The following is a 53,894-nucleotide window of genomic DNA, read 5'->3' on the forward strand; positions in this document are numbered from 1 at the left end:
CAAGGACAGCCGCGAGCACTTCGTGATGCGCACCCACAAGCGGCTGATCGACATCATCGACCCGACGCCGAAGACGGTCGACTCGCTGATGCGGCTCGACCTCCCCGCCGGCGTGGACATCTCCATCAAGCTCTAAGGAACGCACTGACATGGCTAGGCAGATCAAGGGCGTCCTGGGCAAGAAGCTCGGCATGACCCAGGTCTTCGACGAGGCGAACCGGGTGGTCCCGGTCACCGTCGTGGAGGCCGGTCCGTGCGTGGTGACCCGGGTCCGCACGCCGGAGAAGGACGGCTACTCCGCCATTCAGCTCGGGTACGGGCAGATCGACCCGCGGAAGGTCAACAAGCCCCTCGGCGACTACCTGCGCAAGCACAACATCACCCCGCGCCGCTACTTCGCCGAGATCCGTACCGACGACGCGTCCGAGTACACGCTGGGTCAGGAGATCACCGTCGACATCTTCCAGCCCGGCGACTACGTGGACGTCACGGGCCGGAGCAAGGGCAAGGGCTTCGCCGGTGTCATGAAGCGCCACGGCTTCCGCGGGCTGGGCGGCTCGCACGGCACCCAGCGCAAGCACCGGTCGCCCGGCTCCATCGGGGCGTGCGCGACGCCCGGGCGCGTGTTCAAGGGCCTGCGCATGGCCGGCCGGATGGGCAACGCCCGCACGACCGTCCAGAACCTCAAGGTCCAAGCCGTGGACGCCGAGAAGAACCTGATTCTCGTCAAGGGTGCGATCCCCGGCGCCAACGGCAGCCTGGTCCTCATCCGCACCGCCGTCAAGAAGGGGGCTGCTGCCAAGTGAGCACCACGATCGACGTCCTCGATGCCAACGGTGCCAAGGCGGGGACCGTGGAGCTGCCGGAGGAGATCTTCGGCGCGAAGGTCAACGTCCCGCTGATGCACCAGGTCGTCGTCGCGCAGCTCGCCGCGCGCCGGCAGGGAACGCACGCGACCAAGACCCGCGGCGACGTCAGCGGCGGTGGCAAGAAGCCGTACCGCCAGAAGGGCACGGGCCGGGCGCGCCAGGGTTCGATCCGCGCGCCGCAGTTCACCGGCGGTGGCACCGTCCACGGTCCGCAGCCGCGCTCCTACGACCAGCGCACCCCGAAGAAGATGAAGGCGGCCGCCCTCCGCGGCGCCCTCTCGGACCGGGCGAGCTGCGGTCGTGTCCACGTGGTGACCAACCTGATCACCGGTGACACGCCCAAGACCAAGGTCGCCCTCGCGGCGCTCCGCAAGGTCACCCAGGCCCCCCGGGTGCTCGTGGTGGTCGACGAGAACGACGAGCTGACCTGGCGGAGCCTGCGGAACGTCCCCGAGGTCCACCTGCTGGACGCGGGCCAGCTCAACACCTACGACGTGCTGGTCAACGACGACGTGGTCTTCACCCGCGAGGCATTCGAGCAGGTCGTTGCCCGGCTTGGCAAGAGCGGGAAGGAAGAGGCCTGATGGAGAAGATCACCGACCCGCGGGACATCATCATCAAGCCGATCATCTCCGAGAAGAGCTACGGCCTGATCGACGAGCAGAACAAGTACACCTTCCTGGTGCGCAAGGATGCCAACAAGACGCAGGTGAAGATCGCGATCGAGCAGATCTTCGGCGTCAAGGTGACCGGGGTCAACACGATCAATCGCAAGGGCAAGGTCAAGCGGACCCGGCGCGGCTTCGGCCGGCGTCCCGACACCAAGCGGGCGATCGTGAGCCTGGCCGAGGGCCACCGGATCGACATCTTCGGTCCGGCCAGCTGAGCGCCTGCCGCACGAGGGGAGAGTGACGGGTTCCCCGCCTGAGGCGGGGCGCACCCGACCAGCCAGCACCGGAGACCCGCCGGGAGGCGGGGCCGCCGGTACGAACGACGAAGGATGAACGAAAGAGATGGGCATCCGTAAGTACAAGCCGACGACCCCGGGCCGTCGCGGCGCGAGCGTCTCGGACTTCTCCGAGATCACCCGCAGCCGGCCCGAGAAGTCGCTGCTTGCCCCCCTCCACCGCAAGGGCGGCCGTAACCACCACGGCCGGGTCACCGCCCGGCACCAGGGAGGCGGACACAAGCGCGCCTACCGGATCATCGACTTCCGCCGCAACGACAAGGACGGGATCCCGGCGAAGGTCGCGCACATCGAGTACGACCCGAACCGGACCGCCAGGATCGCGCTGCTCCACTACGCCGACGGCGAGAAGCGCTACATCCTCGCGCCCGTCGGGCTCAAGCAGGGGGACCTGGTCGAGAACGGTCCCACGGCGGACATCAAGCCGGGCAACTGCCTGCCGCTCCGCAACATCCCGACCGGTACCTTCATCCACGCGGTGGAGCTGCGTCCGGGGGGCGGCGCCAAGCTGGCGCGGAGCGCCGGGGCGCAGATCCAGTTGCTCGCCAAGGAAGGCAACTACGCCACCTTGCGCATGCCGTCCGGCGAGATGCGCATGGTCGACGTGCGCTGCAGGGCCACCGTCGGCCAGGTGGGGAACACCGAGCAGGCCAACATCAGCATCGGCAAGGCCGGCCGGAACCGCTGGAAGGGCAAGCGTCCTTCGGTCCGCGGTGTCGCGATGAACCCGGTCGACCACCCGCACGGTGGTGGTGAGGGCAAGACCTCGGGCGGTCGCCACCCGGTGAACCCGAAGGGTAAGCCGGAGGGCCGTACCCGCCGGCCGAACAAGCCCAGCGACCGGCTGATCATCCGTCGTCGGAGCAAGAAGAAGCGGTAGGAGCAGCCGAAATGCCACGTAGTCTTAAGAAGGGTCCCTTCGTGGACGATCACCTGATGAAGAAGGTGATCGCGCAGAACGAGAAGGGGACCAAGAACGTCATCAAGACGTGGTCGCGGCGTTCCATGATCGTGCCGGAGATGATCGGCCACACGATCGCTGTGCACGACGGCCGCAAGCACGTCCCGGTGTTCATCACCGAAGCGATGATCGGCCACAAGCTCGGCGAGTTCGCTCCCACGCGGACTTTCCGCAGCCACGTCAAGGAAGACCGGCGCAGCCGGCGGTAAGCGCCTTCGAGTAGGCATCAGAGGAGTTAAGCGATGGAAGCCAGGGCACAGGTGCGGTTCGCGCGCCACACGCCCCGGAAGGCCCGCCGCGTGGTGGACCTCATTCGCGGGCTGCCCGCTTCGGAGGCGCAGGCCGTGCTGAAGTTCGCCCCGCAGGCGGCGAGCAAGACCGTCTACAAGGTCCTCCAGAGCGCGATCGCGAACGCCGAGCACAACTTCAAGCTCGACAAGGACACGCTCTGGGTCAGCCGTGCGTGGGTCGACGAGGGGCCGACGCTGAAGCGGTTCCGTCCGCGCGCTCAGGGTCGTGCGTACCGGATCAACAAGCGGACCAGCCACATCACCGTGATCGTGGAGTCCCGCCCGCAGCAGCAGCCGCAGCAGCAGAAGAAGAAGAGGAGGGCCCGCTAGTGGGACAGAAGGTCCACCCGCACGGGTTCCGCCTCGGCATCACGACCGACTTCAAGAGCCGGTGGTACGCCGAGAAGCTGTACAAGGACTACGTGGCTGAGGACGTGGCCATCCGGCGCATGCTCCAGAAGGGCATGGAGCGGGCCGGCATCTCCCGCGTGGAGATCGAGCGCACGACCGACCGCGTCCAGGTCGACATCCACACCGCCCGGCCGGGCATCGTGATCGGCCGCCGCGGTGCGGAGGCCGACCGCATCCGGGGCGACCTCGAGAAGCTGACCGGCAAGCAGGTCCAGCTCAACATCCTCGAGGTGAAGAACCCCGAGATCGACGCCCAGCTCGTCGCCCAGGGCGTGGCCGAGCAGCTCTCCAGCCGGGTCTCGTTCCGGCGGGCGATGCGCAAGGCCATGCAGACCGCGATGAAGAGCGGGGCCAAGGGCATCCGGATCCAGTGCTCGGGTCGTCTCGGCGGCGCCGAGATGTCGCGCTCGGAGTTCTACCGCGAGGGCCGCGTTCCCCTGCACACGCTCCGCGCGGACATCGACTACGGCTTCTACGAGGCCCGCACCACCTTCGGCCGCATCGGCGTGAAGGTGTGGATCTACAAGGGCGACGTGCCGACCAACCGCGCCGAGCGCGAGGCTCTCGCCGCCGCGAGCGCCCGGGCGAGCCAGCGCCAGGAGCGCCGTGGTGAGCGTCCGCGCCGGGGCGGCGGCAGCGAGCGTCCCCGCCGTGGTGGAGCGAGCCGCGGCGAACGTGCCCCGAAGACCGAGGCGGCCGCCCAGGCCGCCCCTGAGAGCGGCCCGGCGGAGCAGCCGGGTGCTGGAGGGAGCTGACCATGCTGATCCCGCGCAAGGTCAAGCACCGCAAGCAGCACCGGCCTCGCCGTAGCGGAATGGCCAAGGGCGGCACCCGCGTGGTGTTCGGCGATTACGGCATCCAGGCGCTTGAGCACGCTTACGTGACCAACCGCCAGATCGAGGCCGCGCGTATCGCCATGACCCGGCACATCCGCCGCGGCGGCAAGGTGTGGATCAACATCTTCCCGGACCGTCCCCTCACGAAGAAGCCGGCCGAGACCCGTATGGGTTCCGGTAAGGGCTCTCCGGAGTGGTGGATCGCGAACGTCAAGCCCGGCCGTGTGATGTTCGAGCTGTCGGGTGTCCCCGAGCCCGTGGCCCGGGAGGCACTGCGCCGTGCCATGCACAAGCTCCCCATGAAGTGCCGGTTCGTGAAGCGTGAAGTGGGTGAGGTGTGATGGCCAAGAGTCCGACAGCGGCTGAGCTGCGCCTCGAGGACCACGACACGCTGGTCCAGAAGCTCAAGGAGGCGAAGGAGGAGCTGTTCAACCTTCGCTTCCAGGCGGCGACCGGCCAGCTTCAGAACACCGCGCGGCTGCGTGCCGTTCGCCGGGAGATCGCCCGCATTTACACCGTGATGCGCGAGCGCGAACTCGGCATCGTCACGGTCGAGAAGGAGTCGAGCGATGGCTGACACAGCCGAGGCAACCGGGACGGGCCGGCAGACGCGTGGTCGCCGCAAGACGCGCGAGGGCATCGTCGTCAGCGACAAGATGGACAAGACCGTGGTGGTCGCCGTCGAGGACCGGGTCAAGCACCCCCTCTACGGCAAGGTCATCCGGCGGACGTCCAAGTACAAGGCGCACGACGAGCACAATGCCTGCGGCGTCGGCGACCGTGTGCTCCTGATGGAGACGCGGCCGCTGTCCGCCACCAAGCGCTGGCGGGTCGTCCGGATCATCGAGAAGGCCCAGTAACAACCGCACAGAGACGCGCCTCGTGGGGGGTGGGAGACCGCCCCCCATGCGGTGTCCAAGGGACCGAGCCGATCGGCTCCCGGTCCCACCCGCAGCGGCGCCGGTACGGCCGCCGCCGCGGGAAGCAAACGACGATAGGTTCCGCCAGGCTCACGGAAGTGAGAACCGGCGCGACACACAGGAGTTGACGTGATCCAGCAGGAGTCGCGGCTCAAGGTCGCCGACAACACGGGTGCCAAGGAGATCCTCTGCATCCGGGTACTCGGTGGCTCTGGTCGGCGCTACGCGGGGATCGGCGACGTCATCGTCGCCACGGTGAAGGACGCCATCCCCGGCGGCAGCGTGAAGAAGGGCGACGTTGTGAAGGCCGTCGTGGTGCGCACCGCGAAGGAGCGCCGCCGTCCCGACGGCTCCTACATCCGCTTCGACGAGAACGCCGCGGTCCTCATCAGGGACAGTGGCGACCCGCGGGGGACGCGCATCTTCGGCCCTGTCGGGCGGGAGCTGCGGGACAAGAAGTTCATGCGCATCATCTCGCTCGCCCCGGAGGTGCTGTGATGCCCAAGCTGCACGTGAAGAAGGGCGACCTCGTCCAGGTCATCGCGGGCAAGGACAAGGGCGCCAAGGGCCGGGTCATCCGCGCCTTGCCGCGTGAGCAGCGCGTGGTGGTCGAGGGCGTCAACCTGATCAAGAAGCACTCCAAGGTCACCCACCAGGGGCCTCGCGGCGCCAAGGAGGGCGGAGTGCTGACCATGGAGGCGCCCATCCACGTGAGCAACGTCAAGAAGCTCAAGGATGACGAGAAGGCCGAGAAGCCGGAGAAGAAGGCCGCCGCAAAGGGCGACACCACCGAGGCGACCGGTGAGGACAAGTGATGACCGTCACCACTCAAGAGCGGGTCGTCCCGCGTCTCAAGCTGCGCTACCGCGAGGAGATCGTTCCTAAGCTGCGCGAGCAGTTCGGCTACAAGAACATCATGCAGGTGCCCAAGCTCACCAAGATCAAGGTGAACATGGGCATCGGTGAGGCGGCCCGTGACTCGAAGCTCATCGAGGGCGCGATCCGCGACCTCGCCGCGATCACCGGTCAGCGGCCGGCGATCGCCCGGGCCCGCAAGTCGATCGCGCAGTTCAAGCTTCGTGAGGGCATGCCGATCGGCGCGCACGTGACCCTGCGCGGCGACCGGATGTGGGAGTTCCTGGACCGGCTGCTCTCGCTCGCGCTGCCGCGCATCCGTGACTTCCGCGGCCTCTCGCCGAAGCAGTTCGACGGCCGGGGCAACTACACCTTCGGCCTCACCGAGCAGCTGATGTTCCACGAGGTCGACCAGGACAAGATCGACCGCCTGCGCGGCATGGACATCACGATCGTCACCACGGCGACCGACGACGAACAGGGCCGGGCGCTGCTGAAGCTCCTCGGCTTCCCGTTCAAGGAAGCGTGAGCAGCCTGAACGTGGCTGAGGGACCCGACAAGGAGACTTGATCATGGCGAAGACGGCACTGATCGTCAAGGCGCGGCGGAAGCCGAAGTTCAAGGTCAGGGCGTACACTCGCTGCACGCGTTGCGGCCGGCCCCGTTCCGTCTACCGCAAGTTCGGGCTGTGCCGAGTGTGCTTCCGCGAGATGGCGCACCGCGGCGAGCTGCCCGGCGTCACCAAGGCGAGCTGGTGACCGCCGCCGGGTAGCCGGCCGTACACCCCGAAGTCAGTAAGCAAGGAAGTCGTATCAACCCCGGGCGCTGTCCCCAGCGCCCCATGACCACACCGCAGGTCCCGGAGGGGAAACCGCGGTGAGGAGGGCCACCGGCCATGACGATGACGGACCCGATCGCAGACATGCTGACACGTCTGCGTAACGCGAACGCGGCCTATCACGACACCGTGTCGATGCCGTACTCCAAGATCAAGGCGCACATCGCCGAGATCCTCCAGCAGGAGGGCTACATCCAGTCCTGGAGCGTGGAGGACGCCAAGGTCGGCAAGAACCTCGTGATAGAGCTGAAGTTCGGGCCGAACCGTGAGCGTGCACTCGCGGGCCTGCGCCGGGTCTCGAAGCCCGGTCTGCGGGTCTACGCCAAGAAGGACAACCTGCCCCGTGTGCTGGGCGGCCTGGGCATCGCGATCCTGTCGACGTCCAGCGGCCTCATGACGGACAAGCAGGCCAGGAAGCGTGGAGTTGGCGGGGAAGTCCTCGCCTACGTCTGGTAACGAGGGGAGGAAGCAGAGCATGTCGCGGATCGGACGGCTGCCCATCCCCGTACCGGCAGGTGTCGAAGTCACGATCGATGGCCGGCATGTCCAGGTCAAGGGGCCGAAGGGCACGCTCTCGCACACCGTTGCCGAGCCGATCCAGGTGTCGAGGGCCGAGGACGGGTCGATCCAGGTCACCCGTCCCAACGACGAGAACAAGGTGCGGGCGCTGCACGGCCTGACCCGCACGCTCATCGCCAACATGGTGACGGGCGTGACCCAGGGGTACAGCAAGACGCTGGAGATCGTCGGCGTCGGTTACCGTGTCCAGGCCAAGAGCCCGACCCAGCTTGAGTTCGCTCTGGGGTACAGCCACCCGATTGTCGTCGACGCGCCGGAGGGGATCACCTTCCGCGTGGAGAAGCCGACCCTCTTCCACGTCGAGGGCATCGACAAGCAGAAGGTCGGTCAGGTCGCCGCGAACATCAGGAAGCTGCGCAAGCCGGATCCGTACAAGGGCAAGGGCGTGCGCTACCAGGGCGAAGTGATCCGCCGTAAGGTCGGGAAGGCTGGTAAGTAGGCATGGCTAGCAAGATTGCGTTCCGCAAGCGCACGGCCGCCCGCGTCGTGGCGCGAGCCCGCCGACACCGCCGCGTCCGCAAGAAGATCTTCGGTACGGCTGAGCGTCCGCGTCTGGTCGTCACGCGGTCCACCCGGCACATGTTCGTGCAGATCGTGGACGACACCAAGGGGCACACGCTGGTGAGCGCCTCCACCATGGACGCCTCGCTGCGCGGCCTGGAGGGCACCAAGACCGAGAAGGCGAGGAAGGTCGGCGAGCTCCTCGCTCAGCGGGCCAAGGCCGCCGGAATCACCCAGGTCGTGTTCGACCGGGGTGGCAACCGCTACGCAGGGCGCATCGCGGCTCTCGCCGACAGCGCCCGTGAAGGCGGGCTGGTGTTCTGATGGCCCCGGCCCGTGGGTTTCGAGTGATGGCCCGTGAGACGAGCAACGAGAAGAGGAACCACTGATGGCTGCAGCTCCGCGTCGCGGCGCAGGCGGCGGTGGCGAGCGGCGGGACCGTCGTGAAGATCGCCGCGGGGGCGCCGCAGACAAGGGCGTCTCGTACATCGAGCGCGTTGTAAAGATCAACCGAGTCGCGAAGGTCGTCAAGGGCGGCCGGCGGTTCAGCTTCACCGCGCTGGTCGTGGTCGGTGACGGCAACGGCCTCGTCGGGGTCGGGTACGGCAAGGCCAAGGAGGTGCCCGCGGCCATCGCCAAGGGCGTCGAGGAGGCCAAGAAGCACTTCTTCCGCGTGCCGCGGATCCAGGGCACGATCCCGCACGCCGTGATCGGCGAGGAGGCGGCCGGCGTCGTCCTGCTCCGCCCGGCGTCGCCGGGTACCGGTGTCATCGCGGGTGGCCCGGTGCGCGCGGTCCTGGAGTGCGCCGGCATCCATGACGTGCTGTCCAAGTCGCTCGGTTCGGACAACCCGATCAACATTGTGCACGCCACGGTGAAGGCGCTGAAGAGCCTGAACCGGCCCGAGGAGATCGCGGCTCGTCGTGGCCTGCCGCTCGAGGAGGTCGCGCCCGCGGCGATGCTGCGGGCCCGTGCCGAGGGCCTCGCCGAGGCCGCGGCGGCTGCGAAGGCGGTGAGCTGACGATGGCCCGACTGAAGATCACCCAGGTCCGGTCGCAGATCGGCAGCAGGCAGAACCAGCGGGACACGCTGCGTTCGCTGGGTCTGAAGCGGATCGGTGACGTGGTGATCAAGGATGATCGCCCGGAGATCCGGGGGATGGTCGCCACCGTCTCCCACCTCGTGCAGGTAACTGAGCTCACCGAGGAGGGGGGCAACTAGCGATGACGGAGAGGTCTCCGCTCAAGATCCACGATCTCCGCCCGGCCCCGGGAGCGAACCGTCCCAGGATCCGCAAGGGCCGCGGTGAGGCCTCGAAGGGCAAGACCGCGGGCCGTGGTACCAAGGGCTCCAAGGCCAGGACCACGATCCGGCCCGGTTTCGAGGGCGGTCAGCTTCCGCTCCAGCGGCGAGTGCCGAAGCTGAAGGGCTTCTCCAACAGCCTGTTCAAGAAGACCTACCAGGTCGTCAACCTCAGCCAGCTGGCGAAGCTCTACCCGCAGGGCGGAGAGGTGACCCCGGAGGACCTGGTCGCCAAGGGCGCGGTCCGCAAGAACCAGCCGGTGAAGGTGCTGGGCAACGGGGAGATCTCCGTGGCGCTGAACGTGAAGGCGCACGCGTTCTCCGCCAGCGCCAAGGAGAAGATCGCCGCGGCCGGCGGCTCGGTCTCACAGCTGTAAAGATGACTGACGCACCAGGGCGCGGAGGCTCGTAATGAGCCTCCGCGTCCGTTAGTGCGTTAGAGTTCGCTGGAAGCGGGCGCGCATCGCGGCCCGACTCGATACCCGTTCACTGGCAAGCAGACATGTCGATGGACGCCCCCCAGACCATCGCCGACCGCGTCACAGGCGCGCAGGAGGGACCGTGCTAACCGCGATCACCCGGGCTTTCCGGACACCGGACCTGCGCAAGAAGCTGCTGTTCACGCTGGGCATCATCGTGCTGTTCCGGCTCGGCTCGGTGCTCCCGACCCCCGGCGTGAACTCCGAGAACATCCGCCTGTGCCTTGAGCAGGCCCAGGCGGGGGATGCCGGCAACATCTACGGGATGGTGCAGCTGTTCAGCGGCGGCGCCCTCCTGAAACTTTCAGTGTTCGCGCTGGGGATCATGCCGTACATCACGGCGAGCATCATCCTCCAGCTCCTCACCGTGGTGATCCCCCGTCTGGAGACGCTGAAGAAGGAGGGGCAGGCCGGTCAGGCCAAGATCACCCAGTACACCCGGTACCTGACGGTCGCCCTGGCGGTGCTCCAGTCGACGGCGTTCATCGCGCTCGCCCGGAGCGGTCAGCTCTTCCCGAGCTGCACCGAGCCGATCCTGGTGAGCGAGGACATCTTCCCGCTCGTCACCATGGTCGTCACTATGACGGCGGGCACCGCGGTGATCATGTGGCTCGGTGAGCTGATCACCGACCGCGGCATCGGGAACGGCATGTCGCTCCTGATCTTCACTCAGGTGATCGCGGTGTTCCCGGCCGAGCTGGTGAACATCTACCGCCAGAGCCCGCTCAAGTTCGTCGTGGTGATGGCCGTCGGCGTGGTGATCATCGGGGTCGTCATCTTCATCGAGCAGGCGCAGCGGCGGATCCCGGTGCAGTACGCCAAGCGGCTGGTCGGGCGGCGCATGTACGGGGGGACGTCGACCTATATCCCGCTGAAGGTGAACCAGGCGGGCATCATCCCGGTCATCTTCGCGTCCTCGCTCCTGTACCTGCCCCAGCTCGCCGTCACGCTGTTCGGCAACACCGAGAACCCGAACGTGATCATCGAGTGGTTCGCCGAGAACCTGGTACGCGGCGATCACCCGGTCTACATGGCGGCGTTCTTCGCCCTCATCATCTTCTTCACGTACTTCTACGTCTCCATTACCTTCAACCCCGCTGAAGTGGCCGACAACATGAAGAAGTACGGTGGGTTCATTCCGGGCATCCGCCCGGGCCGGCCGACCGCGGAGTACCTCAACTACGTGCTCACGCGGCTCACCGCCGCCGGCGCACCGTACCTCGGGGTGATCTCCCTCATCCCGATCGTCGCGCTGGCGGTGGCCGGTGCAAGCCAGAACTTCCCGTTCGGAGGGACCAGCATTCTGATCATGGTTGGTGTCGGCCTTGATACGGTCAAGCAGATCGAGAGTCAGCTGCAGCAGCGGAACTACGAGGGCTTTCTGAGATAGTGCGCGTCGTCCTGGTCGGGCCCCCCGGAGCAGGTAAGGGGACGCAGGCCCAGTACATCGCATCGCACCTGTCGGTCCCCAAGATCTCAACTGGGGACATCTTCCGCGCGAACGTCTCGCGTGGCACGGAACTCGGCAAACTTGCCAAGGAGTACATGGACCGCGGCGAGCTCGTCCCCGACGAGGTGACGATCGCCATGGTCCGCGACCGGCTCTTGCAGGACGACGCCCGGGAGGGGTTCCTGCTCGACGGGTTCCCCCGGAACGTGCCGCAGGCAGAGGTCTTGAAGGAGATGCTCGCCGAGTTCGGCGCGTCCCTCGACGTGGTCCTGGAGCTGAAGGTCGACGACGAGGAGGTCATCCGGCGGCTCTCCGGCCGGAGGACCTGCCGCTCCTGTGGCAAGGTCTGGCACGTGGTGTTCGACCCGCCGGCCGTGGAGGGCGTCTGCGACGCCTGCGGCGGCGAGCTGTTCCAGCGGGACGACGACCGGGAGGAGACCATCCGGCGGCGTCTCGAGGTCTATCAGGAACAGACGGCTCCACTGATCTCCTTCTACGAGAAGGAGGGCATCCTCGCGGGGATCGACGCGACCGGACCGGTCGAAGAGGTCACCCAGCGGGCGTTGTCGGTGTTGCGGCGTTTCGGTAACTGACCGAGGCCGGGGCGAGGAACGCCACTCCACGACCTGGAGTGGCGTTCAGTCTTGTTAGGCGAGCTCGGGGATCATCCGCGGGAGTGGCATAGGTGTTCAGGAAGAGCAGACACGGGATCCAGATCAAGACGAAGGAGCAGATCGAGCTGATGCGCGCCGCCGGGCTCGTGGTCGCGCGCACGCTCGAGCTGCTCCGGAAAGAGGTCCGCCCCGGCATCACCACCCTGGATCTCGACCGGATCGCCGAGGAGGCGATCCGGGACCAGGGAGCGATCCCCTCGTTCAAGGGCTACCACGGCTACCCCGCCACCATCTGCGCCTCGGTGAACCACGAGGTGGTCCACGGCATCCCCCACGACCGGCGGCGGCTCCGGGAGGGTGACATCATCTCCATCGACTGCGGCGCGATCCTCGACGGCTGGCACGGGGACGCGGCGATCACGGTCCCGGTGGGGGAGGTGTCGCCCGAGCTGACCAAGCTGATGCAGGTGACCGAGGAGGCCATGTGGCGGGGGATCTCCGCGCTCCGGGTCGGCGGTCACCTCTCCGACATTGGCTTCCGCATCGAGCGGTACGTCCGCTCCCAGGGCCGGTACGGCATCCCCCCGGAGTACGGCGGGCACGGCATCGGCACCGAGATGCACATGGAGCCGTGGGTGGCGAACTACGGCAAGCCCGGCCGGGGACCCCGCTTCGAGGTCGGCATGTGCTTCGCCATCGAGCCCATGGTCAACCTGGGCACGCCGCGGACCAGGGTGCTCAGCGACGAGTGGACCGTGGTCACGCTCGACGGCCGGCCGTCGGCGCACTTCGAGCACAGCGTGGCGCTGACCGAGGACGGGCCGCTCGTGCTCACCGCGCTCGACGGGGGAGCCTCGCGCCTGAAGGGGCAGGGCGCGGCGAACTGAGCCGGCCGGGCCGTCCCGCACACCCCGCCCCACCTGGCATGTCGCGCCACCGGTGCGCCGGCACGACCAAGGCCCGCGCGACGCGCGCGGGGCCTTGCGCGGGGGCGCCGAGGCTCAGGCGGTCGGCGGCTCCGGGCGGTCGATGATCCGCTCCCAGGTGCCGCCGGGGCGGCGGCGCACCACCTGCACCCGTCCGCCGGCGCCGTCGGCGGGGCGGGTGGAGGTGAGGGCGAGGTCGCCGTACCGGAGCGTCGGCAGCGGCTGCTCCACCCGGAACGGGAGCGGGGCGTGCTCGAGCGCCGGAACCCTGTCCTGTGGGCCGGCTTGGGGTGGCGTGCGGATACGGCCGGGCTCAGGAGCGCGCACCCTGCCAGGCGCGCACGCAGCGGTCGATCTGCTCGGCCAGCGGCGGCGCGCCGAGCCGGTTGTCGATCTCGACGTGCGGCACCACCGGCGGCTCGTCCACCCGGATCGCCCGCAGGAAGTTCTCGAAGTTCGCGAGCTTCCCGGCGTCGCGGGTGAGCCCGCGCTCGACGAGCCTGCGCCCCAGGGTGGGTCCGTCGGAGCGGACCCACAGCAGGTGCACCACGCCGCCGCCGAGCTCGTCCACCCAGCGCCGCCAGAGCTCCGCGTCGTGCACCTGGCTCGTGAACGGGCCGGCGAGCATCACCGGGCAGCCGTGGGAGCGGATCTGGCGGGCGGTCGCGGTGAGCCCGGCGTACTCGTGCACCTTGACGTGCCGGTCGTACCAGGGGCCCTCCCGCTCCCCCTCCGGCCTGCCGTACGCGGCGAGCATCGCCGCCACGAAGCCGCCGTACACGGTGTCCTTGTCGAGCAGCGCCGGGACGGGGTCGAGCCTCGCGAGCAGCAGCTCGCACACGGTCGACTTCCCCGCGCCCGGCGGTCCGGAGACGATCCACAGCGGAGCGGGCATGCTCTCCAGCATCGCAGCCGCCCGCCCCGGCCGGTCACCCGGCCGCCGGCACCGCCCGCCGCGCGGCCTCCGGGTCGGGGCGGCGAGGGGCATAATGGGGGCGATTGCGGAGATCGGCGGGAGTTGCAATGTCGATATCGCCGGAGATGCGGGCCTCGGACCGCGACCGGGACCGGGTGGCCGAGGCGCTGCGGGAGCATCTGGCCGAGGGGCGGCTCACCGTCGACGAGTTCAACGAGCGGCTGGAGCGGGTCTATCAGAGCCGTACGTACGGTGAGCTCGCAAAGATCACCGCTGATCTTCCCGAGATCGACCTCCACCGGCCGCCGGCGCCGGCGCCCTCGAAGGAGGTGGCGCGCAAGCGGAGGCCCGCCGAGGTCGCCCTGAAGGCGAGCTGGGCGGCCTGGGCGACCGCGAGCAGCATCAACTGGGTGATCTGGCTGATCGTGTCGATCACCACGGGCACGTGGATCTACCCCTGGCCGTTGTGGGTGATGGGCCCGTGGGGGGCGGCCCTCCTCGTCGGCACCATCTTCGGCCGGCAGTTCGGCCACGGCCGCAACGGGTGAGCCACGGCGGCCGCGGCGGGTGAGGCCGGCCGTACCGGATCCGGGGAGCGGGACGCGCCGCGCGGGGAGCGCGGTGGGCGGCGGCCGCCGGGGGAGGACGGCGGCACGCCCGGCGGCCGTTCTGAGCGGGCCGGCGGATCGCACCGGCGCCGTCGTGGACCGGCCGGCACGTCTCACCCGGCGGCACCCGGCGGCGGAGGGCGCGGAGCGGCCACGCGGCCCGGAGCCCGGCGGGTCCGAGCCCGGCGAGAGCGCACCTCACCGGAGCACGGCACGGCTTGCGGTAATCTTCAACGGGGTCGTGTCGGCGCCCCGGCGTGCCTTCGTTTCGCATCGCAGGCCAGGGTGTCGTACACTCCTTTGTCGGTTCACTATGACCTTTTGCGCCAGGCGGTCGGGCTGACCGCCGCTCCCTGGAAGCGCCCGAAGGTCGCGGCTGCTTAGTGTTCCGAATTCTCCGCAGACGACCGATCAGTGAAACGCGAGGACCATGGCCAAGAAGGACGGCGCCATCGAGATTGAGGGCACGGTAGTCGAGACGCTCCCGAACGCGATGTTCCGGGTGCAACTCGACAACGGGCACATGGTCCTGGCCCATATCAGCGGCCGGATGCGGATGCACTACATCCGGATCCTGCCCGACGATCGGGTCGTCGTGGAGCTGAGCCCCTACGACCTGAGTCGGGGGCGGATCGTCTACCGGTACAAGTAGGCCTCTCTGCCGAGGGCGGGCCGTACACGGAACGAAAAGGACCATGAAGGTTAGGCCGAGCGTTAAGAAGATCTGCGACAAGTGCCGGGTGATCCGCCGGCACGGTCGTGTGATGGTGATCTGCGAGAACCTGCGCCACAAGCAGCGTCAGGGTTAGTCCGAGTCAGGAAACGCGTCTCACACCCGCGAAGGCGGTCTCCTCGCGGAGGCCGAACCGCGTGGGAGACCCCCGGACGGAGGCCGGGGCCCTCGCCCAGGGCATGGGGAGGGAGGTGCGGCGCAAAACCTCCGCGACAAGAAAAGGAGAATGCCCACTATGGCCCGCTTGGTAGGCGTCGACCTCCCCCGCGACAAGCGGTTGGAGATCGCCCTCACCTACATCTACGGGATTGGCCGTTCCCGCGCCAAGGAGATTCTGAAGGCGACGGGGATCAACCCCGACCTGCGCGTCTACCAGCTCACCGACGCCGAGCTGGTGCCGATCCGTGACTACATCGAGGCGAACTACAAGGTCGAAGGCGACCTCCGCCGCGAGGTCCAGGCCGACATTCGCCGGAAGATCGAGATCGGTTGCTACCAGGGCATCCGCCACCGCAAGGGGCTGCCCGTCCGCGGTCAGCGGACCCAGACGAACGCGCGGACCCGCAAGGGCAAGCGCAAGACCGTCGCCGGGAAGAAGAAGCCGGGCAAGAAGTAGTCCTAGCAGCCAAAATTCCAGGAGAGCGCATAAATGCCGCCGAAGTCCCGACAGGGCGCGACCTCCTCGAAGAAGTCGCGCCGCAAGGAAAAGAAGAACGTCGCTCACGGGCACGCCCATATCAAGAGCACGTTCAACAACACGATCGTCTCGATCACCGACACCAACGGGAACGTGATCTCCTGGGCCAGCGCCGGCCACGTCGGGTTCAAGGGCTCGCGCAAGTCCACGCCGTTCGCGGCGCAGATGGCCGCCGAGAACGCCGCCCGCCGTGCCATGGAGCACGGCATGCGGAAGGTCGACGTCTTCGTCAAGGGGCCCGGCTCCGGCCGTGAGACCGCGATCCGCGCCCTCCAGGCGACCGGTCTCGAGGTCGACTCGATCCAGGACGTGACCCCGGTCCCGCACAACGGCTGCCGTCCGCCGAAGCGCCGCCGAGTCTGAGCTCAGGAGAGAAGAGAAATGGCTCGTTACACGGGTCCGGACTGCAAGCTCTGCCGCCGGGAGAAGACCAAGCTCTTCCTCAAGGGCAAGAAGTGCGAGTCCGCGAAGTGCCCCATCGAGATCCGTCCCTACCCGCCTGGTGAACACGGCCGTGGCCGTCCCAAGGAGTCGGAGTACCAGCTCCAGCTCCGGGAGAAGCAGAAGACCCGCCGCATCTACGGCGTCCTCGAGAAGCAGTTCCACCGCTACTACGAGGAGGCCAGCCGGCGGCCCGGCAAGACCGGCGAGAACCTGCTCCAGATCCTGGAGAGCCGGCTCGACAACGTGGTCTACCGCGCCGGCTTCGCCGAGTCGCGCGACGCCGCCCGCCAGCAGGTGCGGCACGGTCACTTCCTGGTCAACGGCCGCAAGGTCAACATCCCGTCCTACCGGGTTCGCGAGCACGACGTCATCGAGGTGCGCGAGAACAAGCGCCACCTGATGCCGTACGAGGTCGCCCGCGCCACCCACTCCGAGAAGAAGATCCCCGCGTGGCTGGGGGTCTCGACGGAGCACATGCGGATCCTCGTGCACCAGCTCCCGACCCGGCAGCAGATCGACACGCTGGTCCAGGAGCAGCTGATCGTCGAGCTTTACTCGAAGTAATCGGCGACGTCATGCGGTGCCGTACCCCCGTACGGGCCGTACGGCATCATGGAGTGGAACCGAGTGGCGTCATATAGCGGGCGTCACCGTTATTGGGGACGGCGCGGAGCCGGCGATCGCCGGTGATCCGGCGTCGTCCCGGAGACAGGGGGAGTCCCAATGCTCATCGCACAGCGTCCGACACTCCAGGAGGAGCCCCTCTCCGAGTACCGGTCCAGGTTCATCCTCGAGCCCCTGGAGCCGGGGTTCGGCTACACCATCGGCAACTCGCTCCGGCGTACTCTGCTGTCCTCGATCCCCGGGGCGGCGGTCACCAGCATCCGTATCGAGGGCGTGCTCCACGAGTTCTCGACCGTGCCGGGGGTCAAGGAAGACGTCACCGACATCATCCTCAACCTCAAGCAGCTGGTCGTCTCGTCCGAGCACGACGAGCCGGTGGTGATGTACCTGCGCAAGCAGGGGCCCGGTGAGGTCACCGCCGCCGACATCGCGCCGCCGGCCGGTGTCGAGGTGCACAACCCCGAGCTGCACATCGCCACGCTGAACGGCAAGGCGAAGCTCGAGATGGAGCTGACCGTCGAGCGTGGCCGGGGGTACGTCTCCGCCGCGCAGAACAAGCAGCCGGGGCAGGAGATCGGACGTATCCCGATCGACTCGATCTACTCCCCCGTTCTCAAGGTCACCTACAAGGTCGAGGCGACCCGTGTCGAGCAGCGCACGGACTTCGACCGCCTGATCCTCGACGTCGAGACCAAGCCCTCGATCAAGCCCCGGGACGCCGTGGCCTCGGCCGGCAAGACGCTGGTCGAGCTGTTCGGGCTCGCCCGGGAGCTCAACGTCGAGGCCGAGGGCATCGAGATCGGCCCGTCGCCCACGGACGCGGCCCTCGCCGCCGACCTGGCGCTGCCGATCGAGGAGCTCAACCTCACCGTCCGGTCCTACAACTGCCTCAAGCGTGAGGGCATCCACACGGTCGGTGAGCTGGTCAGCCGCAGCGAGCAGGACCTGCTCGACATCCGGAACTTCGGCGCCAAGTCGATCGAGGAGGTCAAGCAGAAGCTCGCCGAGATGGGCCTCACCCTCAAGGACTCCCCTCCGGGGTTCGACCCGGCCACGGTCGCCGGTGGCGGTGGGAGGCTCGACGACGAGGATCGCGGCTTCATCGAGACCGAGCAGTACTGAGCGGCCCTCGGCACGGTGACCGCCCGGCCCGGCCGGGGCGGCACCGCCGCCAGCGGTCTGCCTGGCAAGCCATGAAGGTACCGACCGGCGCATGCCGGTCGGCCCGACCCCGGTACCTGATACGGCCGGGGCGGGTTCGTCCATGAGGAGCACACACGATGCCCAAGCCCACCAAGGGCGCCCGTCTCGGCGGCAGCCCGGCCCACGAGCGGCTGATCCTGGCGAACCTCGCCACGCAGCTGTTCCAGCACGGCCGGATCCGCACCACGGAGGCGAAGGCCAAGCGTCTGCGCCCGTTCGCTGAGCGGTTGATCACCAAGGCAAAGAAGGGCGACCTGCACAACCGCCGCCAGGTGCTGGCGGTCATCCGTGACAAGAGCGTCGTCCACCACCTCTTCACCGAGATCGCGCCGACGTTCGCCGAGCGTCCCGGTGGCTACACCCGGATCACCAAGATCGGCCCGCGCCGGGGTGACAACGCCCCCATGGCCATCATCGAGCTGGTGACCGAGCCGATGCGGCCGGTCCGGGTGGCTCGCAAGGCTCCGGCCGCCGCCGAGCAGCAGGCGGAGCAGCCGAAGGCCGCCGAGGAGCAGAAGGCCGCTCAGGAGGAGCAGGCCGCCGAGGCGAAGGCCGAGGCCGCCCAGGAGCAGGCCGAGACCGCCGCCGAGGCCGAGAAGGCCGAGGCCGCGGAGGGCGGCAAGCAGGACGAGAAGAAGGACGAAGCCTGACCTTCAGGCCGTACCGTGAGTGGGCCCGGCTCCCCATTGTGGGATGCTGGGCCCGCTCATTTCGCGGACGGTCATCGCCGAGCGACGCCGGAGGGCAACGGAGGAGACGCGGTGGATCGAGACCCGGTGCGGTTCAGGCTCGACCTGGGGTACGACGGCACGGACTTTCAGGGGTGGGCGCGGCAGCCCGGCCTGCGGACCGTCCAGGGGGAGCTGGAGGCCGCGCTCGCCACGCTGCTGCGGCTGGAGGCCCCGCCCCGGCTGACCGTGGCGGGCCGTACCGACGCCGGGGTGCACGCGCGCGGCCAGGTCGTCCACGTCGACCTCCCGCTCGCCGCGCTCGCCATCCTCGAACCCCGCGGGAGGGAGACGGCCACGCCGCCCGCGGAGCGCCTCCCGGAGCTGTGCTCCGCGCTCGTCCGGCGGCTCGCCGCGGTGCTCCCGCCCGACGTCCGGGTCTTCGCCGTCTCCGTGCCCCCGGACGGCTTCGACGCCCGGTTCTCCGCGCTCTGCCGGCGGTACTGCTACCGCGTCTGCGACGCCCCGGGCGGGGTGGACCCGCTGCGGCGGCGGGAGGTGCTCTGGTACCCCAAGCCGCTCGACGTCGAGCTGATGAACGCCGCCTCGGTCCGGCTGCTCGGCGAGCACGACTTCGCCGCCTTCTGCAAGAAGCGCGAGGGCGCGACGACCATCCGGGAGCTCCGGCGGTTCGAGTGGGCCCGGCGCGACGACGGGATCATCGAGGCGACCGTGGTGGCGGACGCCTTCTGCCACTCCATGGTGCGGTCCCTGGTCGGCGCCGTGCTCGCCGTCGGGGAGGGCAAGCGGCCGGTGGAGTGGCCGGCCGAGGTGCTCGCGCGAGCCGTGCGCGACTCGGCCGTGCGCGTGGCCCCGGCGCACGGCCTGACCCTGGAGGAGGTGCGCTACCCGGAGACCGCCGAGGAGCTGGCGCGGCGCGCCGCCCAGGCCCGCCGGGTGCGCACGCTCACTTCTTGAGCCGCTTCTCGATCACCTTCGTGGTGTGGTCGCGGAAGGCGCCGCTGACCGGGGCGAGCTTCGTGTCATCGGGGCCGGGCGTGCGCCCGTCCGAGTAGGTCGCGTAGCTGAACACGATGTAGCGCCCCCAGACCAGGCCGGCCCCGTAGCCGCCGGCGATCTCCATCCGCTCGGCGCCGCTGCCCTGCTTGCCGTTGAGGCCGCGGAACCACACGTTCCGCCCGAGGTCCTTGGCCCGGTCGACGGTGAGCGCCGCCTCCTTGGTGGGGAGCACGGCGATGCCGGTGGTGACCGCGAAGTCACGCTCGCGGTCCACGTAGGTCGCGCGCAGCACGCGGCGGCAGTGCTGCTCCGCGAGCGCGGTGGCGAACGCCCCGGTGGCGGCCTGGTCGCACTCGTCGGTGGAGTGGACCTTGACCCGCCGGAAGGTCCGGCCGGCCACGGTGACCCGGGTCTCCGGGAAGGCCTCGTTGAGCGTGAGCGTGTTGGGGTCGGTCGTCTCGGAGTCGAGCTTCGCGTCGGGGCCGGTCGGCTCGGGCTCCGGCTCGGTGGTGGCCGGTGCCGCGCTGCTCGTGGCGCCGCTCCGGGCGGTGCCCTCGTCGGGGCCGCCGTAGGCGAGGAAGGCGCCGGTCCCGATCGCCGCCACCGCGACCACGGAGGCCGCGGCGATCACCACCTTCTTCGCCGCCCCGGAGAGCGTGCGGCGGCCGGGGTCCTGCTGGGACGAGGGCCGGCCGGTCTCCGGGGACGCGCCGGGGCCGTCCGCCCGGCTCTGCGGAGGCGGTGGCGCGCCGAACGGCGGTGGCATGGGCGGCCGGGCCGCCTTCGCCGGAATCACCGGGGTGAACATCGAGCCCGGTGCCGAGGGGTCCCTGCGGTCTTGGGCCGGCGAGGTCGCCTGCTCGCCGGAGGACGTGTCGGAACGCGGTAGGCGGAGCGGCATGGTGTGCTGACCTTCCGATTGCGCGGGGTCGTCCTGCTCCTCCGATGCCGGCCGGTCGTCCGCCGGCCGTTCCTCCGCCGTCTGGCCGGGCGGGTCCGAGGCCTCAGGGGCCGTCTCCCCGGCGGCCGGTGCCGACGCGCCCGGCGCGGGCGCGGCCTCGGCCGCATCGGTGCCGGCCGGGCGCGTATCCGTGCCGGTGGGCCGCGTGCCGGTCTCGCCGGGGCTCGTCTCGGTGCCGGCCGGCTGGGCCTCGGCTCCGGCGGGGCGGGCGCCGGCCTCGGCGGGCCGCTCGGGCGCGGCGGCCTGGGGCGGCCGGGTGGCGGAACCGTCTCGCGGCGGGCGGTCCCCGGTGGGGCCACCGCCGTCTCCGGTGGGTTCGGTCTCCTTGGCCGGCTCCGGTCGCGGTGCCCCGGGCCCGGCGGCGGGAGCGCCCTCCTTGGGTGCGTCGCCCTGCGCGGCCGCCGTGGCCGTGGCGGGCTCAGCCGTACCGGTGTGCTCGCCGGGACGGCCGGCCGCCTGGGAGGCGTCCGGGGTGCCGCTCCGCGGATCCGCGGGCGAGGACGCGCCGGGCCGCGGCGCGGAGCCGTCCGCCGGGACCGGTGCGGGCCGCTCCGTGCCGTAGGCGGCGGGCGGCGGCCACGAGCGCGGCATGCCGGCGCCACCCGGACCGGCCGTTTCCGGGGACGGCTCACCGGGCAGCCTGGGCGGCCAGGGCGGGGCTTCGCCCGAGCCTCCGGGCGGGGCCGGTTGCCCGGCCGGTCCCGCCTGCCATCCGGGCGCGGGCCATGGGGCGCCCGGCGGCGGAGCGGGAGGCCCGGCCGTGGGCCATGGGGCGGGCTCGGCGGCATGCGCCGGCGCCCCGCCGTCCCGGGCACCGTGCGCGAGGGCGTGCTCCGGCCCGCGGGACGGGCCGGGCACCGGTGGAGGCCAGCCCGCGGCGCCGGGCCGCGGGGGCGTCTGCGGGCCGGCCTGTGGCGCGTTCGCGGGCGCCTGTGGGTTCGTGGCGGCCTGGGACGGGCCGATGGGCGTCCCAGGGGCCTGTGGCTGGTTCGCGGGGGCCTGCGGGCCCATGGGCGGCGCCGGAGGGCTCATGGCGCCGTGCGGAGGCATGGGAGGGAGACCCCCGCCGGGCTCGGCCGGTGCCTGGCCGCCCGGGGGCGGGGGCCAGGGCTGCCCGGGGTGCGGCGCCGGGGCGGGCGGCGTACCGGGGTACGGCCCGGGGCCCGGGTACCCCTGAGGCGGTTGCGGCCGGTCGGCCGGAGGCCGGTACGGAGGAGGCTGAGGCGGGTTGTCGGGCGCCGGGTGCGGGAAGCGCTGCGGCCGGTAGTCGGCGTACGGCGGGGCGTGCCCGCCCGGGTACGGCACGGCACCGCCGTCACCCGGCCGTGGCGACTGCGGCGGGAAGGCGGGCAATGGCCGGGTCACCGCCGGGTCGGGCGGTGGCGCCTGCTCCGGGGCGGGCGTACCGCCCGGCGGCGTGCCCGGTCCGGCCTGGGGTGCGCCCGGGGGAGTGGCGTGCCCGCCCGGTGCGCCGGGGTGGGGCCCGCCCTGCGGTGCGCCGGGTGGTGGCGTGCCCGGTGCGCCGGGCTGCGCGGTCTGCGGGCCGGGGAACCACAAAATGCCCGGCCCGGGGGCGTGCGGCCCGGGCGGCATGCCGGGACCGGCCTGGGGCGCGCTCTGCGGCGCGGTGCGCGATCCCGATGATGGCGCGGTGTGCGATCCCGATGACGCGCCCGGCCCGGGCTGCCCGCTCAGCGGCGCGGCGGGAGCGCCCACGCCCGGCCCCGCCTGCCGTCCGCTCTCCGATTGGGCGTGCGCGTCCGGTGCGCCGGGGTGGGGCCCGCCCTGCGGTGCGCCGGGTGGTGGTGTGCCCGGTGCGCCGGGCTGCGCGGTCTGCGGGCCGGAGGACGGCGCACCCGGCCCGGTGGGCGCGCCGGACCGCGAGCCGGCGGCCGGTGCCTGGCCGGGTGTGGGCGATCCCGGGCCGTCCGCGGAACGGCCGGTGCCCGGCGGGGTGGGCGCGGCCGCGGAGCCGGCCGCGTCCGGCTCGCGGGGAACCCGCGCCGTGTCCTGCTCGTGCTCGTGCTCGGAACCGGGATCCTGGCCACGCATAGCCGGAAGCGTATCGATGAGAACGAGGTCGAAGGGCCGCTATCGGGCTTTCCGCCGCCCGATGCCGGATGGATCACCGCGGCGCGCGGCCCGGCGGGCCCGGGTCACGCGCGGCGCCCGCCGGTGAGCGAGCGGTGCTCCAGGGCGGGGAAGACCGTCTGGTCGGCGATGTCGTTCGCCGCCCGATAGAGCTGCTTGAGCTCGTTCTTGTTCGGCTTGTGCCCGTCCTTGAACTGGAACCACAGCAGCACGGCGTAGTGGCCGTAGGTCCAGCCGCCCGCGTACGCGTCCCCGTTGCCGAGCTGCTTGGTCGCCTCGTCCTTCCCGGGGAGCGGCTTGAGGTAGTCCTCGCGCTCCTTCCCGCCGCCGGCGGTGGCGACCTTCTTCGCCGCCGCGGAGGTGGCGAGGTTGGCGACTCCCACCGTTCCGATGATCTTGTTCTTGGTGTCCCGGAAGCTGGCCCTGATCAGCTGGGTGCAGCGGCCGGAGCGCAGCGCCTTCTTGATCTTGTCGCCGTTGACCCCGTCTTCGCAGCGCTTCTCCTTGCGCCAGACCGTCCGGACGTACCCGCGCCCCTTGGTGGCGAACTTCGCCTTCCCGAACAGCTCCTTCACGGTGAGCGGGGTCTTGTCGGTCTTGCGCGAGGCCGCGAAGCCGTACTTGCCGGTGGGGAAGCTCGGCAGGGAGCTCGACGGCTTGGGGGTGGCGACCGGGGCCGCGGGCTTCTCGTTCTTCGCCGCCGTCCACAGGCCGAAGAAGAGTGCGCCGATCAGCGCCATCACGCCGCCGGTGAGGATGAGCGGCTTGATCCACTGCGGGCCCCGGGCGTCGGGGTCCCACGCCGGCTCGGCCTGCTCGGCGGGCCGCTGCCGCCGTCCGGGCGCGGTGCGGCTCTGCTCGTCCCGCCGGCTCGGTGACTCCTCGCCCGGGCCAGGCCCACCGGGCCCGGGGCCGGGCTCCGGCTGGTGCGGCGCGGCGCCCTGCGGGGTGCCGCCCGGTTCCGGCCCGTGCGCCCCGCCCAGCGGAGCGTGCCCCGTATCCAATGCGTACGGCCCACCCTGCGGAGTGTGACCTGGTTCTGGTCCGTATGGCCCGGCCTGTGGAGTGTGGCTCGGTTCGGGGCCGTACGGTCCGCCCGGTGGGGTGTGGCCCGGATCCGGCCGGTACGGCATGGCCCCCTGCAGGGTGGGACCCGTCTCCCACCCGTACGGCCCGGCCTGGGGAGTGGGGCCCGGCTCCGGTCCGTACGGCACGGCGTCCCGCCGTGGCGCGTCCTCCCGGCGGCCATGGCCCGCGTACGGCGGCCACGACCCTCCACCGGCCTGCCAGGGGTCGCCGTCCGGGCGGCCGGCCTGGTGGAGGTAGGGCGGACGGTGTGTTCGCTGCTCGCCGGGATAACCCATGCGCCCGAGATTAGCCTGGTGCTCCCACCGGTGCGGGAGGGTCAGGAGTAGCCGAAGTCCCCGGTCCACCAGTAGCCGGTGGGGCCGATGCTCACCCCGATGCCGACGGCGACGATCCGGCAGTCCAGCAGGGTGCGGCGGTCGGCCTTGCGGGCCATCCAGCCGGCCACCACGGCCTCGGCGCTCCGGTAGCCGCGGGCGATGGTCTCGGCCGCGCCGTCCGGGTAGTCGGCGGCGGCCATCCGGTCCCAGGCGGTGGTGCCGTCCGACCAGGTGTGGGAGAACCGGCCGCTCGCCGCCATCTGGGCCGCGTGGCGGCGGGCCGACCGGACGAGCCGGGGGTCGAGGCGCAGCCGCCGGCAGCCGTGCGCCACGCGCGCGAGGTTCACCAGCCGGAGCACCTCCCGCTCCAGCTCGGGGTGGCCGGTGGCGTCCCAGTGCGGGCCGTCGGCCTCCTCGCCGGCGGAGTGGGCGTGGACCACGGTCCCGCCGCCGTCCGGCCCGCCGGCCTCGCTGGTCGCCCGCGGGGCGGGCGTCCGGGTCGCCCGGGCGGAGGGCGTGGGCGCCGGGGTGCGGCGGACGGGATCGAGGGGCGGGCGGTCGCCCCACCGCTCGGCCGAACGGGAGGTGTGTTCCGCCACACCGGCGGGAGTGACGGCGGTGGAGGGCTGGGTTTCGGGAAAATGCAGATAGACCTGCTCGCCGCCATTTCCCTCGGCCGCGGTCACCCGGCCGATCACCACTCCGGTGAGCAGCAGTGCGGCAGCGCAGCTCAGCAGCCCCAGGAGGGTGCCCGGCCGGGGCGTCCGCGTGGGCTGCGTGGAGCGAATGGTCTGCCGCATGTTGCAGCCCAATATAAGGAGGTGCGGCATTAGAGGTAAAAGGACTTCTGATACGGATTTGATAGAATCCGGCCTATCGCCGGGCGGCCCTTGCGCGGCCCTGCGGAGCCGCGCGGCGTTTTGACCTGGCGGCGGCAGGCCGGTACCCTGCTTATTCGTTGTGTGTGGATCGGTCTGCCCAAAGACCGGTGCACGGCGCGTCCGGCGTCTTCTCCCATACACGTGGAGACGGAGGTTGTCGCCGTGCCTGCGCAACCTACCGAGTTCCTGAATCCCACAGAGGCACTGCCGTGCGCACGTTCTCACCGAAGTCCAGCGACGTCGAGCGTCGGTGGTGGGTCATCGACGCGACTGACGTTGTGCTCGGCCGGCTGGCCAGCCAAGTAGCCATCCTGCTCCGCGGTAAGCACAAGCCGATCTACGCCCCGCACGTGGACACGGGTGACTTCGTCATCGTCGTCAACGCCGACAAGGTCGCGCTGACGGGTAACAAGCTCACCCAGAAGCGGGCGTACCGTCACTCCGGTTACCCAGGCGGTCTCCGCTCGGTCACCTACGAAGAGCTCATGAAGAAGCGCCCCGACCGAGTGGTGGAGAAGGCGGTCCGGGGCATGCTTCCGAAGAACTCCCTCGGCCGGAAGATGGCGAAGAAGCTGAAGGTCTACGCCGGTCCCGAGCACCCGCACCAGGCGCAGAAGCCGGTGCCCTACCAGATCACCCAGATCGCCCAGTAGCCGCCGAGCCAGGAGAGTTAGAGGAGAACCGTGGCCGAGCCCAGCGGTATCGACACGCTCGTCGCGGGCGAGCCGGAAGGCTACTCCGCTGAGGAGTACCCGTCCCACTACACGACCGAGTCCGCTCCCGCCGACGACAGCGCCGTGCGCAAGCCGGTCATCACCGGCGCCTCGTACGGCACCGGCCGCCGCAAGGAGGCCGTGGCCCGGGTTCGCATCAAGCCGGGCACCGGGCAGTGGACCATCAACGGCCGTTCGCTCGAGTCGTACTTCCCGAACAAGATCCACCAGCACCTCGTCAACGAGCCGTTCGCCGTGCTCGGTGCCGAGGGGGCTTTCGATGTCTTCGTCCGCGTTCACGGCGGTGGGATCTCCGGCCAGGCCGGTGCGATCCGGCTGGGCCTGTCCCGCGCCCTCGCCGCGCTGGACACCGAGGTCAACCGTCCGCCGCTGAAGAAGGCCGGCTTCCTCACCCGTGACGCCCGCGTCGTGGAGCGGAAGAAGTACGGCCTCAAGAAGGCCCGCAAGGCTCCGCAGTACAGCAAGCGGTAAGTTGGGGCGCCTGTTCGGCACCGACGGGGTACGAGGGGTCGCCGGCCGCGATCTCACCGCGGAACTGGCCATGGATCTGGCCGTCGCGGCCGCCAACGTGCTCGGTGATGCCGGGGAGTTGAGCGCCGGTTCCGGGCGGCGTGGCCGCCCGGTGGCGGTCGTGGGCCGGGACTCGCGGGCCTCGGGGGAGTTCCTCGAGGCGGCCGTGGTCGCCGGCCTCGCGTCGTCCGGCGTGGACGTCCTGCGGCTCGGCGTGCTCCCCACCCCCGCGGTCGCGTACCTGACCTCGGCGCTGGGAGCCGACCTCGGGGTCATGCTCTCGGCGTCGCACAACCCCGCGCCGGATAACGGCATCAAGTTCTTCGCGCGGGGCGGCTTCAAGCTGCCCGACGCGGTCGAGGACGAGATCGAGGCCCGGCTCGGGGAGCGGCGCCCCCGTGCGGTCGGCGCCGCCGTCGGCCGCATCCGGGAGGCCTACGGCGAGGCGGAGCGGTACGTCTCCCACCTCCTCGACAGCCTCCCGCACCGGCTCGACGGGTTGCGGATCGTCGTCGACTGCGCGCACGGCGCCGCGCACCTGGTCGCCCCGGAGGCGCTCCGGCGCGCCGGCGCCCAGGTCGAGACCATCGGCGCCTCGCCCGACGGCCTCAACATCAACGACGGCGTCGGGTCGACCCACCTGGAGACGCTGCAGCGGGCCGTGGTGGAACGCGGTGCCGACCTCGGCGTCGCCTACGACGGCGACGCGGACCGGTGCCTCGCGGTCACCGGCGGTGGTGAGCCGGTGGACGGCGACCAGATCTTGGCGATCCTGGCGCTCGCGATGAACGCCGAGGGCCGGCTCGCCAAGGGCACCGTCGTCGCCACGGTCATGTCCAACCTCGGGCTGAAGATCGCGTTGGAGCGGGCCGGCCTGAAGCTGGTGCAGACCGCCGTCGGCGACCGGTACGTGCTCGAGGCCATGCAGGCCAACGGCTACAACCTCGGCGGCGAGCAGTCCGGCCACGTGATCATGCTGGACCACGCCACCACCGGGGACGGCCTCCTCACCTCGCTCCACCTGCTCGCCCGGGTGGCGGCCTCGGGGAGCTCGCTGACCGAGCTCGCCGCGGTGATGACCAGGCTGCCGCAGGTCCTCGTCAACGTGCGCGACGTGGACAAGTCGAAGGCGTCGGCCCCCGAGCTGCGCGAGGCGGTCGCCGAGGCCGAGGCGGAGCTGGGGGAGACCGGCCGGGTGCTGCTCCGGCCGAGCGGGACCGAGCCGATCATCCGGGTGATGGTCGAGGCCGGATCCCAGGAGCACGCCGAGTCGATCGCGCACCGGCTCGCCGAGGTGGTCCGCAAGGTCTGCGGCTGACTCCTCGCCGCCGGGCGCGCCGGCGGCGTGTCCCGGTGGCCTCATGGCTGGGCGGGGGGCCGGTGCTCCATCCGGTGGCCCTTCCGACGATCTGACGTGAAACGCCGAGGGGCGGCCCGGATCCCGGGCCGCCCCTCGGCGTGTCCGCGGTCACCGCATCAGGCGTCCCCGGTGAGGGAGAACGCCCTGAGCCGCCGCGCCGCCCACAGCAGCGCCCCGGCCGTCACGATGACCACCGCGGGCAGGGCCAGGCCGAGGGCGACGTCGCTCTTGACGAAGACCGACGACGAGATCTGGTCGGCGATCGTGTGGGCCCACTGCTGCACGGAGACCCGCCGCGCGCCGGGCACGCGCGGAGCGATCAGGTTCTCCCAGATGAGCACGTAGCCCACCCCGATCGTGATCGCGTGGCGCGTGACGATGCCGAGCGCCAGGAAGACCGCCGTGTACACCACGCCGGCCGCGAGGGCGCCGAGCGCGTAGCCGGCCGTCACGCCGGACTCCATGCCGATGAGCACCCAGGCGGCGGCGACCGTGGGCACCACGGCGAAGGCCACCACGAGCGTGGCCGCGACCGTGAACTTGGTGAACGCGATCACTGCCCGGGGGATCGGCTTGGCGAGCAGGTGCACGATCGTGCCGTCCTCGATCTCCGGGGCGATCACCCCGGTCCCGACGATCAGCGCGATCAGCGGCACCACCGTGCCGATGGCGAACGACCTCAGCATGTTCACCGCCAGCTGCTCGTCCTGCCCGTTGAGCAGCCGGAGCGCGCCGGCCATCAGGAGCAGGAAGACCGGCAGCAGCACCAGCGGCCAGACGCGCTTCCGCCCGAGCATCGCCCGATATGTGATGTTCGCCACTACAGCGTTCATTCGCCTCGCTCCGCACGGCTGGTGATCGTCGGCCGCCTCCCGCCCGCTCCGGAGGCGGCCAGGGTCAGGTGGGGTCCCGCGGACGCCGCGGGACCGGGGTGAGATGCCACGGCGGGCACCCGAGCGCGCGCGGGCCGGACGCCCCGGCCGTGGCGCCCCGGCCGGCCGCGCGCCGCCCGCCCGTCGTACGCCCGCCCTCGGCCGCGGGACGCCGGGCCGCACGACCCCGCCCCCGGCTGCCCGCCCATGGGGAGCCGCCCGAGGTGACGGCTGAGCGGGAGCTCACTCCCGCGAGGGCTCAGCGGGCCGGCTCCCGGCGGGCGGCTCATCGGGTCCCGTCCGAGGGGACGGCTGAGCGGAAGCTCTCCCCGGCGAGGGCTCATCAAGAGCTCCCCGAGGTCAGATAGGCGAAGACGCTCTCCAGGTCCTCGTCGGCGGGGGAGACCTGCCACAGCCGTACGCCGAGGTCGCGGGCGACCTTGGGCAGCAGCGCGGTGAACCGGGAGAAGTCGGCCGTCTGCACCTCGAGGCCGTCGGCGGTCACGGAGACCGCGGTCGAGGACGCGTCCCGGATGAGCGCGGCCGCGAGCAGCCGGTCGTCGCTGGACCGGACGCGGAAGAGGTGCGGCCGGTCGGTCATCCGCCGGCGGATCTCCCGGTGGTCGCCGGAGGCGGCGTGCCGCCCGGCGACGACCACCTCGATCTGCTGGGCGACCCGCTCGACCTCCTCGAGGATGTGCGAGCTGAACAGGACGGTCCGGCCCTCCTCGCCCATGCGGCGGATGAGCTCCATCAGGTGGAGCCGCTGGCGGGGGTCCATGCCGTTGAACGGCTCGTCGAGGAGGAGCACCTGCGGGTCGTGGACGAGCGCGGCCGCCACCTTGATCCGCTGCCGCATGCCCTTGGAGTACGTCTCGATCCGGCGGTCCGCCGCGCCGGTCATCTCGACGAGCTCGATGGCCCGGTGGGCGGCCCCGGCCGGGTCGGGCAGGCGGTGCAGCCGGGCGGCGGAGAGCACGAACTCCCAGCCGGTGAGGAAGCCGTAGACCGCCTCCTTCTCCTGGACCAGCCCGATCCGCCGGTAGACCTCGTGGTTGCGCCAGATGGGCTCCCCGCCCAGGGTGACCGTGCCGGTCGACGGGGCGAGGAAGCCCGCCATCATGTGGACCAGCGTGGACTTGCCGGCGCCGTTGGGGCCGAGCAGCCCGGTGACCCCGGGCCCGATCGTCATGGTGACGTCGTTGACCGCCACCACGTTGCCGTACCAGCGGGAGACGTTGGTGAGCTGGATGACGTTCTGGCCGGTCACGGTGGCCGGGGGCGTGGTCACGGTCATGAGGAGACCACCTTCCGGTAACGCAGGACGAGGGCGGCCCAGGCGACGGCGACCACGGCGATCGTGATCAGCGCGGCCCACGGCCCGGCCGGGTAGCCGCTTCCCACCGGGTCCGCGCCGAACAGGGTCACCTGGACGGCGTCGACGAGGAAGAACGGGTTGGCCATCGACACCCACTCGGCCGCGGTGCGCTCACCGATCTCGCGCAGCAGCCCGGAGGCCACGCCGGAGGCGCCGGCGGTGAAGAGGTAGAAGCCGATCACGGTGGCGACGCCGAGCCCGCGGCGCGGGGTCACCGAGGCGAGCGCCAGCCCGATCGAGGCGAGGACCACCGCGAAGACCAGCGCGCCGGCGAGCGCGCCGAGGTACTCGCCGACCTGCGGTCTGCCGGGGAGGTCCGCGAGCGCCTCACCGAGGAAGAGCAGGGTGATGGGCGCGGCGAAGAGCAGGAACATCGCGGCGGTGAGCGCCGCGACCTTGGCCGCCACGTACCCGGGGACGGTGAGCGGGCGGGACAGGTAGAGCGGCAGGATCCGGTACCGCAGGTCCGGGGCGACGAGGTACGGCGCCTGCGCCGCGAGGAAGATCGCCGCGACCGTCTGCAGCACCACCGTGTATTGGGAGAAGGGGACCATCCGCTCCTGGAACTGGATGGTGAACGCCATGATCGCCGCGGCGGGCAGCACCATGATCCCGAAGAGCGACCAGGGGACGATCTTCGCGCGTGCGGTGCGGCCGAGGCCGAAGGCGCCACGGAGGCTGTGCACGCCGAGGACGACCAGGGAGGCCGTCGTGCTCAGCCGGGCGCCCTCGTAGCGCCGGTAGCCGAGGTCGTGGATGACGGCGGCCGGCTCGGACATCACGCCACCTCCTTCGTGAAGATGTCCTCGATGCGGCCGCGCCGCTGCTCCAGCCGGATCAGCCGCAGGTCGAGGTCGCAGACCGCGTCCCGGACCGCGTCGAAGGTCCGCCCCGGATCGTCCGCGGAGACCTGGACGGCGAGGACCCGGCCGTCCACGGTGACCGCCTCCCCGGCCTCGGCGAGCCGCGCGGCGAGGGCCTGCGCCCCTTCCTCCACCTCGACCGCGACCACGCTGGTCGCCTGGGTGAAGTCGCGGAGCGCCGAGGAGCGCAGCAGCCGCCCGCCGTCGATGACGATCACGTGGTCGCAGATCCGCTCCAGTTCCCCGAGCAGGTGCGAGGTGACGAGCACGCTGATGCCGAACTCGGAGCCGATCCGCCGGATCAGCGTGAGCATCTCGTCGCGGCCCCGGGGGTCGAGGCCGTTGGTGGGCTCGTCGAGGAAGACCAGCCGGGGGTCGTGCACCAGCGCCTGGGCGAGCTTCACCCGCTGGCGCATGCCGGTGGAGTACTCCCCGATGGCCCGGTACCGCTCCTCGTGCAGCCCGACGTGCCGGAGGGTGTCGGCGGCGCGCTCCCGGGCCGCCGCGTACGGCAGGCCGGACATGCGGGCCATGTGCACGACGAACTCCGTGGCCGACACGTCCGGCGGCAGGCAGTCGTGCTCGGGCATGTAGCCCACCACCTGCCGGATCCGCGGGCCCTGGGTAGCCGTGTCCATGCCGAGCACACTCGCCCGGCCGGAGGTCGGGCGGACCAGGCCGAGAAGGATCTTGATGAGCGTGGACTTCCCGGCCCCGTTCGCCCCGACGAGGCCGACCACTCCGGGGGGAGCCGAGACGGTGAGGCCGGACAGGGCGGTGACCTTGGGGTAGCGCTTGGTCAGCCCGTCGGTCTCGAAGATCGGGGGCTCGCTGCGTGCCATGAGCCGCACCCTACCGGCCCGTAACCCGGCGCGGTCTCCTCCACCGGCAGGAGGTCGGGGTCGGACCAGGGGATGCCCGGATTCGACCCTGGTATGACCCGGGCATGCCCCGGAGGCTCAGGTACGGCGGAGCCGTACCCGCCGGACGGTGTGGTCGGGCCCCTTCATCAGCACCAGGTCGGCGCGGGCGCGGGTGGGGGCGATGTTCTCGATGAGGTTGCGCTCGTTGATCTCCCGCCAGACCTTCTCGGCGAACTTCGTCGCCTCCTCGTAGGAGAGGTCGGCGATGTGCCGGAAGTACGACTTCGGGTCGGAGAACGCGGTGCGGCGGAGCTTGTGGAACCGCTCGATGTACCAGCGGCGGATGTCCTCCACCCGGGCGTCCACATAGATCGAGAAGTCGAAGAAGTCGCAGACCGCGAGCGTGGTCGGCCCCGCGGGCTGGAGCACGTTGAGGCCCTCGATGATGAGGATGTCCGGCCGGCGCACCACCTGCACGGCCCCCGGCACGATGTCGTACTCCAGGTGGCTGTAGACCGGGACCTCCATGTAGGGGACGCCCGCCTTCACGTTCGCCACGAAGCGGACCAGCGCCCGCCGGTCGTAGCTCTCCGGGAACCCCTTCCGGTGCATGAGCCCGCGCTCTTCGAGCACCTTGTTCGGGTAGAGGAAGCTGTCCGTGGTGACCAGCTCCACCCGCGGGTGCTCCGGCCAGCGCGCGAGCAGCGTGTGCAGCAGGCGCGCCGTGGTCGACTTGCCCACCGCCACGCTCCCGGCGATGCCGAGCACGTACGGCACGGGCTGGGCCTTCTCCCCGAGGAAGGCGCCGACCGCGGCGTTCCGTTGCCGGGAGCCGGTGAAGTGGAGGTTGAGCAGCCGGGTGAGCGGAAGGTAGATGTCGGTGACCTCGGTGAGGTCGATCGGGTCCTCGACGCCGCGGAGCTCCTCGAGCTCCTCCTCGGTCAGGGTCAGCGGCGTGTTCTTGCGCAGCCGCCGCCACTGTTCGCGGTCGAGTTCCACATATGCGTCGCCTTGCGCCACATCGGCCAGCGTACTCACCACGATCCGGTGGCCCCGGGCGGGGTCGCCGTGCACAGCCTGTGGATGAAAATCGATGGATTACCCGGCCGCCGGAGCGGGAACACTAAGCTCCCTGGTGTGATCATCGGCATCGGCGTCGACCTGGTCGACGTGGCACGGCTCCGGCGGTCGCTCGAGCGGACCCCCGGGCTGCGCCGCCGGCTGTTCACCGAAGCCGAGGCCGACCTGCCGGTGGAGTCGCTCGCCGCCCGGTTCGCCGCCAAGGAGGCGGTGGCCAAGGCGCTCGGCGCGCCGCCCGGGCTGCGCCACCGCGACGCCGAGGTCGTCACGGGCGCCCACGGCAGGCCCGTCCTCCGGGTCACCGGCCGGGCCGCCGAGGTGGCGCGCGAGCTCGGGGTGGACCGGTGGCACCTGTCCCTCGCCCACGACGGCGGGCTGGCGATCGCCTACGTGATCGCCGAGTCGGCCGAAAGGTGATCGATTTCGCGGCCCCGGGCGGCTACCGTCGGACCCATGCGGACCGCGTACACCTCCGACCAGATCCGGGCCGCGGAAGCGGCGCTGATGGCGCGGCTGCCCGAGGGCACGCTCATGGCGCGGGCGGCCGCGGGGCTCGCCTCGGTCTGCGCCGGGATGCTCACCGCCTCGGCCGGCAAGGTCTACGGCTCCCGCGTCACGCTGCTCATCGGCAGCGGGGACAACGGCGGGGACGCCCTGTACGCCGGGGCCCGGCTCGCCCGGCGGGGCGCCCGGGTGGTGGCCGTGCTCGCCGGATCCCGCGCACACCCCGGCGGCCGGGCCGCGCTGCTCGGGGCCGGCGGCCGGGTGGTGGCGTACGAGGAGGCGCTGGCGCGCGATCTGATCATCGAGGCCGACCTCGTCGTCGACGGCCTGGTCGGCATCGGCGGCGCCGGGGCGCTGCGCGAGCCGTACGCGACGCTCGCCCGGCTCTGCGCCGACGCCCACCGCGTCGTCGCGGTGGACGTGCCGAGCGGGGTGGACGCCAGCAGCGGGCGGGTGGACGGGCCGGCGGTGCGCGCGCACGTGACCGTCACCTTCGGCGCGTACAAGAACGGCCTGCTGATCGACCCGGGGGCCTCCCACGCCGGGCGGGTGGAGCTGGTCGACATCGGGCTCGGGCCGTACCTGCCCGATCCGGACGTGGTCGCGCTCACCGGCCCGGACGTCGCCGACCTGCTGCCCCGGCCGATCGAGGAGACCGACAAGTACCGGCGGGGCGTGGTCGGGATCGTGGCGGGGAGCGACCGCTTCACCGGGGCCGCCGTGCTCTGCGTGGCCGGGGCGCTCCGCGCCGGGGTGGGCATGGTCCGCTTCGCGAGCACGGCCGAGCCGGTCCGGTACGTCCGCACCCGGTGGCCCGAGGCGGTGACGACCGTTCTCGACGGCACGGAGCCGGACCCGGTCGGGAAGATCGGGCGCGTCCAGGCGTGGGTGCTCGGGCCCGGCATGGGGACGGACGAGCGGGCGCACGCCCTCGCCCGGGCCGTGCTCGCCACCGACGAGCCGGTGATCGTGGACGCCGACGGCGTGACGCTCGCCGCGCGGGACCCCTCCCTGCTCCGCCGGTCCGCCCCGACCGTGATCACACCGCACGCCGGGGAGCTCTCCCGCCTGCTGGGCGTGCCGCGCGACCGGATCGAGGCCCGGAAGCTGGAGCACGCCCGGCGGGCCGCGGCCGAGCTCGGGGTCACCGTGCTGCTCAAGGGGATGACCACGCTGGTGGCCGAGGAGGACCGGCCGGTCCGGGTGAACACCACCGGCACGCCGTGGCTCGCCACCGGCGGCACCGGCGACGTGCTCTCCGGGATCATCGGGGCGCTGCTCTCCGCCGGTCTGCCCGGGTACGAGGCCGCCTCCTGCGGGGCCTACCTCCACGGCCGCGCCGCGCTGCTCGCCGTCCACGGCGGTGCCGAGGCCGGCGCCGAAGGCCCGATCGCCGCGCTCGATGTGGCCGAGGCGCTGCCCGAGGCGATCCGTACCCTGTAAACACCTGCGCCGATCCGGGCATACGGATGGCGCCGGTCATGCGCGGCAACTGACACACTGGTTGGATGGACGTCTTGACGGTGCCTCCGGTGACGCATGCGCAGGCGCGCGTTGATCTCGCCGCCGTGCGGCACAACGTGTCCCTGCTGGCGGAACATGCCGGCGGGGCCGAGCTGATGGCGGTGGTCAAGGCCGACGGTTACGGCCACGGCGCCGTGCCGGTCGCCCGGACGTGCGTGGCGGCGGGTGCGGCACGGATCGGCACCGCCCTGGTCACCGAGGCGATCGCGCTGCGGGACGCCGGGATCACCGCCCCGATCCTGGCCTGGATCTTCACTCCGGGCGAGCGGCCGGACGAGGCCCTGCGGCGGGACATCGAGCTCTCCGCGGGCGCGCTCTGGGCGATCGACGAGATCGCCGCCGCGGCCCGCCGGACCGGGCGGACCGCGAAGGTCCACCTCAAGGTGGACACCGGCATGTCCCGGGCCGGGGCCACGCTCGACGACTGGCCGGCCCTGCTCCAGCACGCGCTCGCCGTCCAGGCCGAGGGGTCGATCGAGATCACCGGGATCTGGTCGCACCTGGCGTGCGCGGACACCCCCGAGAACCCGGTGAACGAGCGCCAGCTCGCCGTCTTCGACCAGGCGCTCCGCATCGCCGACAAGGCGGGCGTCTCCAGCGGGGTCATCCGGCACATCGCCAACTCGGCCGCGACCCTGACGCTGCCCGCCGCCCGGTACGACATGGTCCGCCCGGGTATCGCGATCTACGGCCTGAGCCCGGCGCCCCGGCACGGCGATTTCGGGCTGCGCCCGGCGATGACCCTCGTCGCCCGGCTCAGCTCGGTGAAGCGGGTGGCCGCCGGGGCGGGCGTCTCCTACGGCCACACCTACGTCGCCGAGCGGGCGACCACGCTCGGCATCGTCCCGCTCGGCTACGCGGACGGGATCATGCGCGCCGGCTCGAACCGTCTCGAGGTGCTCGCGGCCGGCCGGCGGCGCCGGATCGCGGGCCGGGTGTGCATGGACCAGTTCGCCATCGACCTCGGTGACGACCCGGCAGAGCCGGGGGACGAGGTGATCCTCTTCGGGCCCGGGGACCACGGGGAGCCGACCTGCCAGGAGTGGGCGGACCAACTGGGCACGATCACCTATGAGATCGTGACGAAGATCGGCGGCCGCGTGCCCCGCATCCACATCGGAGGGCGCTGAGCCGCGGCTGGCGAGGAGAGCAGAGGATGAGCACACGTCGCAGGGTCGGACTCGCCGGGGCGATCGTCGGGGCCGCCTCCGCCGGGGCGGCCATGGCCACCCTGGCGAAGAAGTACACCGTCGGCCGGATCCGGCTGCGGCCTGACCTGGAGGCGAGCGAGCCGTTCGGCGAGCTGCGCGGGCGCCCGGTCACGGTGACCGCCTCCGACGGCCTGAGGCTCTACGCCGAGGTCGACGGCGCCGAGGACGCCCCGCTCACCATCGTGCTGTGCCACGGCTACTGCCTCTCCATGGACTCCTGGCACTACCAGCGGCGCGAGCTGCGGGAGACCCACCGGCTCGTGCTGTGGGACCAGCGGTGCCACGGCCGGTCCGAGCGGGCGCGGTCCCGCGACTGCTCGATCGACCGGCTCGGCGAGGACCTCGCCGCCGTGCTGGACGAGCTGGTGCCCGGGCCGTGCGTGCTCGTGGGGCACTCCATGGGCGGGATGACGATCATGGCGCTCGCCGAGCGGCGGCCGGAGCTGTTCGGCGCCAAGATCCGCGGGGTGGCGCTGCTCTCCACCTCCGCGGGGAGGCTGGCCGAGGTCACGCTCGGCCTGCCCGCCCTGCTGTCCAAGCTCGTGCACGTGATCCTGCCGCCGGCCGTCACCCTCATGCGGGTGAGCGGCGCCCTGGTCGACCGGGGCCGGGCGGCCGGAACGGACCTGTCCTTCCTCGCCCTGCGCCACCTCGCGTTCGGCGACCCGAAGAACGTGAGCCCGACCGTGGTGGACTTCGTCGAGTCGATGATCCGGGCCACGCCGTCGGAGGTGATCGCCGACTTCTACCCGGCGCTGATGTCGCACGACAAGCTGACCTCGCTCGACGTGCTGAACAAGGTGCACACCTCGATCATCGTGGGCGACCGCGACTGGCTCACCCCGCCGGACCACAGCAAGGCGATCGCGGAGGCCGTGTCCACCGCGCGGCTCACCATCATCCCGGACACCTCGCACCTCGCCCAGCTCGAACGGCCGGACGCGGTCAACGCGGCACTGCGCGAGCTGCTCGAGCGCGTGGAGAGGGGGACGTCGTGACCATGGCAGAACTCCGGGCGGCGACCGCCGACGAGACCCGGGCGGTCGGCGCCCGGCTCGCCGCCCTGCTCCGCCCCGGCGACCTGGTCGTGCTCAGCGGGCCGCTCGGGGCGGGCAAGACCACACTGGTGCAGGGCATCGGTGAAGGGCTCAAGGTCCGCGGGCCGATCACCTCGCCCACCTTCGTGATCGCCCGGGTCCATCCGTCGCTCTGCGGCGGGCCGCCGCTGGTGCACGTGGACGCCTACCGGATCGGCGACGTGTCCGAGATCGACGACCTCGACCTCGACGCCTCGCTCGAGGAGTCGGTGACCGTGGTCGAGTGGGGTGAAGGGCTCGTCGACGGGCTCGCCGAGGACCGGCTGGAGGTGCGCATCGAGCGCGGGCCGGAGGGCGAGGAACGGGTGATCCGGCTCTCCTCCCACGGTCCCCGGTGGGCCGGGGTCTCGCTCCCGGGCGGCTGATCCCGGGCGGGTCCCGGCGCAAGGGTGCTCATGCCCCGCCGCTGCGCCGAGCCGTACGGCTTCGCGGGCAGGTCCGGCGCCGGGGTGATCGGGCGCACCCACCTCCCTCCCCGGCACGGGCCGATCCCGGGGCGGCGTGCCCGCCCTCACGCGCGCCCGACTCCCTCCCGGGCAACGGGCCGGCCCCGGAGCGCGCGTCCGCCCTCACCCGGAGGCCCCGGCTCCTCCCGGGCAACGGGCCGGTCGCGGAGAGCCGCGCCGCCCGGTCCCGGAAAACTCACTGTCCATAAACGATCAATCGCCATAGATTGGCGTTGATGCGCAGTGGACGGACCGGCCAGGAGGGGTGGCCAGTGATCAAGCTCGCCCGAGTCGCCGCGGCCGGAGCCCTGCTGCTCGCCCCGCTCGGGTGCTCGGCGGCGGCGGACACGGCGGGCTCCACTCCCGCAGCCCCCGCCACGCCCTCGCCCGAGCAGACCGCGGCGCGCCAGGACGTCCCCGTCGAGCTGCGCCCGTCCCGGCTCACCGGCGGCGAGACGAAGAGCGTCCGGATCACCGCCCGCTGCCCGCTCCCGAGCGGCGGCACCGAGTACCGGGCGATCGTGCGCTCCGAGGCGTTCACCGGCCTGGTCTCGCTCCTCCCGCCCGCGTCCACCGCCACGCCCGCGGTGCCCGAGCTCACCGGCACCGCGCTCATCAAGGCCGACGCCGAGCCCGGCCGGTACCGGGTCGAGGTGCGCTGCGAGGCGACCAACGACACCGGCACCGCGACGCTCACCATCCTCCGCCCCACCCCCGCCCCGGCCACGACGTACCCGACCAAGGCCCCCCGGGCGGGCGGCGGTGGCACGGCCGCGGGCGGCCCGGCGGAGGGCTCCGGCCCGGGCGTGGTCACCACGGCGGCGGTGCTGCTCGGCGCGGCGGCGGTCGGCGTCCTGGCGGCGAGACGGCGCTCGGGGACCTGACCCGTGGCGGTCTCGTTCAAGTGGGTGGTCACCGCCGGGGTCGTCACCGGGCTGGTGCTCGCCTCCCTGAGCGAACGCGGGGCCGAGCCGGACCGGCCGGCGGTCGTGCCGAAGCGCCTCGAGATCCCCGCGCTCGACCTCTCCGCGCCCCTGATGCGGCTGGGGCTCACCCGCGACGGCGAGGTCGAGCTGCCGCCGTTCGAACGGCCCGAGGCGGCCGGGTGGTTCACCGGGAGCGCCGTCCCGGGTGATCCCGGCGCCTCGGTGATCATCGGGCACGTCGACACCAAGACCGAGCCGGCCGTGTTCTACCGGCTGCACCGGCTGCGCAAGGGCGACCTGGTGAAGGTGGTCCGCAGCGACGGCAAGGTGGCGCGGTACCGGGTCGACGCCGTGGAACGCGTGCCCAAGGAGCGCTTCCCGGCGAAGCGGGTCTACACCGGGGACGGGCTCCGGCTGATCACCTGTGGCGGCGTGTTCGACCGCCGCAGCCGCGAGTACCGGGACAACGTGATCGTCTACGCGTCCGCGGCCCGCTGACGGCGAGCGGCGTTCCGCGCAGCGGCTACGCTGACGTTCGTGCTTGTCTTGGCCTTCGACACCGCCACGCCCGCGGTGACCGCCGCGCTCCACGACGGCCGGGGCGTGGTGGCCGAGTCGACCACGATCGACGCCCGCCGGCACGGTGAGCTCCTCGCCCCCGCCATCGAGGAGGTGCTGCGGAAGGCCGGTGTGACGTTCCGGGACGTCACCGTGGTCGTCGCCGGGGCCGGGCCCGGGCCGTACACAGGGCTGCGGGTCGGCCTGGTGACCGCCACCGCGCTCGCCATGGCGCTCGGCGTGCCGGCCCTTGGCGTGTGCACGCTCGACGCGCTCGCCTACGCGGCCGACCTGCCGGGACCGTTCCTCGTCGCCACCGACGCCCGGCGCAAGGAGGTCTTCTGGGCGCGCTACGCCGACCGCCGGACCCGGGTCGCCGGGCCGTACGTGGACCGGCCGCACGCCCTCCCCGGCGAGCTGCCCGTGGTCGGCGCCGGCGGCCGGCTCTACGCGGAGACGATCGGCCCCGAGCGGATCACCGGGCCGGAGTACCCGTCGGCCGGGGCGCTCGCCGCACTCGCCGCGGAGCACCTCGCCACGCTGACCCCCGAGGAGGTGGCGCGGCTCGCCCGGGTGCCCGAAGGGCGGGTCGACTCGGTGGAGCAGGCGGGTGAGCTCGGCGTGCTGGGACCCGCCCGGCCCATCTACCTGCGCCGCCCGGACGCCCGGGTGCCGGGCGCGCCGAAGAGGGTGACCCGATGACCGGAGGAGCGGAGCGCGGCCTGATGCCCGCCGTGCTGCGCCAGATGACGGTCGACGACCTGCCGGCCGTCATGGAGATCGAGCGGAGCACGTTCCCGTTCGACGCGTGGACCGAGGGGATGATGCGCGGCGAGCTCGCCGACCAGCCGCGCACCCGCCACTACCTCGTCGCCGAGGCCGACGGGCGGATCGTCGGGTACGCGGGCCTCGCCGTCGCCGCAGACCAGGCGGACGTCCAGACGATCGCGGTCGACGAGCGATACCGCCGCCGGGGCATCGGCGCCGCGCTGCTGGAGGCGCTGCTCGCCGAGGCGGCCCGGCGCGGCGCGACCGCGGTCTTCCTCGAGGTGCGGGCGGACAACGCACCCGCCCAGGCGATGTACGAGCGGTTCGGCTTCGAGCGGATCGGCCTCCGGCGGCGCTACTACCACGACGGCACCGACGCGATCACGATGGTGAAGCGGCTGGACGAACGGGAGGGGCGGTGGCCATGAGCAGACCGGACGAGCCGATCGTCCTGGGGATCGAGACCTCCTGTGACGAGACGGGCGTGGGCATCGTGCGGGGCCGTGCGCTGCTCGCCAACGCGATCGCCTCGAGCGTGGACGAGCACGCCCGGTTCGGCGGCGTGGTGCCCGAGGTCGCCTCGCGCGCCCACCTGGAGGCGATCGGGCCGACCGTGGAGCGGGCCCTCGCCCAGGCGAACCTGCGGCTGTCGGACATCGACGCCGTCGCGGTCACGGCCGGGCCGGGCCTCGCGGGCGCGCTGCTCGTCGGCGTGGCCGCGGCCAAGGCGTACGCGATGGGGCTCGGCGTCCCGCTCTACGGCGTCAACCACCTCGCCGCCCACGTCGCCGTCGACCAGCTCGAGCACGGCCCGCTGCCCAAGCCGTGCGTGGCGCTGCTCGTCTCGGGCGGCCACTCGTCCCTGCTGCTCGTGCCGGACGTGGCGACCGAGGTGATCGAGCTCGGCTCGACCGTGGACGACGCGGCCGGGGAGGCGTTCGACAAGGTCGCCCGGCTGCTCGGCCTGCCGTTCCCCGGCGGCCCGCACATCGACCGCACCGCGGCCGAGGGCTCGGCCACCGCGATCGGCTTCCCGAGGGGCAAGTACGACGACGGCACCCTCGACTTCTCGTTCTCCGGGCTGAAGACGGCGGTGGCCAGGTGGATCGAGGCGCGGCAGGCGGCCGGCGAATCGATCCCGGTCGCCGACGTGGCGGCCTCGTTCCAGGAGGCGGTCGTCGACGTGCTCACCCGCAAGGCCGTGCAGGCCTGCGAGCGGCACGGGGTGAAGGACCTGCTGATCGGCGGCGGGGTGGCGGCGAACTCGCGGCTGCGGGCCCTGGCCGAGGAGCGGTGCGCCGCCGCGGGCGTGCGGCTGCGCGTGCCGCGGCCCGGGCTGTGCACGGACAACGGCGCGATGGTCGCCGCGCTCGGCGCCGACCTCATCGCGGCCGGGGTGGAGCCGTCCTCGCTCGACATGCCGGCGGATTCGTCCCTGCCGATCACCGTGGTGCACGCCTGACGGGTCCGGCGGCCCGCGGGCTCCGGATCCGTGGCGGCCGGTGGCCGCGTCGCGGGCGGCGCGGCCGCCGCTCCCTGACGGCGGTGGCGTTCCGGCATGGGGCCGCCCTCGGCGGCGGAGGCGTGCCTAAGAGAGAGCCGCCCGGTGGCCGCCGGCGTGCCAGAGGGCGCCGTCCGATCGCCGTGGCCGGCGTGGGCGGAAGCGTGCCGCTCGGTGGGGCCGATGGCGGTCGATCGCCGGCCGCGCCCGGCCGCGGCGGGTGCGCGCGTCAGGGGTGCCGGTCGGCGACGGCCCGGCCCGGGCGGAGCAGCGCCTCGGCGAGGGCGAGCATCGTCTCCTCGAGCCCGGTGAGCCGCCGGGCCACGTCCCCGTGGACGGGGTCCACGGCGCCGGCGACCGCGCCCGCGACCGTGCCGGCCACCATGCCGGTGACGGTCTCCCCGGTCCGCTGGCAGGCGGCCTCGATCCGTTCGCCGAGCGCGCCCTCCAGCCGGTCGAGGCGCTCGGTCAGCGCGGCGACCGCCCGGTCGAGGCGGGTGAACCGCCCGGCCGCCGCGTCCATGCCCGCCTGCACCTGGGTGAGGCGCCGGTTGACCTCGGCCACGGACTCGGTGAGGTCGCGCAGCCGGTCGCTCGCCGACTCCATCTGCTCGCGGAGGGGGTCGAGCTGCCGGCTCAGGGCCTCGGCCCAGGCCGGCGGCTTGGCGGTGAGCTCATCGAGCCGGGCGGTGACCTGCTCGACCGCCGTGGCCAGCCCGGCGACCTCGCGTAGCTCGCGGAGCAGCCATTCCATGCCTTCCACACGCTGGCGGATCTCCTCGAGCACGGCGCTCTGGGTGCGCTGCTCGTAGACGTGGTCCTGCGCCGCCCTGGCCAGCAGTTCGCGCATGCGGTCGGAGATGGCGGTCTGGCTGCCCGCCTGGAGGAGATTGTGGTTGGAGTGATCCACGGAAGGCTCCTTCACTCGCCGACGCGTGGGGTCCGATCAGGTACTCGGAGTGGGACGGGCGAACCGACTGCCCCGCGCCAACTGTAGGGCGTCGGCGCTGCTGGTTTCGGGCGGAGTGGAAAAGGTGGTAATTCAAAATGGTTTGCCGGAAAGCCCCTATCGGTCCTGATCAAACGGCCGACAGAGCAGGACATATGGCCGATCGCCGATCCGGGTGAGCACGACGACGGCCGAGCCGTCCCCGGAGAGCCGGAGCTCCTTGCGCAGCCGTTCCACGTCGACCGCGGAGCCGCGCTTCTTCATGGTGACCGTTCCTATTCCTCTTTCGCGCAGGACGGCGCGGAGCCGCTTGACCGAAAACGGCAGCACATCGGTGACCTCATATCCGGCCGCCCATTCCGTGCGCACGGCGCGGTCGCCGGTGAGGTAGGCGATGCGCGGGTCGATGAGGTGACCGTCCACCAGCTCGGCGACCTCACCGATCAGGTGGGCGCGGATCGCGGCGCCGTCGGGCTCGTACAGGTAGCGGCCGACCGGCCCGACATCCGCCCGGGCGCCGGTGGCGGTGAGCGTCGCGCCCGACGGGAGCAGGGTCGCCCGGCGGCCGCGCGCCCCCGTCCCGATCCAGATCGCCGCCTCCTTCACCTCGCCGCGGTACGAGACCCACTCGGCCTCGGCGTCCTCCGGAATGTTCGTATGGGATGCCCGGCGCGGCTGGGATGCCCGGCGCGGCCTTGATGCAGGCGGCCTTCGCCCGGTGGGCCAGGTCGAGCACGACCGGCCAGGCGGGGGAGTAGGCCATCGGGTCGAAGGTCCGCCCGCCCGCGCCGCGCCGGCCGGGGTCGGCGAAGAGCAGGCCGTACCCGGACGGATCGACCTCGGCGGCGTCGGCGACCCGGACCTCGACCGGGGCGGGCAGGCCGAGCGCCGCCGCGTTGGCGCGGGCGATCTCCACGGTGAGCGGGTCGCTGTCCACCGCGTCCACCGGGTGGCCGGCCCGGGCGAGCGCGATGAGGTCGCCCCCGATGCCGCAGCACACATCGAGCAGCGCCGGCGGGTCCGGGGAGAGCGCGGCGATCCGCCGCGCCCGGTGCCCGGCGACCTCGGGCCGGGTGGCCTGCTCCAGGCCGTCCGCGGTGAAGTACATGACCGCCGCGTCGGCGCCGAACTTGGCCCGGGCCCGGTCGCGCAGCGCCGCCTGGGTGAGCGCGGCCGAGGTGAGCTCCGGGGACCAGGTACGGCGCAGCGCGGTGATCACGGCCACCGGCTCGGTGCCCGCGGCGAGGAGCCGCTCCGCCTCGGCGAGGGCGCGCTGCCCCTCCGGCCCGAGCAGTTCGCGGAAGGTGCGAAGGTCCACGGCCTCACGACGTTACCGGCCGGTGGCCGCGGCGCGCCCGCCGCGGGACCCGGTGCGGTCCCCCTCGGCACCCCGGCGCGGGCGCCGCACGCACCGCCGTGCCGGGCCGCGCGGACGCGGCGATGCCCCGGTGATCCCGGTCACATGCCATCTGACCTGCGGCGCGGTTCGTGTTGACTGTCACGGCACACTTGCATACTGTTTCGTGTTGGCACTCTCCCCTTAAGAGTGCCAATGCGACGAGACAGGTCTGACACCCGCGACGGCAGGCCGCTGGTCGCCTCTTCAGCTGAATCATCCAAATCTGAAGGGGAGGTCCGATCGTGACGACGACCGCCACCAAGGTTCCCATTAAGCCGCTTGGCGACCGCATCGTGGTCCAGCCGCTTGAGGCCGAGCAGACCACCGCTTCCGGCCTGGTGATCCCGGACACCGCCAAGGAGAAGCCGCAGGAGGGCAAGGTACTCGCGGTCGGCCCGGGTAACTGGGACGAGGACGGCGAGAAGCGCATCCCGCTTGACGTCAAGGAGGGCGACATCGTCCTCTACAGCAAGTACGGCGGGACCGAGGTGAAGTTCGGTGGCGAGGAGTACCTGGTGCTCTCGTCCCGCGACGTGCTCGCCATCATCGAGAAGTAAGCCCGCGCGAAGCCTGGAGGAGCCCCGGGACGAGGACCCGGGGCTCTGGCCGCTCAGAGGAGACTTGAATGCCTAAGATCCTGGAGTTCGACGAGAACGCGCGGCGGGCTCTTGAGCGTGGCGTGAACGCCCTCGCCGACGCCGTCAAGGTGACTCTCGGCCCGCGGGGCCGGAACGTGGTCATCGACAAGAAGTTCGGCGCTCCCACCATCACCAACGACGGCGTGACCATCGCCCGTGAGGTGGAGCTGGAGCAGCCGTACGAGAACCTTGGCGCCCAGCTGGCCAAGGAGGTCGCGACCAAGACCAACGACGTCGCCGGTGACGGGACGACCACCGCGACCGTCCTCGCCCAGGCGATGGTCCGCGAAGGCCTGCGCAACGTCGCCGCCGGCGCCAACCCGCTGGCGCTGAAGCGGGGCATCGACAAGGCCGTTCAGGCCGTGAGCGACAAGCTGCTCGCGATCGCCCGCCACGTCGAGGACAAGAAGGAGATCGCGAACGTCGCGACGATCTCCGCTCAGGACGCCAAGATCGGTGAGCTGATCGCCGAGGCGTTCGACAAGGTCGGCAAGGACGGTGTGATCACCGTCGAGGAGTCGAACGCGATGGGCCTCGAGCTGGAGTTCACCGAGGGGCTCCAGTTCGACAAGGGCTACATCTCGGGCTACATGGTGACCGACTCCGAGCGGATGGAGGCGGTCCTCGAGAACCCGTACATCCTGATCCACCAGGGCAAGATCTCGTCGATCGCCGACTTCCTGCCGATCCTGGAGAAGGTCGCCCAGGCCAAGCGTCAGCTCCTGGTCATCGCCGAGGACGTCGAGGGCGAGGCGCTCGCCGTCCTGGTCACCAACAAGATCCGCGGCACCTTCACCTCGGTCGCGGTCAAGGCGCCGGGCTTCGGCGACCGCCGCAAGGCCATGCTCCAGGACATGGCCATCCTCACCGGCGGCCAGGTGGTGAGCGAGGAGGTCGGCCTCAAGCTCGAGCACGTCGGCCTCGAGGTGCTCGGTACCGCCCGCCGGGTCGTCGTCACCAAGGACAGCACCACGATCGTCGACGGCGCCGGTGACCCGAAGGCGATCGAGGACCGGATCCGCGAGATCCGCCTCGCCATCGAGCAGGCCGACTCCGACTGGGACCGCGAGAAGCTGCAGGAGCGGCTCGCCAAGCTCGCCGGCGGTGTCTGCGTGCTGCGGGTCGGTGCGGCCACCGAGGTGGAGCTCAAGGAGAAGAAGCACCGCCTGGAGGACGCGATCTCCGCGACCCGCGCGGCGATCGAGGAGGGCATCGTCGCCGGCGGTGGCTCGACGCTCGTCCACGTGTCGAAGGAGCTGGACGACCTCGGCCTCACGGGCGACGAGGCGACCGGTGTCTCCATCGTGCGCCGGGCGCTCGTCGAGCCGGCCCGGTGGATCGCGGAGAACGCCGGCCTCGAGGGCTCCGTGGTGGTCTCCAAGATCGCCGAGCTCAAGCCGGGTGAGGGCCTCAACGCCGCGACCGGCGAGTACGGCGACCTGATCTCCCAGGGCGTGATCGACCCGGTCAAGGTGACCCGCTCGGCGGTGCAGAACGCCGCGTCGATCGCGAGCATGCTGCTCACCACCGAGGCCCTGGTCGTGGAGAAGCCGGAGGAGGAGACCCCGGCCGCGGGTCACGGCCACGGTCACGGTCACGGCCACGGTCACTGATCACATCGGTCGTGAGTACGGCTCCCGCTCGCTCCGGGCGGGGGCCGTACTTTCTTATGCGCCGAATTCGACGAGAAAAGTCATCCGATTCCGGCTCTTCTCCGGAGAAATCCTGATATCAAACGGCAATCGAATGATCACGTCTGGTCATCACGCATCAATGTGACCAATCCGTAGCCGTTCCGCATGGCGACATCAACGATCGCGCTGGGCATTATGCCTAATGTGACTGAGGCAAACGTCGCTGACGCCGTAACCGGGGAAAGGCCTGCGACGAGTTCGGATGAGCCCGACCTCAGGGCACTCATCAGCCGTGCCGCCCAGGGCGATCCCGCCGCCGTCGAATCACTGCTGGGACAACTCCGCCCGATGGTGGTGCGTTACTGCCGGGCCCGGCTCAATGGGGTTTCCGGCCATCACCACATCGTCGACGATGTGGCGCAGGAAGTGTGCATCGCGGTGCTCTCGGCCCTGCCGCGCTACCGCGACATGGGGCGCTCGTTCGCGTCGTTCGTGCTCGGCATCGCCGCGCACAAAGTGGCCGACGCACTGCGCAATTCGGTCCGCTCGGCCGTGCCCACCCTGGATTTACCCGATGAGCCGGACGACGGGCCGGGGCCGGAGGAGACCGTGGTACGGCACAGCGAGGCCCAGCAGGCCAGAGATCTGCTCGCCGCCCTGCCGGACACCCAGCGCGAACTGCTCCTGCTCCGCGTGGTCTCCGGGCTGTCGGCCGAGGAGACCGGGAACGTCCTCGGCATGTCGCCCGGCGCCGTCCGGGTGGCCCAGCACCGGGCGCTCGCCCGGCTGCGCCAGCTCGCCGAGCTCGACCGCGTCTCGTAGGAAGCCGAACACCGCCGCGTCGCCCAGGCCGTCGGGCTCATCGGGCGCCGCATCCGGCCGCATGCGCGCCGCACCCGGCAGTGTCCCGTGGGGCGCCTCGTGGGACGCTCGCTGCCCGCGCTCCGGCGCGCTGCATCATGGCCCGCCGGACCGCCGCCTGCCCGGGCGTATCGCCGGGCCGCGGGCGGCCTCGGCGTGCGATCAGCGGCTCTCCTCGGCGTCGATCACGCCGTCGACGTAGCCGCGGGCGTAGTCCCAGGTCACGTAGTCGGCCGGGTCGGGCTGGAAGGCGGGCTCGTGGACCTGCGGCCGCCCGTTGTCGATCATCTGCTTGAGATTGCTCCGGAGCAGGTCCCAGTTGAAGTAGTGCTTTTCCCCGCAATCCGGGCAATCGAGTGCGAGACCGAGCACACCCTGCGGCTCCAGCAGCGAGCGGAAGACTTCGATGTCGGCGAGGTCCTGAAGCGCCTCATCACGCTCGGCGAGCGTCAGCGGCTCGGGCTCGTCCAGCATGCCGAGCTCGGCCGCAGGGTCGTCAGGGTCGTCCGCGAACGGGTCGCGGGGGAGGTCTTCCAGCACGTCTTCCACCTTATGCCTACGGCAGGCCCACCGGGTGAAGGTGCCGTTAACTGCTCCCCGGCGCCGTCGTGATCTATGCCGGCGCCCATGGCCGGGTCCCGGGCCGCGGCCGCGATCACCCCAACGCGCGACCGGCCGGTGGCGTCATCCTCCCCCGCTCGCCGGTTGGTGCCGGCGGGCCGCTGACCTCACCGCCGGGGCGGAGGCGGTGCCGCGACCGGCCTGGAGCTCTCCCGGGTCCCGATCCGCCCGGAGGGCCGCCGATGCGGTGCCGGGACGGCGTGCGCCATCAAAGACGCACGCGCGATCAAGGCGCACGCGCGGCCTCCGGACGGGTCCGCGTGCGCGAGCCCGGCCCGGGCGGCGATCCCGTCCGCCGGCGAGCGGAGGCGCGGCCCGGGAGCCCGAAGGCTTTCGCGACCGGCGAGGCGGCTGCGGCCACGGCCGGGCATCCGTGAGCCGCCCCTGCCTTCCGCGGCCGGGGCCACCGCCCGGGCCTCCGGGGCCGGGGAGGTGACGGTCACGCCACCGATCGCGCCGGCGATGACCCCGGCCTTCATGGCGGGAGGTCACCGCGCCGCCGATCGCGTCGATCTCCGGCCAGGGCTTCGTGGCCGAGGAAGCGGCCAGCGGCCCTCCGTGGCCGGGCAGTGGGGTGACGGCCCCGGAGCGCGAACGGGGTGACGTCCTCCCCGGGCCTTCCGTGGCCGGGGAGGTGACCCTCACGGCCGGGAACACGCGTCTTCACGGACGGGTATTGCGTTATGACGTTCCGTGACGCATTCTTGACTCAGCGTTAGCCGACGGTCCGCCATCCGGGCGCGGAGGGGGGCTCGATGGCGTGGCCGGCATGACGCCGCACTCCGTGGGGGACCGGTTCCCGGTCCCCCACTTTCTTTCCCGTGCCCCCTTGACAGGTCGGCACATTCCACCCCGAAAGCCACCACTAAACTGGCGTGGGGAGCACACGGGAGCCCGCGAGGGCAGGTAGGGAGGGTAGGAGATGGCCAAGTTCACCGAACCAGGGCTCACGTTCGACGACGTGCTCCTCGTCCCCGCCTATTCGGACATGCTGCCCGGGGAGGCGGACACCACCACCCGGCTCTCGCGGAACATCACCCTGCGGATCCCGCTCGTGTCCGCCGCCATGGACACGGTGACCGAGGCGCGCATGGCCGTCGCGATGGCCCGGCAGGGCGGGATCGGCATCCTCCACCGGAACCTCTCCATCGAGGAGCAGGCCCACCAGGTCGACCAGGTCAAGCGGTCGGAGGCCGGGATGGTCACCGACCCGGTCACCTGCACTCCGGACACCACGCTCGCCGAGGTGGAGCGGCTCTGCGCCACCTACCGGATCTCCGGCGTGCCGGTGACCGACGAGAACGGCGTGCTCGTCGGCATCGTCACCAACCGCGACATGCGGTTCGAGACCGACCAGAGCCGGCCGGTCCGCGAGGTCATGACCCCCATGCCGCTGGTGACCGCGCCGGTCGGCGTCTCCCGCGAGGAGGCGTTCCGCCTGCTCCGGCAGAACAAGGTGGAGAAGCTCCCGATCGTCGACGACGCGGGCAGGCTGCGCGGGCTCATCACGGTCAAGGACTTCATCAAGAGCGAGCAGTACCCGCTCGCCACCAAGGACGAGAACGGGCGGCTCCGGGTCGGGGCCGCGGTCGGCGTGGGCCCGGACGCCGAGCGGCGCGCCAAGACCCTCATCGAGGCCGGGATCGACGTCATCGTCGTGGACACCGCCCACGGCCACTCGCGCGGCGTGCTCGACATGGTCGCCAAGATCAAGTCGTTCGGCGGGGTCGACGTGATCGGCGGCAACGTCGCCACCCGGGCCGGGGCGCAGGCCCTGATCGAGGCCGGCGCCGACGCGGTCAAGGTGGGCGTGGGCCCGGGGTCCATCTGCACCACCCGGGTGGTCGCCGGGGTGGGCGCGCCCCAGCTCACCGCGATCTACGAGGTGGCCCAGGTGTGCCACGCGGCGGGCGTCCCCGTCATCGGCGACGGCGGCCTGCAGTACTCGGGCGACATCGCCAAGGCGATCGCGGCCGGCGCCGACTCGGTGATGCTCGGCTCGCTGCTCGCCGGGTGCGAGGAGTCCCCGGGTGAGCTGCTCTACATCAACGGCAAGCAGTACAAGTCGTACCGGGGCATGGGGTCGCTCGGCGCGGTGCGCAACCGCGAGCGGGGCGGCACCTCCTACAGCAAGGACCGGTACGCCCAGGACCAGGTGAGCGGGGACGACGCGTTCATCCCCGAGGGCATCGAGGGGCACGTGCCGTACCGGGGCCCGGTCGCGGCCGTGGCCTACCAGCTCGTCGGCGGCCTCCGCCAGGGCATGTGGTACACCGGTTGCCGGACCATCGCCGAGCTGCAGGAGAAGGCGCAGCTCATGCCGATCACGGCGGCCGGTCTCCGGGAGAGCCACCCGCACGACATCCAGATGATGGTCGAGGCGCCGAACTACTGGCGCTGAGCGGCGCGCGGCACCGACCGACCGGAGCGCGCCCACCGCCCAACGAAAGAAAGGCGAGATGAGTCACGTGGAGATCGGCCGAGGCAAGAGCGGGCGCCGGGCGTACGCGCTGGACGAGATCGGGATCGTCCCCTCCCGGCGGACCCGGGACCCGGAGGAGGTCTCGATCTCCTGGCAGATCGACGCCTACCGGTTCGACATCCCGCTGGTGGCGAGCCCGATGGACAGCGTCGTCTCCCCGCAGACGGCGATCGAGATCGGCCGGCTCGGCGGGCTCGCCGTGCTCGACCTGGAGGGCCTGTGGACCCGGTACGAGGACCCCACGCCGCTGCTGGAGGAGATCGCGAGCCTCGATGACGCGACCGCGACCCGGCGGCTGCAGGAGATCTACTCGGCGCCGATCCAGGAGGAGCTGATCGGCCGGCGGATCGAGGAGATCCGCGCCGGAGGGGTGACGACCGCGGTACGGCTCTCGCCGCAGCGGACGATCCGCTACTACAAGGCGGTGATCGACGCCGGGGTGGACATCTTCGTCATCCGCGGCACCACGGTCTCCGCCGAGCACGTCTCGGGCCGGGCCGAGCCGCTCAACCTCAAGCAGTTCATCTACGAGCTCGACGTGCCGGTGATCGTCGGCGGCTGCGCCACGTACCAGGCCGCGCTGCACCTGATGCGCACCGGCGCGGCCGGGGTGCTGGTCGGCTTCGGCGGCGGCGCCTCGCACACCACCCGGAACGTGCTCGGGGTGGCCGTGCCCATGGCGACCGCGATCTCGGACGTCGCCGCGGCGCGCCGCGACTACCTCGACGAGTCGGGCGGCCGGTACGTCCACGTCATCGCCGACGGCGGCATGGGCAAGTCCGGCGACATCGCCAAGGCGATCGCCTGCGGCGCGGACGCGGTCATGGTCGGCTCGCCGCTCGCCCGGGCGGTCGAGGCCCCGGGCCGCGGGTACCACTGGGGCTCGGAGGCGCACCACCCGTACCTGCCCCGCGGCAAGCGGGTGAAGATCGGCACGATCGGCACGCTCCGGGAGATCCTGCACGGGCCGTCCACGATCGCCGACGGGTCGATGAACCTCATGGGCGCGCTGCGGCGCACCATGGCCACGGCCGGCTACTCCGACCTGAAGGAGTTCCAGCGCGTCGAGGTGGTCGTCGCGCCGCCGCAACCGTAACCCGTCCCGCGCCGCCGCAGCCGGCGCGTTCGGTACGGCCCGCCCGCTCCGCCGCCGTGGCCTCCGCTCGGCGGGCCGGCCGTACCGCCGCGGTGCGCTAGCCGTGGCGGGGGGAGGGCGGGCGGACCCAGGTGCCCCGCTTCATCACGCCGTCGACCCGCAGGTCGTCGTCGAGCACGACCAGGTCGGCGTACTTGCCGATCGAGATGGACCCGATCGCGTCGTCGAGGCCGAGCAGCCGGGCGGGGGTGAGCGCGGTCATCCGGGCGGCGTCCACCAGGGAGACGCCGAGGTCGACGACCGCCCGGCGGAACGCCGCGTCCATGGTGAGCGTGCTCCCCGCGATCGCGCCCCCGTCCACGAGCCGGGCCACGCCGCCGCTCACCTCGACGTCCATCGGCCCGAGCCGGTAGCGGCCGTCGCCCATGCCCGCCGCGGCCATCGCGTCCGTGACCAGGGCGGTACGGCCCGGGCCGGTCCGGGCGATGGCGAGCCGCAGCACGGCCGGGTGGACGTGCACCCCGTCGTTGATGAGCTCGACGGTGACCCGCTCGTCCTGGAGCAGCGCCGCGATCGGCCCGGGGGAGCGGTGGGCGAGCGGCGGCATCGCGTTGAACAGGTGGGTCGCCACGGTCGCCCCGGCCTCGATGCCGGCGATCGTCTGCTCGTAGGTGGCGTCGGTGTGCCCGATCGCCGCCACCACCCCCTCGGCCACGGCCTCCCGGATCAGGTCGAGCGCGCCCGGCAGCTCGGGCGCGATCGTGATCATGCGGACGTGCCCGCGGCCCGCCTTGAGCAGGGACCGGAACTCGGCGCGGTCCGGCGCGCGGAGCAGGGCGGGGTCGTGCGCGCCGCACCGCTTCGCCGCGAGGTAGGGCCCTTCGAAGTGGATCCCGGCGATGACCCCTTGGTCGCACAGCTCGGCGAGCACGGCGGTGGCCCTGGCGAGGGTCTCGGGCGCCGCGGTCACCAGGCTGGCCAGTGTGGTGGTGGTCCCCCGGTCGAGGTGGAAGGCGGCCACGGCCGCCGCGGTCACCGGTTCGCCGTCGGGGTAGGAGCCTCCCGCCCCGCCGTGGGAGTGGATGTCGACGAAGCCGGGCACGACGAGGCGCCCGCCGAGGCTGTGCCCGTCCTGCGGCCGGTTCCCGCGGCCGATCCGGGTGATCCGCCCGTCGTCGACGGTGAGCCACCCGTCGTGCACCTCGCTCGGGGTCACGATGCGGAGATCTGTGAGCGTCATGCTCATGCGCCCCATCCTTCCGGGTCCGCGGCGTGGCCGCCGCGCGAGGCCGTACCCGGGCCGCTGCCCCGTGGCGCCGGTGCGCGAGCCGGGAGCCGGTGCGTACGGGTCGGTCTACCGGGTCTCTACCCGTTCCTCCCCAGGAGACCGGCATATTCGGAGATCGTTGGGCAATCCGGGCGCGGCGCTGATTGGCGTCCTGCTACCCACGGGTAGATACACCTCCGCAGGACGGGGCGAAGCCGTACCGAGGGAGCCCAATGACGGCGAGCATGGACACGGCACGGCTGGGGCCGGCCGAGCGGTCCGCCGCGCTCGAACGGATGCGGTCGCAGGAGTTCGACGTCGTCGTGATCGGCGCCGGGGTGGTCGGCGCGGGCGTGGCCCTCGACGCCGCGACCCGCGGGCTCTCGGTCTGCGTGGTGGAGGCCCGGGACTTCGCCTCGGGCACCTCGTCCCGTTCGTCCAAGCTGATCCACGGCGGCCTCCGCTACCTGGAGCACCTCAACTTCGACCTGGTGCGGGAGGCGCTCCGGGAGCGCGGGCTGCTCCTCCAGCGGATCGCCCCGCACCTGGTCCGGCCCGTGCCCTTCCTGCTGCCGCTCACCCACCACGTCTGGGAGCGGCCGTACATCGGCGCCGGGCTCGTGCTCTACGACACCCTCGGCTTCTCCTTCGGACACAAGCGCGGCCTCCCCGGTCACCGGCACCTCACCCGGCGGGCCGCCCTGCGGGTGGCGCCCGCGCTGAAGCGCACCGCGTTCACCGGCGCGGTGCAGTACTGGGACGCCCAGGTGGACGACGCCCGGTACGTGGTCACCCTGCTCCGCACCGCGGCCCGGTACGGGGCGCAGGTGGTGTCGCGGGCCGAGGCGGTCGGCTTCCTCCGCGAGGGCGAGCGGGTCACCGGCGTCCGGGTGCTCGACCGGGAGACCGGTGAGGAGCTGGAGGTCCGCGCCCGCCAGGTGGTGAACGCGACCGGGGTGTGGACCGACGAGATCCAGCAGCTCGTCGGCGGGCGCGGGCAGATCCACATGCGCGCCTCCAAGGGCGTCCACCTCGTGGTGCCCCGGGACCGCATCCACTCCTACACCGGGCTGATCATGCGCACCGAGAAGTCGGTGCTCTTCGTCATCCCCTGGGGCCGGCACTGGATCATCGGCACCACCGACACCACGTGGCACCTCGGCAAGGAGGACCCGGCCGCCTCGCGGTCCGACATCGACTACCTCCTCGACCACGTCAACGCGATGCTCTCCACCCCGCTCACCCGGGACGACGTGGAGGCCGTCTACGCCGGGCTCCGCCCGCTCCTCGCCGGGGAGTCCGAGGAGACCTCCAAGCTCTCCCGGGAGCACGTGGTGGCCCACCCGGTGCCCGGGCTGGTGATGGTGGCCGGCGGGAAGTTCACCACCTACCGGGTGATGGCCGCCGACGCCGTGGACGCGGTCGCGCACGGGCTCGACCAGCGGGTCCCGCCGTCCTGCACCGACCGGGTGCCGCTCGCCGGCGCCGACGGCTACCAGGCGCTGTGGAACTCCCGGTACCGGCTCGCCCGGTCGTCCGGCCTGCACGTCGCCAGGATCGAGCACCTGCTCCAGCGGTACGGCTCGCTGATCAACGAGGTGCTCGAGCTCATCGAACGGGACCCCTCGCTCGGCCGGCCGGTGTCCGGCGCCGACGACTACCTGCGCGCCGAGATCGTGTACGGCGTCACGCATGAGGGGGC

Annotated in this window: 67 protein-coding genes (2 of these 67 running past the window's edge); 52 read left to right on the forward strand and 15 right to left on the reverse strand. The window is 71.9% G+C overall.

All coding sequences use genetic code 11. The annotated features are described in order from the left end of the window. The 24 genes from rpsJ to map form a co-directional block, all read left to right on the forward strand. A protein-coding gene (rpsJ, locus tag TBIS_RS02805; protein WP_013130821.1) for a 30S ribosomal protein S10 crosses the window boundary here: on the forward strand, positions 1-136 show its 3' portion. 173 nt of this gene lie to the left of the window's left edge; 136 of the gene's 309 nt are visible here — the last part of the coding sequence; its start codon lies off the left edge, out of view; the stop codon is at positions 134-136. 13 nt (positions 137-149) lie between these two features. Further along, positions 150-806 carry a 50S ribosomal protein L3 gene (gene rplC / locus TBIS_RS02810; protein WP_013130822.1) on the forward strand — a complete coding sequence of 219 codons (657 nt, stop codon included), beginning with the start codon at positions 150-152 and terminating at the stop codon, positions 804-806. Further along, on the forward strand, positions 803-1,453 hold the full coding sequence (gene rplD, locus TBIS_RS02815; RefSeq protein ID WP_013130823.1) for a 50S ribosomal protein L4: 651 nt from the start codon (positions 803-805) through the stop codon (positions 1,451-1,453). The genes rplC and rplD overlap by 4 nt, the downstream gene beginning before the upstream one ends. Continuing rightward, complete coding sequence (rplW, locus tag TBIS_RS02820) at positions 1,453-1,755, forward strand: 50S ribosomal protein L23 (RefSeq protein ID WP_013130824.1); 303 nt, start codon at positions 1,453-1,455, stop codon at positions 1,753-1,755. The genes rplD and rplW overlap by 1 nt, the downstream gene beginning before the upstream one ends. A gap of 127 nt (positions 1,756-1,882) precedes the next feature. Then, the gene (gene rplB / locus TBIS_RS02825; RefSeq protein ID WP_013130825.1) at positions 1,883-2,716 is read left to right on the forward strand and encodes a 50S ribosomal protein L2; all 834 of its coding nucleotides are present in this window, start codon (positions 1,883-1,885) and stop codon (positions 2,714-2,716) included. An 11-nt stretch (positions 2,717-2,727) separates the two neighbouring features. Continuing rightward, positions 2,728-3,006, forward strand: a complete 279-nt coding sequence (gene rpsS, locus TBIS_RS02830; protein ID WP_013130826.1) for a 30S ribosomal protein S19 — start codon at positions 2,728-2,730, stop codon at positions 3,004-3,006. Positions 3,007-3,039: 33 nt separating this feature from the next. Further along, positions 3,040-3,417, forward strand: a complete 378-nt coding sequence (gene rplV, locus TBIS_RS02835; protein ID WP_013130827.1) for a 50S ribosomal protein L22 — start codon at positions 3,040-3,042, stop codon at positions 3,415-3,417. Continuing rightward, positions 3,417-4,253, forward strand: a complete 837-nt coding sequence (gene rpsC / locus TBIS_RS02840) for a 30S ribosomal protein S3 (RefSeq protein WP_013130828.1) — start codon at positions 3,417-3,419, stop codon at positions 4,251-4,253. Before rplV ends, rpsC begins: the two co-directional genes overlap by 1 nt. Before the next feature lie 2 nt (positions 4,254-4,255). After that, a complete protein-coding gene (gene rplP / locus TBIS_RS02845; protein ID WP_013130829.1) occupies positions 4,256-4,675 on the forward strand; it encodes a 50S ribosomal protein L16 in 420 nt (139 codons plus the stop codon). Beyond that, positions 4,675-4,911 carry a 50S ribosomal protein L29 gene (gene rpmC / locus TBIS_RS02850; protein WP_013130830.1) on the forward strand — a complete coding sequence of 79 codons (237 nt, stop codon included), beginning with the start codon at positions 4,675-4,677 and terminating at the stop codon, positions 4,909-4,911. The genes rplP and rpmC overlap by 1 nt, the downstream gene beginning before the upstream one ends. Further along, the gene (gene rpsQ, locus TBIS_RS02855) at positions 4,904-5,194 is read left to right on the forward strand and encodes a 30S ribosomal protein S17 (RefSeq protein WP_013130831.1); all 291 of its coding nucleotides are present in this window, start codon (positions 4,904-4,906) and stop codon (positions 5,192-5,194) included. Before rpmC ends, rpsQ begins: the two co-directional genes overlap by 8 nt. Before the next feature lie 189 nt (positions 5,195-5,383). Continuing rightward, positions 5,384-5,752, forward strand: coding sequence for a 50S ribosomal protein L14 (gene rplN, locus TBIS_RS02860; protein ID WP_013130832.1), 369 nt, complete (start codon positions 5,384-5,386; stop codon positions 5,750-5,752). An 8-nt stretch (positions 5,753-5,760) separates the two neighbouring features. Then, positions 5,761-6,069 carry a 50S ribosomal protein L24 gene (gene rplX, locus TBIS_RS02865; protein WP_083785308.1) on the forward strand — a complete coding sequence of 103 codons (309 nt, stop codon included), beginning with the start codon at positions 5,761-5,763 and terminating at the stop codon, positions 6,067-6,069. Further along, the gene (gene rplE, locus TBIS_RS02870; protein WP_013130834.1) at positions 6,069-6,638 is read left to right on the forward strand and encodes a 50S ribosomal protein L5; all 570 of its coding nucleotides are present in this window, start codon (positions 6,069-6,071) and stop codon (positions 6,636-6,638) included. The genes rplX and rplE overlap by 1 nt, the downstream gene beginning before the upstream one ends. Before the next feature lie 43 nt (positions 6,639-6,681). After that, positions 6,682-6,867: a type Z 30S ribosomal protein S14 gene (locus TBIS_RS02875; RefSeq protein WP_013130835.1), complete on the forward strand. Its 186-nt coding sequence runs from the start codon at positions 6,682-6,684 to the stop codon at positions 6,865-6,867. 137 nt (positions 6,868-7,004) lie between these two features. Beyond that, positions 7,005-7,403, forward strand: a complete 399-nt coding sequence (rpsH, locus tag TBIS_RS02880) for a 30S ribosomal protein S8 (protein ID WP_013130836.1) — start codon at positions 7,005-7,007, stop codon at positions 7,401-7,403. Between the two features lie 19 nt (positions 7,404-7,422). Further along, a complete protein-coding gene (rplF, locus tag TBIS_RS02885) occupies positions 7,423-7,965 on the forward strand; it encodes a 50S ribosomal protein L6 (protein WP_013130837.1) in 543 nt (180 codons plus the stop codon). 2 nt (positions 7,966-7,967) lie between these two features. After that, positions 7,968-8,351, forward strand: a complete 384-nt coding sequence (rplR, locus tag TBIS_RS02890) for a 50S ribosomal protein L18 (RefSeq protein WP_013130838.1) — start codon at positions 7,968-7,970, stop codon at positions 8,349-8,351. Positions 8,352-8,415: 64 nt separating this feature from the next. Next, positions 8,416-9,048 carry a 30S ribosomal protein S5 gene (rpsE, locus tag TBIS_RS02895; protein ID WP_013130839.1) on the forward strand — a complete coding sequence of 211 codons (633 nt, stop codon included), beginning with the start codon at positions 8,416-8,418 and terminating at the stop codon, positions 9,046-9,048. A 2-nt stretch (positions 9,049-9,050) separates the two neighbouring features. Then, the gene (rpmD, locus tag TBIS_RS02900; protein WP_013130840.1) at positions 9,051-9,248 is read left to right on the forward strand and encodes a 50S ribosomal protein L30; all 198 of its coding nucleotides are present in this window, start codon (positions 9,051-9,053) and stop codon (positions 9,246-9,248) included. 2 nt (positions 9,249-9,250) lie between these two features. Then, positions 9,251-9,706: a 50S ribosomal protein L15 gene (gene rplO, locus TBIS_RS02905; RefSeq protein WP_013130841.1), complete on the forward strand. Its 456-nt coding sequence runs from the start codon at positions 9,251-9,253 to the stop codon at positions 9,704-9,706. Positions 9,707-9,890: 184 nt separating this feature from the next. Further along, positions 9,891-11,198 carry a preprotein translocase subunit SecY gene (gene secY, locus TBIS_RS02910; RefSeq protein ID WP_013130842.1) on the forward strand — a complete coding sequence of 436 codons (1,308 nt, stop codon included), beginning with the start codon at positions 9,891-9,893 and terminating at the stop codon, positions 11,196-11,198. Then, positions 11,198-11,851: an adenylate kinase gene (locus tag TBIS_RS02915; protein WP_013130843.1), complete on the forward strand. Its 654-nt coding sequence runs from the start codon at positions 11,198-11,200 to the stop codon at positions 11,849-11,851. Before secY ends, TBIS_RS02915 begins: the two co-directional genes overlap by 1 nt. Positions 11,852-11,943: 92 nt before the next feature. Beyond that, positions 11,944-12,759, forward strand: coding sequence for a type I methionyl aminopeptidase (gene map / locus TBIS_RS02920; protein WP_013130844.1), 816 nt, complete (start codon positions 11,944-11,946; stop codon positions 12,757-12,759). Positions 12,760-12,873: 114 nt separating this feature from the next. Here the strand turns inward: map and TBIS_RS02925 are convergent, their stop codons facing one another. Beyond that, positions 12,874-13,029 carry a hypothetical protein gene (locus TBIS_RS02925; RefSeq protein ID WP_206771193.1) on the reverse strand — a complete coding sequence of 52 codons (156 nt, stop codon included), beginning with the start codon at positions 13,027-13,029 and terminating at the stop codon, positions 12,874-12,876. A gap of 82 nt (positions 13,030-13,111) precedes the next feature. Further along, on the reverse strand, positions 13,112-13,693 hold the full coding sequence (locus tag TBIS_RS02930) for a P-loop nucleotide/nucleoside kinase family protein (RefSeq protein WP_050760616.1): 582 nt from the start codon (positions 13,691-13,693) through the stop codon (positions 13,112-13,114). Positions 13,694-13,821: 128 nt separating this feature from the next. Here TBIS_RS02930 and TBIS_RS02935 point away from each other — a divergent pair, with 128 nt between their 5' ends. From TBIS_RS02935 to truA, 9 genes are all read left to right on the forward strand, one after another. Beyond that, positions 13,822-14,262 carry a DUF1707 SHOCT-like domain-containing protein gene (locus TBIS_RS02935; protein ID WP_013130847.1) on the forward strand — a complete coding sequence of 147 codons (441 nt, stop codon included), beginning with the start codon at positions 13,822-13,824 and terminating at the stop codon, positions 14,260-14,262. Positions 14,263-14,752: 490 nt separating this feature from the next. After that, positions 14,753-14,974, forward strand: a complete 222-nt coding sequence (gene infA, locus TBIS_RS02940) for a translation initiation factor IF-1 (protein WP_013130848.1) — start codon at positions 14,753-14,755, stop codon at positions 14,972-14,974. A 43-nt stretch (positions 14,975-15,017) separates the two neighbouring features. Further along, the gene (gene rpmJ / locus TBIS_RS18460; RefSeq protein ID WP_013130849.1) at positions 15,018-15,131 is read left to right on the forward strand and encodes a 50S ribosomal protein L36; all 114 of its coding nucleotides are present in this window, start codon (positions 15,018-15,020) and stop codon (positions 15,129-15,131) included. 159 nt (positions 15,132-15,290) lie between these two features. After that, the gene (gene rpsM / locus TBIS_RS02945; RefSeq protein ID WP_013130850.1) at positions 15,291-15,671 is read left to right on the forward strand and encodes a 30S ribosomal protein S13; all 381 of its coding nucleotides are present in this window, start codon (positions 15,291-15,293) and stop codon (positions 15,669-15,671) included. Between the two features lie 33 nt (positions 15,672-15,704). Then, positions 15,705-16,115, forward strand: coding sequence for a 30S ribosomal protein S11 (gene rpsK / locus TBIS_RS02950; protein WP_013130851.1), 411 nt, complete (start codon positions 15,705-15,707; stop codon positions 16,113-16,115). 18 nt (positions 16,116-16,133) lie between these two features. Beyond that, entirely contained in the window at positions 16,134-16,760 is a 627-nt protein-coding gene (gene rpsD, locus TBIS_RS02955) for a 30S ribosomal protein S4 (RefSeq protein WP_013130852.1), read from the forward strand. A gap of 159 nt (positions 16,761-16,919) precedes the next feature. Continuing rightward, positions 16,920-17,942: a DNA-directed RNA polymerase subunit alpha gene (locus TBIS_RS02960; RefSeq protein WP_013130853.1), complete on the forward strand. Its 1,023-nt coding sequence runs from the start codon at positions 16,920-16,922 to the stop codon at positions 17,940-17,942. Between the two features lie 158 nt (positions 17,943-18,100). Further along, on the forward strand, positions 18,101-18,673 hold the full coding sequence (gene rplQ / locus TBIS_RS02965; protein ID WP_013130854.1) for a 50S ribosomal protein L17: 573 nt from the start codon (positions 18,101-18,103) through the stop codon (positions 18,671-18,673). 111 nt (positions 18,674-18,784) lie between these two features. Further along, entirely contained in the window at positions 18,785-19,669 is an 885-nt protein-coding gene (truA, locus tag TBIS_RS02970) for a tRNA pseudouridine(38-40) synthase TruA (protein WP_013130855.1), read from the forward strand. Here truA and TBIS_RS18955 read toward each other — a convergent pair. The 3 genes from TBIS_RS18955 to TBIS_RS18015 all read right to left on the reverse strand — a co-directional run bounded on the left by TBIS_RS18955 (position 19,659) and on the right by TBIS_RS18015 (position 24,969). Continuing rightward, a complete protein-coding gene (locus TBIS_RS18955) occupies positions 19,659-20,612 on the reverse strand; it encodes a hypothetical protein (RefSeq protein WP_158306170.1) in 954 nt (317 codons plus the stop codon). The genes truA and TBIS_RS18955 overlap by 11 nt on opposite strands. A 2,216-nt stretch (positions 20,613-22,828) precedes the next feature. After that, positions 22,829-23,767 carry a hypothetical protein gene (locus TBIS_RS02980; RefSeq protein ID WP_013130857.1) on the reverse strand — a complete coding sequence of 313 codons (939 nt, stop codon included), beginning with the start codon at positions 23,765-23,767 and terminating at the stop codon, positions 22,829-22,831. A 401-nt stretch (positions 23,768-24,168) separates the two neighbouring features. Then, positions 24,169-24,969 carry a CAP domain-containing protein gene (locus tag TBIS_RS18015; RefSeq protein WP_158306171.1) on the reverse strand — a complete coding sequence of 267 codons (801 nt, stop codon included), beginning with the start codon at positions 24,967-24,969 and terminating at the stop codon, positions 24,169-24,171. A gap of 290 nt (positions 24,970-25,259) precedes the next feature. Here TBIS_RS18015 and rplM point away from each other — a divergent pair, with 290 nt between their 5' ends. The 3 genes from rplM to glmM are packed head-to-tail and all read left to right on the forward strand — an operon-like array spanning position 25,260 to position 27,612. After that, entirely contained in the window at positions 25,260-25,703 is a 444-nt protein-coding gene (rplM, locus tag TBIS_RS02990) for a 50S ribosomal protein L13 (protein ID WP_013130859.1), read from the forward strand. 30 nt (positions 25,704-25,733) lie between these two features. Continuing rightward, positions 25,734-26,255 carry a 30S ribosomal protein S9 gene (rpsI, locus tag TBIS_RS02995; protein ID WP_013130860.1) on the forward strand — a complete coding sequence of 174 codons (522 nt, stop codon included), beginning with the start codon at positions 25,734-25,736 and terminating at the stop codon, positions 26,253-26,255. Position 26,256: 1 nt separating this feature from the next. Continuing rightward, positions 26,257-27,612: a phosphoglucosamine mutase gene (gene glmM, locus TBIS_RS03000; protein ID WP_013130861.1), complete on the forward strand. Its 1,356-nt coding sequence runs from the start codon at positions 26,257-26,259 to the stop codon at positions 27,610-27,612. 158 nt (positions 27,613-27,770) lie between these two features. Here the strand turns inward: glmM and TBIS_RS03005 are convergent, their stop codons facing one another. The 5 genes from TBIS_RS03005 to coaA all read right to left on the reverse strand — a co-directional run bounded on the left by TBIS_RS03005 (position 27,771) and on the right by coaA (position 32,629). Then, positions 27,771-28,487, reverse strand: coding sequence for an ABC transporter permease (locus TBIS_RS03005; RefSeq protein ID WP_013130862.1), 717 nt, complete (start codon positions 28,485-28,487; stop codon positions 27,771-27,773). Between the two features lie 382 nt (positions 28,488-28,869). After that, positions 28,870-29,823, reverse strand: coding sequence for an ABC transporter ATP-binding protein (locus TBIS_RS03010; RefSeq protein WP_013130863.1), 954 nt, complete (start codon positions 29,821-29,823; stop codon positions 28,870-28,872). After that, positions 29,820-30,683, reverse strand: a complete 864-nt coding sequence (locus TBIS_RS03015; protein WP_013130864.1) for a hypothetical protein — start codon at positions 30,681-30,683, stop codon at positions 29,820-29,822. The genes TBIS_RS03010 and TBIS_RS03015 overlap by 4 nt, the downstream gene beginning before the upstream one ends. After that, positions 30,683-31,609 carry an ABC transporter ATP-binding protein gene (locus TBIS_RS03020; protein WP_013130865.1) on the reverse strand — a complete coding sequence of 309 codons (927 nt, stop codon included), beginning with the start codon at positions 31,607-31,609 and terminating at the stop codon, positions 30,683-30,685. Before TBIS_RS03020 ends, TBIS_RS03015 begins: the two co-directional genes overlap by 1 nt. 117 nt (positions 31,610-31,726) lie before the next feature. Continuing rightward, positions 31,727-32,629, reverse strand: a complete 903-nt coding sequence (coaA, locus tag TBIS_RS03025) for a type I pantothenate kinase (RefSeq protein WP_050760418.1) — start codon at positions 32,627-32,629, stop codon at positions 31,727-31,729. Positions 32,630-32,767: 138 nt separating this feature from the next. Here coaA and TBIS_RS03030 point away from each other — a divergent pair, with 138 nt between their 5' ends. From TBIS_RS03030 to tsaD, 10 genes are all read left to right on the forward strand, one after another. Continuing rightward, entirely contained in the window at positions 32,768-33,127 is a 360-nt protein-coding gene (locus TBIS_RS03030) for a holo-ACP synthase (protein ID WP_013130867.1), read from the forward strand. A gap of 36 nt (positions 33,128-33,163) precedes the next feature. Then, on the forward strand, positions 33,164-34,657 hold the full coding sequence (locus TBIS_RS03035; protein ID WP_013130868.1) for a bifunctional ADP-dependent NAD(P)H-hydrate dehydratase/NAD(P)H-hydrate epimerase: 1,494 nt from the start codon (positions 33,164-33,166) through the stop codon (positions 34,655-34,657). Positions 34,658-34,722: 65 nt separating this feature from the next. Continuing rightward, positions 34,723-35,868, forward strand: a complete 1,146-nt coding sequence (gene alr / locus TBIS_RS03040) for an alanine racemase (protein WP_013130869.1) — start codon at positions 34,723-34,725, stop codon at positions 35,866-35,868. A 26-nt stretch (positions 35,869-35,894) separates the two neighbouring features. Beyond that, positions 35,895-36,947, forward strand: a complete 1,053-nt coding sequence (locus TBIS_RS03045) for an alpha/beta fold hydrolase (RefSeq protein WP_013130870.1) — start codon at positions 35,895-35,897, stop codon at positions 36,945-36,947. A 2-nt stretch (positions 36,948-36,949) separates the two neighbouring features. Next, positions 36,950-37,411, forward strand: a complete 462-nt coding sequence (tsaE, locus tag TBIS_RS03050) for a tRNA (adenosine(37)-N6)-threonylcarbamoyltransferase complex ATPase subunit type 1 TsaE (RefSeq protein WP_013130871.1) — start codon at positions 36,950-36,952, stop codon at positions 37,409-37,411. Between the two features lie 317 nt (positions 37,412-37,728). Then, positions 37,729-38,376: a hypothetical protein gene (locus TBIS_RS18020; protein ID WP_148231439.1), complete on the forward strand. Its 648-nt coding sequence runs from the start codon at positions 37,729-37,731 to the stop codon at positions 38,374-38,376. A gap of 3 nt (positions 38,377-38,379) precedes the next feature. Continuing rightward, on the forward strand, positions 38,380-38,916 hold the full coding sequence (locus tag TBIS_RS03060) for a class F sortase (protein ID WP_013130873.1): 537 nt from the start codon (positions 38,380-38,382) through the stop codon (positions 38,914-38,916). 39 nt (positions 38,917-38,955) lie between these two features. Further along, entirely contained in the window at positions 38,956-39,678 is a 723-nt protein-coding gene (tsaB, locus tag TBIS_RS03065) for a tRNA (adenosine(37)-N6)-threonylcarbamoyltransferase complex dimerization subunit type 1 TsaB (protein WP_013130874.1), read from the forward strand. Continuing rightward, on the forward strand, positions 39,675-40,172 hold the full coding sequence (rimI, locus tag TBIS_RS03070; protein WP_013130875.1) for a ribosomal protein S18-alanine N-acetyltransferase: 498 nt from the start codon (positions 39,675-39,677) through the stop codon (positions 40,170-40,172). The genes tsaB and rimI overlap by 4 nt, the downstream gene beginning before the upstream one ends. Beyond that, positions 40,169-41,206, forward strand: coding sequence for a tRNA (adenosine(37)-N6)-threonylcarbamoyltransferase complex transferase subunit TsaD (gene tsaD / locus TBIS_RS03075; RefSeq protein ID WP_013130876.1), 1,038 nt, complete (start codon positions 40,169-40,171; stop codon positions 41,204-41,206). The genes rimI and tsaD overlap by 4 nt, the downstream gene beginning before the upstream one ends. Before the next feature lie 268 nt (positions 41,207-41,474). Here tsaD and TBIS_RS03080 read toward each other — a convergent pair whose 3' ends face one another. The 3 genes from TBIS_RS03080 to TBIS_RS03085 form a co-directional block, all read right to left on the reverse strand. After that, on the reverse strand, positions 41,475-42,155 hold the full coding sequence (locus TBIS_RS03080; protein ID WP_013130877.1) for a hypothetical protein: 681 nt from the start codon (positions 42,153-42,155) through the stop codon (positions 41,475-41,477). 156 nt (positions 42,156-42,311) lie between these two features. Further along, entirely contained in the window at positions 42,312-42,617 is a 306-nt protein-coding gene (locus tag TBIS_RS19680; RefSeq protein WP_242384302.1) for a THUMP-like domain-containing protein, read from the reverse strand. Positions 42,618-42,630: 13 nt separating this feature from the next. Beyond that, positions 42,631-43,512 carry a class I SAM-dependent methyltransferase gene (locus TBIS_RS03085; protein WP_242384303.1) on the reverse strand — a complete coding sequence of 294 codons (882 nt, stop codon included), beginning with the start codon at positions 43,510-43,512 and terminating at the stop codon, positions 42,631-42,633. 323 nt (positions 43,513-43,835) lie between these two features. Here TBIS_RS03085 and groES point away from each other — a divergent pair, with 323 nt between their 5' ends. The 3 genes from groES to TBIS_RS03100 all read left to right on the forward strand — a co-directional run bounded on the left by groES (position 43,836) and on the right by TBIS_RS03100 (position 46,687). Then, on the forward strand, positions 43,836-44,150 hold the full coding sequence (groES, locus tag TBIS_RS03090) for a co-chaperone GroES (protein ID WP_013130878.1): 315 nt from the start codon (positions 43,836-43,838) through the stop codon (positions 44,148-44,150). 68 nt (positions 44,151-44,218) lie between these two features. Continuing rightward, positions 44,219-45,844 carry a chaperonin GroEL gene (groL, locus tag TBIS_RS03095; protein WP_013130879.1) on the forward strand — a complete coding sequence of 542 codons (1,626 nt, stop codon included), beginning with the start codon at positions 44,219-44,221 and terminating at the stop codon, positions 45,842-45,844. Between the two features lie 216 nt (positions 45,845-46,060). After that, positions 46,061-46,687 (forward strand): sigma-70 family RNA polymerase sigma factor, encoded by a 627-nt coding sequence (locus TBIS_RS03100; protein ID WP_013130880.1) that lies wholly within the window; start codon positions 46,061-46,063, stop codon positions 46,685-46,687. A 201-nt stretch (positions 46,688-46,888) separates the two neighbouring features. Here TBIS_RS03100 and TBIS_RS03105 read toward each other — a convergent pair whose 3' ends face one another. Beyond that, positions 46,889-47,266, reverse strand: a complete 378-nt coding sequence (locus TBIS_RS03105; protein ID WP_013130881.1) for a DUF5319 domain-containing protein — start codon at positions 47,264-47,266, stop codon at positions 46,889-46,891. A gap of 1,003 nt (positions 47,267-48,269) precedes the next feature. On the opposite strand from TBIS_RS03105, the gene guaB reads away from it, so the two are divergent. Continuing rightward, positions 48,270-49,748 (forward strand): IMP dehydrogenase, encoded by a 1,479-nt coding sequence (gene guaB / locus TBIS_RS03110; protein WP_013130882.1) that lies wholly within the window; start codon positions 48,270-48,272, stop codon positions 49,746-49,748. A gap of 58 nt (positions 49,749-49,806) precedes the next feature. Then, positions 49,807-50,925 carry a GuaB3 family IMP dehydrogenase-related protein gene (locus tag TBIS_RS03115; RefSeq protein WP_013130883.1) on the forward strand — a complete coding sequence of 373 codons (1,119 nt, stop codon included), beginning with the start codon at positions 49,807-49,809 and terminating at the stop codon, positions 50,923-50,925. Positions 50,926-51,022: 97 nt separating this feature from the next. On the opposite strand, the gene nagA is transcribed toward TBIS_RS03115, so the two are convergent. Then, positions 51,023-52,171: an N-acetylglucosamine-6-phosphate deacetylase gene (gene nagA, locus TBIS_RS03120; protein WP_013130884.1), complete on the reverse strand. Its 1,149-nt coding sequence runs from the start codon at positions 52,169-52,171 to the stop codon at positions 51,023-51,025. 254 nt (positions 52,172-52,425) lie between these two features. Here nagA and glpD point away from each other — a divergent pair, with 254 nt between their 5' ends. Then, positions 52,426-53,894, forward strand: partial view of a glycerol-3-phosphate dehydrogenase gene (glpD, locus tag TBIS_RS03125; RefSeq protein ID WP_013130885.1) — the 5' portion only. It continues 235 nt past the right edge of the window; the window shows 1,469 of its 1,704 coding nt (coding positions 1-1,469); its start codon is at positions 52,426-52,428; its stop codon lies beyond the right edge, outside the window.

Source organism: Thermobispora bispora DSM 43833 (assembly GCF_000092645.1).
Lineage (GTDB): Bacteria > Actinomycetota > Actinomycetes > Streptosporangiales > Streptosporangiaceae > Thermobispora > Thermobispora bispora.

Bases quoted from the DNA above. Each gene is read 5' to 3' on its own strand.
- rplB (WP_013130825.1), top strand. From the start codon at position 1,883: ATGGGCATCCGTAAGTACAAGCCGACGACCCCGGGCCGTCGCGGCGCG.
- TBIS_RS03035 (WP_013130868.1), top strand. From the start codon at position 33,164: ATGCGGACCGCGTACACCTCCGACCAGATCCGGGCCGCGGAAGCGGCG.
- rpmJ (WP_013130849.1), top strand. From the start codon at position 15,018: ATGAAGGTTAGGCCGAGCGTTAAGAAGATCTGCGACAAGTGCCGGGTG.
- TBIS_RS02935 (WP_013130847.1), top strand. From the start codon at position 13,822: ATGTCGATATCGCCGGAGATGCGGGCCTCGGACCGCGACCGGGACCGG.
- TBIS_RS18020 (WP_148231439.1), top strand. From the start codon at position 37,729: ATGCGCAGTGGACGGACCGGCCAGGAGGGGTGGCCAGTGATCAAGCTC.
- rpsK (WP_013130851.1), top strand. From the start codon at position 15,705: ATGCCGCCGAAGTCCCGACAGGGCGCGACCTCCTCGAAGAAGTCGCGC.
- rpsE (WP_013130839.1), top strand. From the start codon at position 8,416: ATGGCTGCAGCTCCGCGTCGCGGCGCAGGCGGCGGTGGCGAGCGGCGG.
- rplF (WP_013130837.1), top strand. From the start codon at position 7,423: ATGTCGCGGATCGGACGGCTGCCCATCCCCGTACCGGCAGGTGTCGAA.
- alr (WP_013130869.1), top strand. From the start codon at position 34,723: ATGGACGTCTTGACGGTGCCTCCGGTGACGCATGCGCAGGCGCGCGTT.
- TBIS_RS02875 (WP_013130835.1), top strand. From the start codon at position 6,682: ATGGCGAAGACGGCACTGATCGTCAAGGCGCGGCGGAAGCCGAAGTTC.
- TBIS_RS03010 (WP_013130863.1), bottom strand. From the start codon at position 29,823: ATGACCGTGACCACGCCCCCGGCCACCGTGACCGGCCAGAACGTCATC.
- rpsQ (WP_013130831.1), top strand. From the start codon at position 4,904: ATGGCTGACACAGCCGAGGCAACCGGGACGGGCCGGCAGACGCGTGGT.
- TBIS_RS02930 (WP_050760616.1), bottom strand. From the start codon at position 13,693: ATGCCCGCTCCGCTGTGGATCGTCTCCGGACCGCCGGGCGCGGGGAAG.
- TBIS_RS03015 (WP_013130864.1), bottom strand. From the start codon at position 30,683: ATGTCCGAGCCGGCCGCCGTCATCCACGACCTCGGCTACCGGCGCTAC.
- rpsH (WP_013130836.1), top strand. From the start codon at position 7,005: ATGACGATGACGGACCCGATCGCAGACATGCTGACACGTCTGCGTAAC.
- TBIS_RS03045 (WP_013130870.1), top strand. From the start codon at position 35,895: ATGAGCACACGTCGCAGGGTCGGACTCGCCGGGGCGATCGTCGGGGCC.
- tsaE (WP_013130871.1), top strand. From the start codon at position 36,950: ATGGCAGAACTCCGGGCGGCGACCGCCGACGAGACCCGGGCGGTCGGC.
- rpsS (WP_013130826.1), top strand. From the start codon at position 2,728: ATGCCACGTAGTCTTAAGAAGGGTCCCTTCGTGGACGATCACCTGATG.
- rplC (WP_013130822.1), top strand. From the start codon at position 150: ATGGCTAGGCAGATCAAGGGCGTCCTGGGCAAGAAGCTCGGCATGACC.
- rplV (WP_013130827.1), top strand. From the start codon at position 3,040: ATGGAAGCCAGGGCACAGGTGCGGTTCGCGCGCCACACGCCCCGGAAG.
- rplR (WP_013130838.1), top strand. From the start codon at position 7,968: ATGGCTAGCAAGATTGCGTTCCGCAAGCGCACGGCCGCCCGCGTCGTG.
- rplW (WP_013130824.1), top strand. From the start codon at position 1,453: ATGGAGAAGATCACCGACCCGCGGGACATCATCATCAAGCCGATCATC.
- TBIS_RS03005 (WP_013130862.1), bottom strand. From the start codon at position 28,487: ATGAACGCTGTAGTGGCGAACATCACATATCGGGCGATGCTCGGGCGG.
- nagA (WP_013130884.1), bottom strand. From the start codon at position 52,171: ATGAGCATGACGCTCACAGATCTCCGCATCGTGACCCCGAGCGAGGTG.
- TBIS_RS03100 (WP_013130880.1), top strand. From the start codon at position 46,061: ATGCCTAATGTGACTGAGGCAAACGTCGCTGACGCCGTAACCGGGGAA.
- rplE (WP_013130834.1), top strand. From the start codon at position 6,069: ATGACCGTCACCACTCAAGAGCGGGTCGTCCCGCGTCTCAAGCTGCGC.
- rpsM (WP_013130850.1), top strand. From the start codon at position 15,291: ATGGCCCGCTTGGTAGGCGTCGACCTCCCCCGCGACAAGCGGTTGGAG.
- infA (WP_013130848.1), top strand. From the start codon at position 14,753: ATGGCCAAGAAGGACGGCGCCATCGAGATTGAGGGCACGGTAGTCGAG.
- guaB (WP_013130882.1), top strand. From the start codon at position 48,270: ATGGCCAAGTTCACCGAACCAGGGCTCACGTTCGACGACGTGCTCCTC.
- rpmD (WP_013130840.1), top strand. From the start codon at position 9,051: ATGGCCCGACTGAAGATCACCCAGGTCCGGTCGCAGATCGGCAGCAGG.
- TBIS_RS03020 (WP_013130865.1), bottom strand. From the start codon at position 31,609: ATGGCACGCAGCGAGCCCCCGATCTTCGAGACCGACGGGCTGACCAAG.
- rpsD (WP_013130852.1), top strand. From the start codon at position 16,134: ATGGCTCGTTACACGGGTCCGGACTGCAAGCTCTGCCGCCGGGAGAAG.
- rimI (WP_013130875.1), top strand. From the start codon at position 39,675: ATGACCGGAGGAGCGGAGCGCGGCCTGATGCCCGCCGTGCTGCGCCAG.
- groL (WP_013130879.1), top strand. From the start codon at position 44,219: ATGCCTAAGATCCTGGAGTTCGACGAGAACGCGCGGCGGGCTCTTGAG.
- TBIS_RS18955 (WP_158306170.1), bottom strand. From the start codon at position 20,612: ATGCCGCTCCGCCTACCGCGTTCCGACACGTCCTCCGGCGAGCAGGCG.
- rpmC (WP_013130830.1), top strand. From the start codon at position 4,675: ATGGCCAAGAGTCCGACAGCGGCTGAGCTGCGCCTCGAGGACCACGAC.
- tsaD (WP_013130876.1), top strand. From the start codon at position 40,169: ATGAGCAGACCGGACGAGCCGATCGTCCTGGGGATCGAGACCTCCTGT.
- TBIS_RS18015 (WP_158306171.1), bottom strand. From the start codon at position 24,969: ATGCGGCAGACCATTCGCTCCACGCAGCCCACGCGGACGCCCCGGCCG.
- rplQ (WP_013130854.1), top strand. From the start codon at position 18,101: ATGCCCAAGCCCACCAAGGGCGCCCGTCTCGGCGGCAGCCCGGCCCAC.
- TBIS_RS02960 (WP_013130853.1), top strand. From the start codon at position 16,920: ATGCTCATCGCACAGCGTCCGACACTCCAGGAGGAGCCCCTCTCCGAG.
- TBIS_RS03115 (WP_013130883.1), top strand. From the start codon at position 49,807: ATGAGTCACGTGGAGATCGGCCGAGGCAAGAGCGGGCGCCGGGCGTAC.
- rplP (WP_013130829.1), top strand. From the start codon at position 4,256: ATGCTGATCCCGCGCAAGGTCAAGCACCGCAAGCAGCACCGGCCTCGC.
- rplO (WP_013130841.1), top strand. From the start codon at position 9,251: ATGACGGAGAGGTCTCCGCTCAAGATCCACGATCTCCGCCCGGCCCCG.